Source organism: Streptomyces monashensis (genome assembly GCF_001866665.1).
Taxonomy (GTDB): domain Bacteria; phylum Actinomycetota; class Actinomycetes; order Streptomycetales; family Streptomycetaceae; genus Streptomyces; species Streptomyces monashensis.
On sequence record NZ_MLYO01000012.1, the window covers coordinates 170,333 to 227,037 of the forward strand.

Consider the following 56,705-nt stretch of genomic DNA (forward strand, 5'->3'; position numbering starts at 1 on the left):
CGCTCCAGGATCGTCATGCCGGATGCGGCGAGCCGCCGGGCGGCCAGGTCCTCGCCGTACTTGCCGAGTGCTTCTCGTGCGTTCATGTCGGCACCACCTCCGGCGCCAACGGTCACGCATCCGACCGCACGATGTTGATCTTGGTGAGCTACTCAGCGGTTGTGGAAAACGTCGCCACCCTTTCGAGTGAAACTGACGTCATCAGCCGCCCGGAAGCTCCAGGTCGCTCTTGTTCAGCTCTTCGATGTTCACGTCCTTGAATGTCAACACGCGTACCTGCTTGACGAACCGAGCCGGCCGGTACATGTCCCAGACCCAGGCGTCGGCCATCGTCACCTCGAAGAACACCTCGCCCTGGACCGAGTGCACCTGCATCTCGTAGTCGTTGGTGAGGTAGAAGCGCCGCTCAGTCTCGATCACGTATTTGAACAGACCGACGACATCTCGGTACTCCCGGTAGAGCTTCAGCTCCATCTCGGTCTCGTACTTCTCGAGGTCCTCGGCGCTCATGGCATGTTCCCCTTCAGCCGTGCGATCCCACCATTGTGCGCCAGTCCCGGGTGCCCTCAGACGATTTCCGTGTCGAGGGTCATAGGACCGGCCGGGGGACCTTCGTCGAGGAGCCGCTGGAGCAGCTCGGCGAGTCTGGTCGGATACACCGTCTCATGTGCCCGGGTCAGTTCCCGGCACGTCCACCAGCGCGCTCCGGCGACACTGCGCCGCTCCAGCTCCGTGAGTGCGGTCGGCGCGGTCGCCGTCTGTGCCGTACGGGCCAGGTAGTACCACTCGTCCTGGTCCCAGCGACGGCCCGCGAAGGGGAAGGAGCACCTGCGCCGCCACAGCACCGGGCCGAGTTCGACCTCGGTGATGCCCGTCTCCTCGGCCAGTTCCCGCAGCGCCGCCTGCTCGCGCGTCTCGGCACCCTCCAGACCGCCGCCGGGGGTGAACCACCAGTCGTCCGCCGGGTCTCCGGGCTCATGGCCGTGCAGGAGCAGGATGCGGTCGTCCGGGTCGAGCAGGACCACCCGGGCCACCTTGCGCGGCCCGCTCTCGTGCGTGTCCTCGCCGGTCCGCGCGGCCTCAGCGGGCACCGGCCGCCTCCGGGCGGGCACCGCGCGCGCGGGAGCGGCCCTTGCGCGCGGCGATCGGGCCGTAGGCACCGCCCGCGAGCACCAGCACGGCACCGGCGGCGATCAGCAGCTCGATGATGCGCAGCGGCCCGGGCTGGGAGAGCGGGCCCAGCGCCTCGAAGCCGGTCGGGCGCCCCAGCATGCCCTTCCAGGGCCAGACGACGGCGTCCACGCGCGCGGAGACGGCATCGCTGGAGACCGTGCCCTTGGCCGCGTCGGTGAGGTGGGCGGTGGAGTCGAGGGAGCCCTGGCGCTCGTCACCGAGGAGGAAGAGGCGGCCCTTGGGCACGGTCACGGTCGGGAAGTTCATGTTCTCGGCCAGACTGCCCTTGGGCAGATACGGTTCGTCGATCTGCTTGCCGTTGACGGTCAGCTTGCCGTTCGTGCAGCAGGAGACGGTGTCGCCGCCGACCGCGACGACCCTCTTGACCACCTTGGAGTTGGTGACCCAGGTCTTGTCCTCGAAGACGACGACGTCGCCGCGCCGGACGTCCCCGCCGTGGACGCGCTGGGCCAGCACGCGGTCACCTGCGTCGATGGTGGGGGTCATGGAGCTGGTGGGCACGGTGTACGGCCGGTAGGCCACGGCTGCCCAGGCGAATCCGCCGAGGAACAGCACCAGACCGAGTGCGACGGCCACCCCGGACAACCGCTGTCCGAGCCGGCTGCCGCCGGCCTGTGCCGTGCCTGTCCCGCCGCTGCGCGGGGCCGTACGCGTCGTGCTCTCGCCGCTCATGGACCCGCACCCTACCCGGCGGTACCGGGCGGGGGCAGCCCCTGTCCCGGACCGGCGGCAAAGGCTCGGCCACCGCCGGACCGAACCGCTCCGGATCGCCTCGGCCGGCCCGGACACGCGGAAGGCCCGGTGCGCACCGACGAGTCGGTGCGCACCGGGCCCTTCGTGGTCACTTGCTGCCCGCGGACGCCTTCCGCCGCACCTTGGACTCCAGTCGGTCCCGGCGGCTGCGCCGCCACACCACCACCGGCAGCACCGCCGCTACGGCCACGCCCTGCGGGGCCACCGTCAGGGCGGCGGACGCGGACGACTGCTGGTTCAGGTCGGGCTGGTCGAAGGTGTCCGGGACCGGCAGGGTGCCCCAGCGGTTGATCGGCCAGGCCTTGACGATCGCGCGGCCCACGACGTCACTGACCGGGACCATGCCGTGGTGCTTGTCGGTCTGGTTGTAGCGCGAGTCGCGGGAGTTCTGGCGGTGGTCGCCCATCACCCAGATGTACCCCTTGGGGACCGTCACCTTGAACTGGCCGCCCTGGTCGTCCACGCTGCACGGCGTGTTGCCGGGGTAGACGTACGGCTCGTTCAGCGCGTGGCCGTTGACCAGCAGCGGGCCCGAGTTCTTGCACTCGACCGTGTCACCGCCGACCCCGATCACCCGCTTGATCAGGTCCTTCTCCTCCGCCGACGGCATCAGGCCGATCCAGCTGAGGACCTTCTGCACCGGGTTCGGGGTCGGCGTCGGCTCGCCCGCCAGCCAGTTGTCCGGGTCGTGGAAGACGACCACCTCGCCACGGTCGGGCTCGGAGCCGAACCACGGGGTGAGCTTGTCGACCAGGACGCGGTCACCCTGTTGAAGGGTGTTCTGCATCGAGTCCGACGGAATCGAGAACGCCTGCACCAGGAACGTCTTGATCAGCAGCGCCAGGACCAGCGCGATGCCGATGAGGATCGGCAGCTCCTTCCAGAAGGAGCGCGGTTTCTTCGGCGTGGGGGTGGTCCCGCCCTCGCCCGCGTCGTCCGCCCCGGGGGGCCGCTGCTCGTCGTCCCGTGTGCCGTCGTCGCCCGTCATCTCGTCATTCCCGGAGGTCACGGCGCCGTCCGGGCCGTTGGCGTTCGCTTCCACGGGGTGCCCGCGGTGCTCTTCGCCGTCGTGTCCCGACCGTGCGCCAACCGCCACATCCCCCACGCCAACTCCTTACTCTGTGCCACCGCCTGCCCGTGACACGGCGCAGGCCCACCACTCCCATAACGAGCGGGAGTTCCGCAGGGGTCGGGAGCTGAGTGATTCCGTTCGGATTCTCGGAGGTAACCCTATGCGACAGCAGGGGAGCGGCGGCCGTACCCGACACGGAGTGGGCGACGCTTGCGAAGGTTTTAGGTTCCTGGAGGCGGGTCCAGTGGTCGAAGGGCCAGCCGATGGCGACGGCCCGGCCGACGACGGAGTTGACGGAGACCGTGCCGCCGTAGGGCGTGTTCATGTGGAACCGGGAGTCCGCGGAGTTGCCCCGGTGGTCGCCCATCACCCACAGCCGGCCCTGGGGAACGGTGATGTCGAAGCGCATCGCGGACGGGGCGTCGCCCGGGTAGATGTAGTTGCCCTCGGTGAGCGGGGTGCCGTTGACGGTGATCCGGCCCTGCGCGTCACAGCACTTGACGTGGTCGCCGCCGACCCCGATGACCCGCTTGATCAGGTCTTTCTCGTTGTCCGAGGGGAGCAGGCCGATGAAGGTGAGGCCTTCCTTGACCTGCTTGACGACGACGGGGTCGTTCTTCTTGGTGGTCTGCTCGTCGGCGAGCCAGCCGCCCGGGTCGTGGAAGACGACGACGTCCCCGCGCTGCGGCTCGGAGCCGAACCACGGGGTGAGCTTGTCGACCAGGACGCGGTCGCCGATCCGGATCGTCTGCTCCATGGAGCCGGACGGGATCACGAAGGCCTGGACGAGGAAGGTCTTCAGGACGAGCGCGATGAGGACGGCGACACCGACCAGAAGAGGGATCTCACGAACGGCTGAACGCCTGCGCTTGCGCTTGACCTTGCGCTGGAGTTTGCGCCGTTCCGCGCGCGTGCGGCCGCCGCCGGGCGCCGAGGTGCGGCGCGCCCCCGTGGGCAGCAGGTTGTCGGCGGGGCCGGCCGGCACCCCGCGTGGTTTGCCGCGGTTACCCATGCGCACCGTCCGAGGACGGCACGCGCGCGTAGGCGGAGGGCCGCGTCAGATGCGTCCAGTGGCCGTACGGCCAGACGATCCAGTCGGCCCGGCCGATGACGTCGCCGACCGGGATCATGCCGCCGCCGGGCGAGCCGAGGTGGTCGCGGGAGTCGCGGGAGTCGCTGCGGTGGTCGCCGAGGACGAACAGGCGCCCCTCGGGCACCGCGACGTCGAAAGGCACGCTGGAGGCGCTGTCCCCGGGATAGAGGAAGGACGACTCGTCGACCGCGCGGCCGTTCACCTCGATCCGTCCCTTCTTGTCGCAGCAGACCACATGGTCTCCCCCTACCCCGACCACGCGTTTGACGTAGTCGGCGTCCCCGAAGTACCCGGAGCCGTCGAACACGACCACGTCGCCGCGGCGCGGCTGGGCTCCGAAACGGTACGCCAACTTATTTACGAGAATGCGGTCGCCGATCCTCAAGCCCTGCTCCATGGATCCGCTCGGAATCTGGAACGGCTGGACCACGAAAGCGTTGAGGAGCAGCAAAAACGCCAGGCAGACGAAGAGGCTGAGGGTGATCCGGCCGCCCGGCAGCCAGTCGGTGATCCGCGACACCAACGCGAAACGCGACCGTTCCTCCGGCCCCGGGGATTCCGGGTGGGAGGGGCGGTCGCGTTCCGTCGGCTGTGCTTCGGTGTCCATCGGGGCGAGATGCTATCCCGCCTCGCTGTGGGCCCCGCGCTGCGCTCAGTTGTCGCGCTTCTCCTTGATCTTCGCGGCCTTGCCGCGCAGGTCACGGAGGTAGTACAGCTTGGCGCGGCGCACGTCACCACGGGTGACGAGCTCGATCTTCTCGACAATCGGGGTGTGCACCGGGAAGGTGCGCTCGACGCCGACGGAGAACGAGACCTTGCGGACCGTGAAGGTCTCGCGGACGCCGGAGCCCTGGCGGCGGATCACAACGCCCTTGAACTGCTGCACACGGGAGCGGTTGCCCTCGATGACGCGCACGTGGACGTTGACGGTGTCACCCGGGCGGAAGGCCGGGACGTCGCTGCGCAGCGACGCGGCGTCGACGGAGTCGAGCAGGTGAGACATTTCGTCTGCTTTCTTCGCTGATGCCACAGGTCATCAACGGAAACTAGGTGTAAAAGAGGTCTGCCGTGCGGGTCGGGACGGGCGTCGTGTCCCCCTGCGGCAGGGGCGCACGCCGGACGGACGCACAACAGCGGTCTATTCTTCCACGCCTCCGGCCCGCCGCCAAAATCGGCCGAGCCGCTCTCCGTCGGGGTCCGGTTCCCAGCCCAGGATCGAGAGCATCTCGCGGTCCTTCTTGTCGAAGGCCTTGGGTTCGCACTGCTCGATCAGGTCGGGCCGGTGGGCGGTCGTACGCTTCAGCGCCTCGTCGCGGCGCCAGCGGGCGATCCTGCCGTGGTGGCCGCTGAGCAGCACCTCGGGGATGTCCCGGCCGCGCCAGACGGGCGGCTTGGTGTAGACGGGGCCCTCCAGCAGGCTCGCCATGGCGCCGGGCGCGAAGGAGTCGTCGCGGTGGGACTCGGCGTTGCCTAGGACGCCGGGCAGCAGCCGGGCCACGGCCTCGGTGATGACGAGGACGGCCGCCTCGCCGCCGGCGAGGACGTAGTCGCCGATGGAGACCTCGTAGACGGGCACCCGGGTCGCGTACTCGTCCGTGACGCGCCGGTCGATGCCCTCGTAGCGGGCCGGCGTGAAGATCAGCCAGGGGCGCTCGGAGAGCTCGACGGCCAGCTCCTGGGTGAAGGGGCGGCCGCTGGGCGTGGGCACGATGATCGCGGGCGCGCTCGCGCCGGTCTCGTAGCCGTCGGCGAGGACCGTGTCCAGGGCGTCGCCCCAGGGGTCGGTCTTCATGACCATGCCGGGGCCGCCGCCGTACGGGGTGTCGTCGACCGTGTTGTGCCGGTCGTACGTCCACGCGCGCAGGTCGTGCACATGGACGTTCAGCTGTCCACGCGCGCGTGCCTTGCCGACGAGGGAGACGTTCAGCGGTTCGAGGTACTCGGGGAAGATCGTGACGACGTCGAGCCTCATTCGCTGTCTTCCCTCGAAGAGGCGATCTCCGCGCGGTCGTCGATCAGGCCCGGCGGGGGCGCGATGACGGCCTTCTGCTCCTCCAGGTCGATCTCGGTGACGATCTCCTCCACGAAGGGGATCATCACCTCGCTGCCGTCGGGGCGCTCCACGATGAACAGGTCCTGGGACGGCAGGTGCGTGATCTCGGTGATCCGGCCGATCTCCTGTCCGTCCTCGGTGACCACGTCGAGGTCCATGAGCTGGTGGTCGTAGTACTCGTCCTCGCCCTCGGGGAGTTCCTCGGGGTCGACCTCGGCGATGAGGAGCGTGTTGCGGAGGGCTTCGGCGCCGTTGCGGTCCTTCACGCCCTCGAAGCGCAGGAGCAGGCGGCCACTGTGCACCCGGCCGGTCTCGATGGTGAGCGGTCCCGCGGCGGCGGGATCGGTGGCGAGTACGGCGCCGGGCGCGAGCCTGAGCTCGGGTTCGTCGGTGCGTACCTCCACGGTGACCTCGCCCTTGATGCCGTGGGCGCGGCCGATCCGTGCGACTACGAGCTGCACTGTGCTTGGTCTCCTGTCATACGACTTCGGGCCGGGGACGGCCCAAGGGCCCTCCCCGGCCCGAGCCGGTTGCGATGAAGCGTCAGCGGACGTGGTCCACGTCGACGAGGTCGACGCGGACACCGCGGCCGCCGATGGCGCCCACGACGGTACGCAGAGCGCGCGCGGTACGGCCGTTGCGGCCGATCACCTTGCCGAGGTCGTCGGGGTGGACCCGGACCTCCAGCACGCGCCCGCGGCGCAGGTTGCGCGAGGCGACCTGCACATCGTCAGGGTTGTCGACGATGCCCTTCACGAGGTGCTCAAGCGCCTCTTCGAGCATGCTGCTCAGGCCTCGGTCGACTCGGACTCAGCCGCGGCCTCGTCCTTCTTCTCAGCCTTCTTCTTCTGGGTGATCGCCTCACCCTTGCCCTCGTCGTCGCCGCCGAGCGCCTCGAACGACGGACGCGCCGTCTTCGGGGCGGCGACCAGCAGCGGCGCCGGGGCGGGCTCGCCCTTGAACTTCTGCCAGTCGCCGGTCTTCTTCAGGATGGCGAGGACGGGCTCGGTCGGCTGCGCGCCGACACCCAGCCAGTACGCCACGCGGTCGGCGTCCACCTCGATGACCGACGGGTTGTAGGTCGGGTGGTACTTGCCGATCTCCTCGATCGCACGGCCGTCACGGCGGGTGCGGGAGTCGGCGACGACGATGCGGTAGTGAGGCGAACGGATCTTGCCCAGACGCTTCAGCTTGATCTTGACTGCCACGGGAGTGGGTTCTCCTGGATTTGACGTGGTTGGGCACGGCGAGATTGCCGCGTGGGGTTGCGGTACCCGAGTGCCCGATGGACGCGTCAGCCGGAGGAGAGAGGGGTCCTGTGCGGCTGTCGAGTACAGCTAGCCATTGTGCCACACCCCGCGGAGCGCTTCCGGCCGAGGGGTGTGGCACCGCATCCGGGCATGGCGGACAGGCATCCGGCGTGGAGGTGAGTTCACGTCGGATGCGCTGCCCGCTGTCTGCGGCGAGGAGCCTGCTCCCGGCACCCACGAGATGCCGGTGTACGCGGCTCGCGTCACGCCGCTCCGGCGACCTCCGGGATTCTGAACGGCTTGCCGCAGCCGCCGCAGACGATCGGTGCCTGGGCCAGGACCGAGGGCACCACCCGGACGTTGCGGCCGCAGTCGCAGACCGCCTTGACGCGGACTCCCCCGCCGGAGGAGCCGTGCCGGGCGGCCGGGCCGCGGAAGCTGCGAGTGGTGTCGGACGTCGTGGCCGCCGTGTGGGCCTTCAGCGCGCGCTGGAGCCGCTCGATCGTCGGGCGGTAGCGGCGCCTCGCCTCGGGGTTGAGGGTGACCAGGGAGAAGCCGCTGCTCGGGTGCGGCTCCTCGGGGTGGTCCAGACCCAGCTCCTCGGCGATCGCGAGGAAGCGGCGGTTGTGGTATCGGCCGGCGCGGGAGGTGTCGCGGATCCCACGGGCGGCGGCGATGCCGTGGACTGCCTCATGGAGCAGTCGTTCGAAGGAGAGCTCGTGACCGCACGCGGACGACGACTCTCCGATCAGGGACTCTGGGGCGGCGAGGTCCGGCAGCTCGGGGTGGTACCGCTGAATGTCGGCCCACGCCTGCGCCAGCTCCGCGGCGAGAACAGGTGGTGTCTGTGTCGTGCTCACGTAATGACAACGAGCGGGAGCTCGAATGTGTTCCTATTCCGGGTCATCCCAAATAATTTGCACGTACCAGTCAGTTGCCGCTGATGCGTCCTGACGAGGGCGGGTGCGCTGATCTGCGGAGAAGCCTCACAGCTCATCCCAAGCTGGTGCGTAGTCCGCCGTACGGTCCGGCGCGTAGTGCCCGCCGCGGGGTGAGGCCGGGGATGTGCAAGAGATGTTTCGGCCGCGATCGTCCTCACGTCTCGCCTTGATCTGCGTCCGTGACGGCCGTGACGTTACCGCGCACCGCCCGGACCCCTGGCACCGGCCCCGCCGCGGGAAGGCACACCGTACGGCCGCCCGGATTACCGGGATGTGAAATCTCGCCACAGACACACCCGAACCTCAAGCGGGGCGCCACGACCCCTGGACGCCGTCGCGAGCCGGGAGTTACCTGACATACGTGGGAAGTGCGCGCGCACGGCACGGGGGCCGAACGACCGGGCGCAGCGGCGAACCGTCGGCGGATTGGGGCGCTCACCTATGACACCTGTGCTCGTGCGGCAGCACCTGGCTCACGCGGACTCCGAACCCCGCGCGGACCTGTGCGCACGCGCGCGTGACTGGTCCGAGATCCAGGAGCGGATGCTGGTGCCGCTCTACGAGGCCGTCCACGAACGGCTCGAAGTGGGCCCCGCCACCCGGCTGCTGGGCCTGTACTGCGGCTCGGGGCTCGCCCTGCTGCTGGCCGCCGGCAGAGGGGCCGAGGTCACCGGCTGCGAGGCCGCCTGCCCCGAACGCCTCGCCCTCGCCCGCGAACGGCTGCTGCCGCACGCCCCGCGCGGCGGAGGCAGAAGCCTGCCGGACGTCTCCGGGCACCGAGCCGGGTGCGGCGAGAGCGGCCGTACGCGTGCGCGTGCCGGTGTGCGGCTCATCGCCGGGTCGCCCGCCGACAGGGGGGACGCAGAGGCGGAGCCGTACAACCTGGTGACCGTCTTCGAGCCGGTCGGATGTCTCGCCGGGGACGCCGAGGGGCTCGGGGAATCGCTGGCGCAGGCCCTGCCGTTCGCCGCGCGGGGGGCCGCCGTGGTGCTGACCGGGTGGGGGCCGCCGGAGCGGTGTGCCACCTCCTCGGTGCTGCGGGTGGCGGCGAAGCTGGCCGATCCGCTGTGCGGCGCGGGCAGTTGGCGGCCGGCCGAGCGGGACGACCTGGAGGGGGCCGCACAGCGCGCCGGACTCAGGCCGGACGGCTCCGGACGGGTCGCCTGCCCCTTCGGGTACGCCTGCCTCGGCAGTGCCGTACGCGGCCTGCTGTCGACGGGGCTGTTCGACGCGGCGATCGCGGCGACGGACGCCAAACAGGTCGACAAGGAGCTGACCGAGGCCCTGCATCCGTACCGGCGCCCGGACGGCACCGTGTGGATGCCGAACGTCTTCCGCTATCTCGTCGCGCGCGTGCCCTGAACGTCCGTCACGCGTCGGTGTCCTTGGTCAGGCGGGTGATCCCCGCGACGCGGTACGCGTCCGCCTCCTCCAGCGTCTCGTTGGCCAGCAGCGCCTGCGCGAGGGCGTCCAACTGGCCGCGGTGGTCGCGGAGTTTGCGGCAGGCCTCCTCGTAGCACTCGTCCACGATCCGGCGCATCTCGGCGTCGATGACGTCCAGGGTCTGCGGTGCGGCGGCGAGCCCGTAGGCCTGCTGGGCGTCGTTCGGCAGCGCGGAGAGCCGGCCGACCTCCTCGCTCATGCCCCAGCGGGACACCATTCCGCGCGCGATGTTGGTGACCTGCTCCAGGTCGCTCTCGGAGCCGGTGGTGACGACGTCGTATACGACGTGCTCGGCCGCCATGCCGCCGAGCGCGCCGATGATCCGGCCGCGCAGGTACTCCTCGGTGTACGCGTACTTGTCGGCGTCCGGCGTGGAGAGCGTGACGCCGAGGGCGCGGCCGCGCGGCACGATGGTGATCTTGCGGACCGGGTCGGCGCCCGGCTGGAGCATGCCGAGCAGGGCGTGCCCGCTCTCGTGGTAGGCGGTGCGCCGACGCTCCTCCTCGGGCATCACCAGCGGGCGTTCCGCGCCGAGCTGGACCTTCTCCAGCGCGTCGGACAGGTCGGACTGGGTCACGGCCTGCTGCTGGCGCTTCACCGCGAGCAGGGCGGCCTCGTTGGCGACGTTGGCCAGATCGGCGCCGGTCATGCCCGGGGTCGTCCGGGCCACGTGGGCGAGGTCGACGTTCTCGGCGAGCGGGATGTCGCGGGTGTGGATCTCCAGGATGGCCTCGCGGCCGCCGCGGTCCGGGGGCGAGACCTGGACGACCCGGTCGAAGCGGCCGGGGCGGGTCAGGGCCGGGTCGAGGATGTCGGCGCGGTTGGTGGCCGCGATGACGATGACGCCCTCCGAGCCGGAGAAGCCGTCCATCTCGGTGAGGATCTGGTTCAGCGTCTGCTCGCGCTCGTCGTGCCCGCCCATGGACGCGCCGCCGCCGCGGGCCCGGCCGATGGTGTCGATCTCGTCGATGAAGATGATCGACGGCGCGACCTTGCGGGCCTCGGCGAACAGCTCCCGCACCCGCGAGGCGCCCACGCCCACGATCATCTCGATGAACTCGGACGCGGACGCGGAGAAGAACGGCACGCCCGCCTCGCCCGCGACCGCGCGCGCGAGCAGTGTCTTTCCGGTACCGGGCGGGCCCGCGAGCAGCACACCGCGGGGCATCTTGGCGCCCATGCGCCGGTAGGCGTCGGGGTTCTTCAGGAAGTCGACGACGTCGTTGAGCTCGCCCTCGACCTCGTCGATCCCAGCCACGTCGGCGAAGGTCGTGCGCTTCTCCCCCGGCACCAGCTCGACCGGCTTGGGCGGTGCCTTGCGGCCCAGCATGCCGCCCGCGCCGCCGAGGCCCGCGCTCATCCGCCGGGCGACGAAGATCCACAGAGCGACGATGACGAGCATCGGCGCCAGGGAGATCAGCAGATTGGCGAGAAAGCTGCGGTGCTGGACGACGGGCTGGGCCGTGACGGTGACGTTGTGCTTGGTCAGGTTCGACCAGAGGCTGTCGTTCGCGAAGGACGGCCGCTCGGTGTTGAACTTGGTGTACGTGCCGCCGCCGGGGTTCTTCCGCTCCTTCTTGAGCTGCCCCTGGATCGAGTCGCCCTTGGCGTAGATCTTGGCGACATTGCCGTCGTTGACCTGCTTGCTGAACTCGGTGTAGGAGATCGTCGGCTCGTTGGCCTGGTCGAAGTAGGACAGCACCAGGTTGGCGATCAGGTACACGATCAGCGCGGTGAGGATCAGACGCCACCAGCCGCCGCGCATCCGGGGCCCGCCCGGCTGTTTCGGCGGCTCCTCCGGGGCACCTTCGGTACGCCAGGGCTGGTCGGGCGACTTGCGCGGCGGGGCGGGGTTGGTCATATCCGGACCGTACGACAACGACCAACCCCCGGCATGCCCAGCAAGGGGCACAGGGGCGCACTCAGCCCATGAACTTCTTGAACTCGTCCGGCAGCTCGAACTCCTGGCCGCCCTGCTGCGGCACCCCGAACGCGCCGCCCTGGGCCGCCGCCTCGCGGCGCTGGGCCTCCTCCAGCTCCTGCTGCTTGCGCTTCATCGGGTTGCCGGAGCGCTGCTTGCCCTTGGCCTTCTTCTGCTGCTTCTTCTGCCTGCCGGGGCCGCCGCCCATGCCCGGGATCCCCGGCATACCCGGCATGCCGCCGCCCTGCGCCATGCGCGACATCATCTTGCGGGCCTCGAAGAACCGCTCGACCAGGTTCTTCACCGCGCTGACCTCGACACCGGAACCCTTGGCGATACGGGCGCGGCGCGAGCCGTTGATGATCGTCGGCTCCTGGCGCTCGGCCGGGGTCATCGACTTGATGATCGCGGCGGTGCGGTCGACGTCCCGCTCGTCGATGTTCTGGATCTGGTCCTTGATCTGGCCCATGCCCGGGAGCATGCCGAGCAGCTTGCTGATGCTGCCCATCTTCCGGACCTGCTCCATCTGGGCCAGGAAGTCGTCCAGGGTGAAGTCCTGGCCCTTCTTGGACGCCAGCTTCGAGGCCATCTTGGCGGCCTCTTCCTGGCTGAAGGTCTTCTCCGCCTGCTCGATCAGGGTGAGCAGGTCACCCATGTCGAGGATGCGGGAGGCCATCCGGTCCGGGTGGAACGCGTCGAAGTCGTCCAGCTTCTCGCCGTTCGACGCGAACATGATCGGCTTGCCGGTGATCTGCCGGATCGACAGGGCGGCACCACCGCGGGCGTCACCGTCGAGCTTGGAGAGCACCACGCCGTCGAAGCCGACGCCGTCGCGGAAGGCCTCGGCGGTGTTGACCGCGTCCTGACCGATCATCGCGTCGACGACGAAGAGGATCTCGTCCGGGGAGACGGCGTCGCGGATGTCCGCGGCCTGCTGCATCATCTCCTGGTCGATGCCGAGGCGGCCGGCGGTGTCCACGATCACGATGTCGTGGACCTTGGACTTCGCGAACTCGATGGAGTCCTCGGCGACCTTCACCGGGTCACCGACGCCGTTGCCCGGCTCGGGGGCGTACACGGCGACACCGGCGCGCTCGGCGACGACGCTCAGCTGGTTCACGGCGTTCGGGCGCTGGAGGTCGGCGGCGACCAGCAGCGGCGAGTGGCCCTGCTCCTTCAGCCAGCGGCCGAGCTTGCCCGCGAGGGTGGTCTTACCGGCACCCTGGAGGCCGGCGAGCATGATCACGGTGGGCGGCTGCTTGGCGAAGCGCAGCCGGCGGGTCTCGCCGCCGAGGATCGTGACCAGCTCGTCGTTGACGATCTTCAGGACCTGCTGGGCGGGGTTCAGCGCCCTGGAGACCTCGGCGCCGAGGGCCCGCTCCTTGATGTTCTTGATGAACGTGCGGACGACCGGCAGGGCGACGTCGGCCTCGAGGAGCGCGATGCGGATCTCGCGCGCGGTGGCGTCGATGTCCGCCTCGCTCAAGCGCCCCTTGCCGCGCAGATTCTTGAAAGTCGCTGACAGGCGATCGGAGAGAGTGTCGAACACGGCGGCGTCGGTCCTCGGGGTCGGGGGCAGTCTGAGCGTCTTCCAGAGTATCTGGCCGGACAGGACAACGGTCCCCGCCCGTCGCATCCGGCGAGCGGGGCACTCCCCCGCAGCCGCGGGGATCACATGGCGTCCGTGTCGGCCTCGGAGAGCCGTCCCGGGTCACCTCCGTGTACGCAGAGACCACGCCGTGTCAGCGACCGCGACGACCACACGGTCACGCCCGCAGCGTCTCCTCCAGCACCCGCGCCAGCGATGCCGCGTCCTGCGCCGGGAGCTGTGCCCCCGTGCCCGTCGTGACGTAGAAGGCGTCGACGGCGTTGGAGCCCAGCGTGCTGACGTGCATGCTGCGCACCCGTACGCCCGCCTTCTCCAGCGCCATGCCGATGCGGTGCAGCAGGCCGGGGGCGTCCTGGGCGCGGACCTCGATCACCGTGGCGTGGTGGGAGGCGGCCGGGGCCACCGTGACGCGGGGCGGCGGGGCGATCCAGCCGCGTCTGCGGGGGTAGGCCGCGTCCCGTTCGGCGAGCCGGCCGGCGATGTCCAGCGAGCCGTCGAGGGCGCGCACGAGGTCGGCGCGCAGCCGGGCGGCCTGGGGCAGGGAGCCGTACTCGGCGGCGACCCGCCAGTTGAGCAGCAGGACCGAGCTGTCCTCGACGTCGTCGGGCAGGCTCAGGGCGCGCAGCTCGGCGGTGCGCACGGTCAGCCGGTGCACGGCGAGGACCCCGGCGACGGCGGGGAGCACGGCGGGCTGGTCGGGTACGGCGATGAGCAGCTCGACGCCGAGGGGTTCCTGGGCGGACTCCGCCCCGGTGACCGGTTCCGTCTGGGCGCGCAGGGCGAGCACCGGGCCGCCGGTGCGGAACGCCTCGATCGCCAGCCGCTCCTGTTCGGCGGTGGGCGCGGCGGTCGGCTCGGGCTCGTCCGGGGCGTCCCCGGCGAGGACGGCCGAGACCCGCCGGACGAGGTCGGCGACGAGGGAGCCGCGCCAGGAGGACCAGGCGGCCGGGCCGGTGGCGAGGGCGTCGGCCTCCGTCAGCGCGTGCAGCAGTTCCAGGGTGCTCTGGGTGCCGACCGCCTCGGCGACCGAGCGGACCGTGGCCGGGTCGTCCAGGTCGCGGCGCGTGGCCGTCTCGATCAGCAGGAGGTGGTGGCGGACCAGCGAGGACAGCACCGTCACGTCCGCGCGGTCGAAGCCGATCCGGACGGCCACGTCCTTGGCGATGATCTCGCCGGCCACCGAGTGGTCGCCGGGCCAGCCCTTGCCGATGTCGTGCAGCAGGGCGGCGACCAGGAGCAGGTCGGGGCGGCTGACGCGGCGGGTGAGTTCGGAGGCGCGGACGGCCGTCTCGATGAGGTGCCGGTCGACGGTCCAGAGGTGGACGGCGTTGCGCTGGGGGCGGCAGCGGACCCGCTCCCAGTCCGGCAGCAGCCGGCTGATCAGGCCCTCCGCCTCCAGCGCCTCCCAGACCTCGACGGTCGGGCGGCCGGAGCCGAGCAGGGTGACCAGCTGCTCCCGGGCCTCGGCGGGCCAGGGCGTAGGCAGGGGGCGGGTGGTCGCCGCCATCCGCCGGACGGCGTGCAGGGAGAGCGGGAGACCGGCCTGCGCGGCGGCGGCCGCGGCGCGCAGCGGCAGCACGGGGTCGCGCTCGGGGCGCGCGGCGCGGGCGAGCACCACCTCGCCGTCCTGCTCCACCACGCCCTCGGCGAGCGGGGAACGCTCGGTGACCGGCTTGTTGCCGCCCAACATGGCGCGCAGGCGCGGCCGCACGGCGCGCGAACGCAGCACGCGCCCCACCTCGCGCCAGGTGACGTCACTGGCGTAGGCGATCACGCGCGCGGCCTCGTACACCTGCCGCAGCAGGGTGTCCGCGTCCAGCAGGTCCAGCTCGGCGGCCACCTGGTCCTGCTCCTGGAGGGAGAGGCGGTCGGTGGCGCGGCCCGTCGCCAGGTGCAGGGCGTCGCGGACGTCGAGCAGGCGCCGGCGTGCGTCGGCGAGGCCCTCGCGCGGGGCGTCGGCGAGCCAGGAGGCGGCGACGGCGCGCAGGGCGGTGGCGTCGCGCAGGCCGCCGTGCGCCTCCTTCAGGTCGGGCTCCAGCAGGTACTGCAGCTCGCCCTGCCGCTCGGCGCGTGCGGCACACAGCTCCTGGAGTTCGGGCAGGCGTTTGGGCGCCTGGTTGCGCCAGTCGGTGAGGACGGCCGTGCGCAGTGCGGCGGTGAGGCCGGCGTCACCGGCCAGGTGGCGGGCGTCCAGGAGGCCGAGGTGGACCTTCAGGTCGTCCCCGGCGGTCCTGCGGGCCTCCGCCGGGGTGCGCACGGAGTGGTCGAGGGCGAGGCCGAGGTCCCAGACGGGGTACCAGAGGCGGTCGGCCAGCGCCGCGACCTCCTTGGTGTCACCGCCGTCGTGCAGCAGGAGCAGGTCCAGGTCGCTGCGCGGGGACAGCTCGCCGCGGCCGTAGCCGCCGACGGCGACCAGCGAGACCCCCGTGAGCCCCGCTGTCGCCACGCCGAACAGTCCGCGGAGCCAGTCGTCGGTCAGCTCCGCGAGGGCGGCACGGCGCGGCGGCCCGGACCGCGCCCCCTCGGTGAGGAGGCGCAGCCGGGCCGCCGCGTAGCCGCCGGGTCCCGAGTCCTCTGTTGCCATCCGCTCGTCCGTTCCCGTCACCCGGCGACTCCCGTTCTCACAGATGCTGGTCAGAGCGCGTCGGGGCCGCGCTCGCCGGTGCGGACCCGTACGGCCGTGTCGACCGGCAGGGCCCAGACCTTGCCGTCACCGATCTTTCCGGTGCGGGCCGCCTTCACGATGACCTCGATCAGCTGCTCGGCGTCGTCGTCCTCGGCCAGCACCTCGATGCGGATCTTCGGGACGAGGTCGACGGTGTACTCGGCACCCCGGTAGACCTCGGTGTGGCCCCGCTGCCGACCGTAACCGCTGGCCTCGGTGACCGTCAGGCCGTGGACGCCGAACGCCTGAAGCGCTTCCTTGATCTCGTCCAGCCGGTGCGGCTTGACGACGGCGGTGATGAGCTTCATGCGTCCACCTTCTTGGTCTGGGCGGAGGCCAGGGCCGGGGCGTGGGCGGCGGAGCCGAGGACACCGCCGCCGGTGCCGCTGAAGTCGTAGGCGCTCTCGGCGTGTTCGGCCTGGTCGATGCCCGCGACTTCCTCGTCCTCGGTGACCCGCATACCGATCGTCTTGTCGAGCAGGAAGGCGAGGACCGCAGAGACGACCAGCGAGTAGCCGAGGACAGCGCCGACACCCGCGCACTGCTTCCACAGCTGGGTCCAGGAGTGGTCGCCGTAGAAGACGCCGGTGGCGGTGGACTGGCCCTTGCCGGTGGCGAAGAAGCCGATCAGCAGGGAGCCGAGGATGCCGCCGACCATGTGGACGCCGACGACGTCGAGGGAGTCGTCGTAGCCGAACTTGAACTTCAGGCCCACGGCCGCGGCGCAGGCGACACCGGCGATGGCGCCGACGGCGATCGCGCCGAGCGGGGAGACCGCACCGCCGGACGGGGTGATCGCGACCAGACCGGCGACCGCGCCGGAGGCGGCACCGAGGGTGGTGAACGCGCCGTGCCGGATCTTCTCGTAGGCGAGCCAGGCCAGCATGGCGGCGCCGGTCGCGACCTGCGTGTTGACGAACATCAGCGCGCCGACGCCGTCGTCGTTGCCGAGCCAGGAGCCCGCGTTGAAGCCGAACCAGCCGAACCAGAGCAGACCCGCGCCGAGCATGACCAGCGGGAGGCTGTGCGGGCGCATCGGGTCCTTCTTGAAGCCGACGCGCTTGCCGATGACGAGGATGACACCGAGCGCCGCCGCACCCGCGTTGATGTGGACCGCCGTACCGCCCGCGAAGTCGATCACGCCGAGCTTGAAGGCCCAGCCGTCGGCGCCCCAGACCCAGTGGGCGACCGGAACGTAGACGATCGTGGCCCACAGGGCGATGAACAGGCACCAGGCCGAGAACTTCACGCGGTCGGCGAGGGCGCCGCTGATCAGGGCCGGGGTGATGATGGCGAACATCATCTGGAAGACCATGAACACGAAGATCGGAATGGTGTATCCGGGCCACAGCTCGGTCAGGCCGATGTGGCTGAGTCCGAACCAGTTCGAGTTCCAGCCGATGAGGCCGTTGTGCGTGCCGAAGGCGAGGGAGAAGCCGTAGAGCGTCCAGAGGATGGTGATGATCCCCATGGCGATGAAGCTCATCATCAGCATGTTGAGGGTGCTCTTGACCCGGACCATGCCTCCGTAGAAGAAGGCCAGGCCAGGGGTCATGATCAGCACCAGGGCGGAAGCAATGAGCATGAAGCCTGTGTTCGCGGACGACAGCTTGGGTGCCTCCGCGGCAAGCGTGATGGCTGGGGCCATCGGCGTCTCCTCGTCGGTTTCTACGGCCCCGTGCGGGCGGTACCGGGCCTGGGCGGTCCGGTCGGGTGAGGGGTGGGCCGGTTATGCGCCATGAGATTGACGCAGCGCGGTTTCGGTGGAGGCCCCTCGTTGTTTCGCCGGGGTGACGAAGACGCCGTGCGTGTTACGCGTGGATGAACGGCCGGATCTCCGGGAGGGAGACGGGCCGGCCGCGGCGGGCCTCTCGATGACCTGGCATGGGGGAGCCGAGTCGAGCGGTTCGGGAGGCCCGGCCGCGGCCGGGGCTTGGCATGCCGGGGTCGGTCAGACGGCCTCGGCGGTCTCGGGTAGGTCCACGGCGAGCTGGTCGGTGAGGCCGACGACGACGGCGAGGTCGCCGTAGTCCCGCGCGGCGGTGTCGACCGTCTTTCGGATACGAGTGTTCACGCGCTCGGAGCGGACCTTCTTGGCGATCTCCATGGCCCGGGAGGCGTACTGCGTGCCCCGCTCGGGCTCGCGCTGGAGCAGGTGCACGGTGGCCTTGCCGATCAGGTTCAGCGCATACGACCGCTGGTGCTCCGGATCGTCGGCGAACAGCTCCACCGCCCGCCGCATCAGCGGCTCGGCGAGGGAGGCGTAGGTGGGACTGCGCCCGGCGACGTAGGCGAGGTCGCGGTAGGAGTGGGAGTTCTCGCCGTACAGCTCGGCCTCGGAGAAGAAGCGGATCCAGTCGGGGTCCGGCTCGTCCCACTCGTCGGCCTCGGCGAAGGTGTCCTCGGCCATGCGGACCGCGCGCTTGGTCTTGCCGGGCTGGCCCATGTTCGCGTACGCGCGGGCCTCCATCGCATACAGCATCGACTGGGTGCGCGGGCTCGCGCAGTCGCGGCTGCCGTACTGGGCGAGGTGGATCAGCTCCAGGGCGTCGTCGGGCCGGCCCAGGTGGATCATCTGGCGGCTCATGCTGGAGAGGATGTACGACCCCAGGGGCTTGTCACCGGCCTCCTTCGCGGCGTGCAGGGCCAGCACGAAGTACTTCTGCGCGGTGGGCTGGAGGCCGACGTCGTACGACATCCAGCCCGCCAGCTCGGCCAGTTCGGCGGCGACCTTGAACAGGATGCGGGTGGTCGCCTCGGGCTGGGGTTCCTGGAGCAGGTCGGTGACCTCGTGCAGCTGCCCGACGACCGCCTTGCGGCGCAGGCCGCCGCCGCACTGGGCGTCCCACTGGCGGAACATCCTGGTGGTGGACTCCAGCAGGTCCAGCTCGGGCCGGGACAGGCGGCCGGGGCGGCGCGGGTCGAGGGCGGGCCGGGACTCGGGGCGGCCCGGGGAGGCCGGGCTCGGCACGAGCCAGCGCTGCATCGGCTCGATCAGGGAGGGACCGGCGGACAGGGCGAGGGAGGTGCCGAGGAAGCCGCGCCGGGCGAGCATCAGGTCGCTGCGCGAGAACTCACTGAGCAGGGCGACGGTCTGCGGTCCGGTCCAGGGCAGGTCGACGCCGGTCGCGGAGGGTGACTGGCGGGCCGCGCGCAGGCCGAGGTCCTCGATGGAGACCACGCAGCCGAAGCGCTCCGAGAAGAGCTCCGAGAGGATGCGCGGGATCGGTTCGCGCGGGTTCTCGCCGTCCAGCCAGCGCCGTACACGCGAGGTGTCGGTGGAGATGTGGTTGGCGCCCAGCTGGCGCGCCCGGCGGTTCACCTGGCGGGCCAGCTCGCCCTTGGACCAGCCGCTGCGCACGAACCACGAGCCGAGCAGCTCGTTGGGGTGCTTGTCAGCGTTCGTCCCGCTACCGCCGTTGCCGCTCACTGGAACGCCCCCATTCCTGAGACCACTTGTCGCCGCGTACGCCAAGCCCTATCAGAATGCCGGTAAATACGGCCTCCCGTCCGCCGGTTCTCACCCTTCGAACGGGATGACGACTCGCCTCCGGCATACCCATGGACGCATATGCCCCCAGGACTCGCACACTCACAGTAATCCTACGATCACCCGTCCAGCCATGGCGATCCGGGAAACGCCACCATTCGCCACCCCTTCGAATGAACTCACGTTCCCCGGAACGCGATTCACTTGACATAGGACGATCGGAAGTGGGCGGAGTGAGGCACTCGGGGGCGCAGGCAACCCGGTGTGCCACCCCGAGCGCTTCCAGGCGCCGCCTTGCCCCCGCGCTTGATCGACGGCCGGCCCGGGAAGGCGGAGCCGTAGCGTCACGTTCCGCTTTCGTCCCGTTCCGTGTCGTAACCACCGGCGCGCTGGACCCGTTGGAGGGGGCATGGGCTTCACGATCGGCGGCATCCGCGAGATCCGCTCCGGCACGCGTCGGCGCGGCCGGTCCTCGGAGTGCACGGCCGTCGCCGAGTTCACCGGGCTGTGGGGCTGGGACGTGGTGCCGGGCGCGCGGGCCGCGGCGGGCGCCTGTTCGTGCGGGCGCGCCGACTGCCCGGCGCCGGGGGCCCATCCGCTGGACTTCGCGCCCCAGGTGCCGGCCGGGGCGACGCTGGACGAGGTGAGCAAGACCTGGTCGGAGTTCCCGGGCGCCGCGGTGATGCTGCCGGTGGGCCAGGCGTTCGACGTCGTCGAGGTCTCCGAGGCGGCCGGCCGGCGCGCCCTGGTGCGCCTGGAGCGGATGGGGCTCCCCCTCGGCCCGGTGGCCGCGACCCCGGACGGCCGCGCGCACTTCTTCGTCGCGCCCGGCTCCGCCGCCGAACTGCCCCGGCTGCTCTACCGCCTGGGCTGGGACGACGCCTCGGCCCTGGACCTGAGCGGCCTCGGCCCCGGCGCGTACGTCACGGCGCCGCCCTCCGACCGGGGCGGCCTGGGCCCGGTGCGCTGGCTGCGCCCGCCGGCGCTGGACTCGGCGACGGCACCTCCGGCGGCCCGGCTGGTGCTGGGCACGTTGGCCTATGTGGCACACCGGTCGCGGGCGCGGGCCTGACGGCTCCCGCGCGCAAAGGCGAAGTGCCCGTCCCCAACTGCACCTTGGGGCCGGGCACTTCCTTTTGCGCCTGAACCGGCGCCGCTCTCGCGGACGTGGTCGATCGCCGTCGCGGTTCCTCGATTATCGGCTGCGGTCCGTGGGTGAAGGCTGATCCACAGGGAGTTACTCGCCGATCAGCGCGTCCACGAACGCCTCCGGCTCGAACGGCGCCAGGTCGTCCGCGCCCTCGCCGAGGCCGACGAGCTTGACCGGCACGCCCAGCTCGCGCTGGACCGCGACGACGATGCCGCCCTTGGCGGTGCCGTCGAGCTTGGTCAGCACGATGCCGGTGATGTCCACGACCTCGGCGAAGACGCGGGCCTGGACCAGGCCGTTCTGGCCGGTGGTGGCGTCGAGGACGAGCAGCACCTCGTCCAGCGGCGCGTGCTTCTCCACGACCCGCTTGACCTTGCCGAGCTCGTCCATGAGGCCGGTCTTGGTGTGCAGGCGGCCGGCGGTATCGATGAGGACGACGTCGACCCCCATCTCCTTGCCCTCCTTGACCGCGTCGAAGGCCACGGACGCCGGGTCGCCGGCCTCGGGGCCGCGCACGGTGTGGGCGCCGACGCGCTCGCCCCAGGTCTGGAGCTGGTCGGCGGCGGCTGCGCGGAAGGTGTCGGCGGCGCCGAGCACCACGGTGCGGCCGTCGGCGACGAGCACGCGCGCGAGCTTGCCGGTGGTGGTGGTCTTGCCGGTGCCGTTGACGCCGACGACCATCACGATGCCGGGCCTGCGGTCGTCGGGCTCGGTCCTCACCGTGCGGTCGACGTCGGTGCCGACCAGCTTGAGCAGCTCCTCGCGCAGCAGGCCGCGCAGCTCCTCGGGGGTGCGGGTGCCGAGCACCTTGACGCGCTCGCGCAGGCCCTCGACCAGCTCCTGGGTGGGCTGCACACCGACGTCGGCGGTGAGCAGCGTGTCCTCGATCTCCTCCCAGGTGTCGTCGTCGAGGTGCTCGCGCGACAGGAGCGTGAGCAGGCCCTTGCCGAGGGCGTTCTGGGAGCGGGACAGGCGGGCGCGCAGGCGGACCAGCCGGCCTGCGGTGGGCTCCGGGATCTCGATCTCCGGAGCCTCTTCGAGAGCGGGCTCGGCGGCGGGAGGCTCCTCCACGGCGACCGGTGCGGCGCCGCCGGGGAGATCCACCTCCTCGATCGTCCGGCGCGGTTCGTCGCGCGGTGTCTCGGCCTCGTCGCCGACGTGCGGCTCGGCCGGGGGCGCGGTGATGTCGGGCGTCTTCGGGGGTGGCGGAGGCAGCGGCTTCCGGCGCCGGGTGCCCACGATCAGCCCGCCGAGCGCGCCGATCACGACCACGGCGATGACTACAGCAAGGATGACGGTTTCCATAACCCGTCCAGTATCGGCCATGGGGCGCGACGGGAGCCGGTTTGTGGCTTCCTCTGAGAGACAAAGGCCACTAACGGCGAGGAGTGGGAGCAAAGTACGATGGTGGCGACTCTGTTGACGCGCGTAGAGTCCCGACCGTCCCCCTTCCCCCCACGGCAGGCCCCTTTTCATGAGCAAAACCGTCGAGACCGAAGGCGCTCTCGAGACCCGCGGGATCGAGCAGGTCCCGGATCACGAGCGCACCGCGAAGACCCGTGAGCTGTTCCCGACCTGGGTCGGCGCCAACATCAGCGTGCTGCTGCTGACGATGGGCGCGAGCCTGGTCGTCGCGTACCACCTGAACATCTGGCAGGCGCTCGTGGTCGCGGCGGCCGCGCCGGTCGTGTCGTACGGCCTCGTCGGGCTGATCGGCATCGCGGGCAAGCGGGGCGGCGCGCCCGGCATGGCGCTGTCGCGGGCGGTCTTCGGCCAGCGCGGCAATCTGCTGCCCGGCTCGCTGATCTGGGTCGCGCGCTGGGGCTGGGAGACGATCAACGCGGTCACCGGCGCCTACGCGATGCTCACCATCCTGGACATCGTGTTCGGCCTGAAGGCGAACAGCGTCCTGGACGTGGTGATGCTGCTGGCGTTCGTCGTGGCGACCTTCGCGATCTCCGGGCTCGGCATCAACGCCGTGCAGAAGTGCAACAAGTACGCGACGTATTTCTTCGGCGTCTTCTCGGTGCTCGTCCTGGCCTACCTGGTGGCGAACACCGACTGGTCGAAGGTGATGCACCACGGCGGCGGTTCGACGGCCGCGGTGATCACCGGTGTCGGCATGATCGCGGCCGGCGGTGTCAGCTGGATCCCGACCGCCCCGGACTTCACCCGCTACCTGCCGCGCACGGCGTCCTCCAAGGCGATCGTCGGTACGGCGGTGGGCGGCGCCGGTGTCGTCGTCCTCCCCATGGTCCTGATGGGCGCGGTGATGGCGGTCTCCACGCCGGACCTGGCCTCGGCGATCGACCCGGTGTCCTTCCTCGGCGAGATCCTGCCGACCTGGATCGCGGTGCCCTACCTGTGCATCTCACTGATCGGCATGCTGCTGATCAACTCGATGTCGATGTACTCCGCGGGCTTCACCGCGCAGACCCTCGGCTTCAAGGTGCCGCGCCACTGGGCGGTCTCCGTCAACGCCGTGATCTCGCTGATCTTCGGCGGTGTGCTGATGCTGGTGGCGACGAGCTTCATGGGCTCGTTCATCGCCTTCCTCTCGCTGCTGGCGGTCGCCTTCTCCGCGTGGGTCGGCGTGTTCGGCGCGGACATGCTGCGCCGCACCGAGTACGACGGCGCGGCGATGGCCGACACCACCCGCACCAGCGCCTACTGGTACAAGGGCGGCTTCTCCCCCGCGGCCGTGGCCGCCTGGGCGATCGGCCTGGTCTCGGGCCTGATGTTCACGACGTCGGACTGGTTCACCGGCCCGCTCGCGAAGAACAACGTCATCGGCGAGTACGGCCTCGGCTGGGTCGCCACGATCGTGATCTCCGGCCTGCTGTACCTGGTCCTGCCGAAGCCGGCGGCGACCCGGCCGGCCCCGGCCGCCGAACCGGCCGGGGAGCCCGTGACCGTCGACGCCTGAGGCGTCTCGGCGCGGCCGGCCGCTCTTGTGGAGGGCCGCGCTCGCCGGCGTATCTCCCGCCCCGCCATGGCCATCTGACGCTATGTCAGCTACCGTCCCCCTCCACCGAGCCGTACCGGAGGGGGACTTGCCATGCCCGTCACGGTCGTCCGATTCAACCTCGTCGCCCCGGGCGCCACACCCGCCGCCCTCTCCGCCCGCTACCGGGCCGCCCTGGAGATGGCCGCGTACGCCGACGAGCACGGCATCGCCACCGTGCAGACCGAGGAGCACCACGGCGCCGGGAACAACTGGCTGCCGTCGCCGTTCGCCTTCGCCGGCGCGGTGTTCGGGGCGACCCGGAACATCGCGGTGACGGTGTCGGCGGTGATCGGCCCGCTGCACGACCCGCTGCGGCTGGCCGAGGAGATCGCCGTACTGGACCTGCTGAGCGGCGGGCGGCTCGTGACGGTGGCCGGCATCGGCTACCGCCCCGAGGAGTACGCCCTGTTCGACGTGGACTGGACGCGCCGGGGCCGGCTCCAGGACGAACTGCTGGAGACGCTGCTGGCGGCGTGGTCCGGCGAGGAGTTCACGTACCGGGGCCGTACCGTACGTCTCACCCCGCGCCCGTTCACCGCGCCGCACCCGCTGCTGCTGGTCGGCGGCTCCTCGAAGGCGGCCGCCCGCCGGGCCGCCCGGCTCGGCCTGCCGTTCTTCCCGAGCGCGCATCTGCCCGAGCTGGAGGCGTACTACAAGGAGCGGCTCACCGAGTACGGCACCGAGGGGTGGGTCATGATGCCCGCACCGCAGACGCCGCTGCTGCACGTCGCCGAGGACCCGGACCGGGCCTGGGCCGTGTACGGCGAGCACTTCCTGCACGAGGCGCGCACGTACGCCTCCTGGCAGTCGGGACAGATCCGCTCGGCGGTGAAGTCGGCGGCCACGACGGTGGCGGAACTGCGCGCGGAGGGCGTGTACCGGATCCTCACGCCGGAGCAGTGCGTGGCGCAGGAGCTGGACAACCTGGTCCTGCATCCGCTGGCGGGCGGGATGCCGGTGGAGGAGGGGTGGCGCAGCCTCACCCTGTTCGCGGAGCGGGTGCTGCCCGCACTCGGTGCCTGACCTCGTCGTCACGACGTCACGACACCGCCGCCCCCGCTCCAGGCAGTGGCCGGAGCGGGGGCGGCGGATGGTACGAGGAGAGGGGCAGCGGGGACTTGGCCCCTTCTCCTCGGTCTCGGTGGGCCTCCTCGGGGAGGGTCAGCCCATCTCCTCCAGCGCCTTGCCCTTCGTCTCCTTCACGAACTTCAGGACGAACGGGATGGAGAGCGCGGCGAAGACCGTGTAGATGATGTAGGTGCCGGACAGGTTCCAGTCGGCCAGCGACGGGAAGCTCGCGGTGATGGCCCAGTTGGCGATCCACTGCGCGGAGGCGGCGACGCCCAGGGCGGCGGCGCGGATCTTGTTCGGGAACATCTCGCCGAGGAAGACCCAGACCACCACGCCCCACGAGAGGGCGAAGAAGAGGACGAAGACGTGCGCGGCGATCAGGGCGGTCCAGCCCTGCGCGGCGGGCAGCTTGCCGTCGACCAGGTGGTGGCTGAACGCCCAGGCCTCCAGCGCCAGACCGACGACCATGCCGACCGAGCCGATGAGGGCGAGCGGCTTGCGGCCGACGCGGTCCACGAAGATCATCGCGATCACAGTGCCGATGATGTTGATGATCGACGTCGTGAAGGAGTAGAAGAACGAGTCCGTCGGGTCGATGCCGACCGACTGCCACAGCGTCGAGGAGTAGTAGAACGCGACGTTGATGCCGACGAACTGCTGGAAGACCGACAGGCCGATACCGATCCAGACGATCGGCTTGAAGAAGAAGCCGCCGCCGAGCAGGTCCTTGAAGGTGGACTTGTGCTCGCTCCTCATCGCGTGCTCGATCTCGGCGACGCGGGCGTCCAGGTCGGCGCGCTCGCCCTCGACCTCGGCGAGGATCTCCTTGGCGCGCTCACGCTTGCCGACGGAGAGCAGGAAGCGCGGGGACTCGGGGATCGCGAAGGAGAGCAGGCCGTACAGGACGGCCGGGACGACCATGACGCCGAGCATGACCTGCCAGGCCTCCAGGCCCATCAGGTGACCGCGCTGGTTGCCGCCGGCGGCGTTCAGCAGGCCCCAGTTGACCAGCTGGGAGATGGCGATGCCGACGACGATCGCGGCCTGCTGGAAGGAGCCGAGCCGGCCGCGGTAGGCAGGCGGCGCGACCTCGGCGATGTAGGCGGGGCCGATGACGGAGGCCATGCCGATGGCGAAGCCGCCGATGATGCGCCAGAAGGCGAGGTCCCACAGCGCGAAGGGCAGCGCGGAGCCGACGGCGCTGATGGTGAAGAGGACGGCGGCGATCTGCATGCAGCGGATCCGGCCGATGCGGTCGGCTATGCGGCCGGCCGTGGCGGCGCCGATGGCACAGCCGATCAGGGCGATCGCGATGACCTGGGCGAGGGCCGCGGAGCCGATGTCGTACTTGGTGCGGATGGCCTCGACGGCGCCGTTGATCACGGAGCTGTCGTAGCCGAAGAGGAAACCGCCCATGGCGGCGGCCGCCGCGATGAAGATGACGTGCCCGAGATGTTCGGGATGAGCCGTTCCGGCTCCTGACTGAGGTGCCTGCGCTGTGCTGGTCACGTGTATCTCCTCGGGCCACGGCAACGCTGCCGGGGTGGGGGGCGAGCCCTGTCAAGTCAAGTGGCGCATACGGGGGGTGCGCTCACACCTGAAGGTAAAAGCAACGTTGCAGAGACTATGCCTTCAAGTTTCGAAGTCAATAGTTCAGCGGCTGTGAGCTTTTAGATATTCCGCGACACCCTGCGTTCACTTCTCGAACGCAGGGTGAGCTGATCTTGAATGGGCTAGCGAAGCCGCTGGGAAATGACCTTCGAGACGCCGTCGCCCTGCATGGAGACGCCGTAGAGCGCGTCGGCGACCTCCATCGTGCGCTTCTGATGCGTGATCACGATCAGCTGCGAGGCCTCCTGCAGCTCCTGCATGATCCGGATCAGCCGCTGGAGGTTGGTGTCGTCGAGCGCGGCCTCGACCTCGTCCATGACGTAGAAGGGGCTCGGCCGGGCCTTGAAGATCGACACCAGCAGCGCGACGGCCGTCAGTGACCGCTCGCCGCCCGACAACAGGGAGAGCCGCTTGACCTTCTTGCCCGGCGGTCGGGCCTCGACGTCCACACCGGTGGTGAGCATGTTGTCGGGATCGGTCAGGATCAGCCGCCCCTCGCCGCCCGGGAAGAGCCGGCTGAAGACACCCTCGAACTCGCGGGCCGTGTCCCGGTACGCCTCGGTGAAGACCTGCTCGACGCGCTCGTCGACCTCCTTCACCACCTGAAGCAGGTCGGCCCGGGTCTTCTTCAGGTCCTCCAGCTGCTCGCTGAGGAACTTGTGCCGCTCCTCCAGCGCCGCGAACTCCTCCAGCGCCAGCGGGTTGACCTTGCCCAGCTGCTGGTACGCCCGCTCGGCCGCCTTGAGCCGGCGCTCCTGCTCGGCCCGGTGGAAGGGCCGGGGCTGGTTGCGCGGGTGCTCGGGGTCCTCGGGCAGCACCTCGCCCTCGGCGGGCGGCGAGGGCGGCACCGGCAGGTGCGGCCCGTACTCCGACACCAGTCCCGCCGGTTCGACGCCCAGCTCCTCCAGCGCCTTGGTCTCCAGCTGCTCGATCCGCAGCCGCTTCTCGGCGCCGAGCACCTCGCCGCGGTGCACCGAGTCCGTCAGCTTGTCCAGTTCCGACTTCAGCTCGCGGCCCGCGGTGCGCGCGGCGGTCAGCTCCTGCTCGCGCCGCGCCTTCGCGGCCTCGGCGGCGGTGCGCTCCCGCTCGGCACGGGCGAGGGACACCTCGATGTGCGCGAGCAGCTGCCGGGTGCCGGAGGCGACGGCCTCGGCGACGGCCGCCTCGTGCCGCAGCCGGGCCCGGCGCTGCTCGGCACGCGCGCGTGCCTCGCGCTCGGCGCGGGCGGCCCGGTCGAGCGAGTCGGCCCGCCCGGCGAGCCCCTTGACCCGCTCCTCGTGGGTACGGACCTGCAGCCGGGCCTCCATCTCGGTCTGCCGGGCATTGGCGCCGTCGGCGGCGAGCCGGTCGCGCACCGAGGTGTCCGGTTCGTCCGCCCCGTCTTCCCCGAGGGGGGCTTTCTCCTCGGCGACCGCCAGCCGCTCGGCCAGCTCCTCGGCCTCCTGTACGGCCTTGTCCAGCGCGTCCTGCGCGCGGGCGGCGGCAGCGGCGGAGCGCTCGGCCTCCCCGGCGGCACCGCGCGCCTGCCCGGCGAGCCGGCCGAGCTGCTGGGCGACGGCCGACTTCTCCCGGTCGGCGGCCCTGCGCCGCTCCCCCAGCTCTTCCACGAGGGCGGCGGCCTCGGCACGCCGGCCGGTCGCCGCCCGCTGCGCCTCGGTCAGCTCCTCGCAGCGCAGCGCCAGCTCGTCCAGCTCGGCCGCGGCCTCGTCCACGGAGGCCTGCACCTCCAGCAGACTCGGCGCACCGGCCGAGCCGCCGTGCGCGAAGTGGGCGCCGAGCAGGTCGCCCTCGGCGGTGACGGCGGTGAGCTCCGGGTGCGCGTAGACCAGTTCCTCGGCTTCCTCCAGGGTGCCGACGAGCACGATTCCCTGCAGGAGGCGGTGGACGGCGGGCATGAGCTCGGCGGGGCCGCGCACGAGCTCGGCGGCGGCGCGCCCACCGGGGGGTGTGGTGGTGGAAGCGTCGGCGACTGCGGGTGCGTCGTCTCCCGCCAGGATCAATGCCGCCCGGCCGCCGTCCTGCTTGCGCAGGAGGCGGATCGCGTCCGCCGCCGCTGCCGGGTTCGACACGGCGACGGCGTCCGCCGCCGCGCCGAACGCCGCCGCCAGGGGGACCTCGTGGCCGGGGGTGACCGTCAACAGCTCGGCCGCCGGGCCGAGTACGCCCGTCAGCCGGTCCCGGGCACCCAGCAGTATCCCGGTGCCGTCCTTCCGGCGCAGGCCCAGGGCCAGGGCCTCCCGGCGGGCCTGGGTGGCGGCGCGGCTGCGCTCCGCCGTGGTGAGGGCCTCGCGGGCCGCGCTCAGGGCGGACTCCGCCTCGGCGAGCTGCTGTCTGGCCGCCTCGTGCCGCTCGGCCAGGTCCGCGTCGTCGGCGTCGAGGCCGTCCACCTCGGCCTTGAGGGCCTCGTACTCCTCCTGGGCGGCGACCGCCCGCTCCTGTGCCTCGTCGCGGGCCGCGGCCAGCCGATCGATCTCGGCCTGCGCCGAGGCCGCGCGCGAACGGGCCGCGTTGACCTGGCCGTTGAGGCGGGCCAGACCCTCGCGGCGGTCGGCGATGGCGCGGGCCACGTCCTTCAGCCGGCGCTCCTCGACGGCCAGTTCCCGCTCGAGCTCGGACCGGTGCGCGACGGTGTCGTCCAGGGCGTGCTGGGCCGCGTCCAGGGCAGCCTCCAGCTCGGCCTCCTGCTCGCGGATGCGGGCGGCCTCGCGCTCCAGGTCCTCGGGGTCGCGCCCGCGCCGCTCCTCGGGGGGCGCGGACGTCGCGCTCTTCACGCGCGCGTCGGCCAGCGAGATCGTGCCCCGTACGCGTTCGGCCAGCTGGGACAGCTCGTACCAGGTCTGCTGGGCGCGCTGGAGGCGCGGCGTGAGCTGCCGTACCTCGTCCTCCAGCAGAGCCTCGCGCTGCAGGGCCTTCCTCAGCTCCTGCTCGGCCGCGTCCTTGCGCTCCTTCAGGGCGGCCTCGTCGGCGACCTCGGTCCTCAGCGCCTCACGCAGTCGTACGAGGTCGTCGGCGAGCAGGCGCAGGCGCGCGTCGCGGAGGTCGGCCTGGATGACGGCCGCCCTCCTCGCCACCGCCGCCTGGCGGCCGAGGGGCTTGAGCTGGCGGCGCAGTTCGTCGGTCAGGTCCTGCACGCGCGCGAGGTTGGCCTGCATCGCGTCCAGCTTGCGCAGGGCCTTCTCCTTGCGCTTGCGGTGCTTGAGGACGCCGGCCGCCTCCTCGATGAAGGCGCGGCGGCCCATGGGGTCGGCGTGCAGGACGGAGTCGAGCTGGCCCTGGCCGACGATGACGTGCATCTCGCGGCCGATGCCGGAGTCGGAGAGGAGGTCCTGGATGTCGAGGAGGCGGCAGGTGTCACCGTTGATCTGGTACTCGCTGCCGCCGTTGCGGAACATGATCCGCGTGATGGTGACCTCGGCGTACTCGATGGGCAGCGCACCGTCGGAGTTGTCGATGGTCAGGGACACCTCGGCGCGGCCCAGCGGCGGGCGGCCGGTGGTGCCGGCGAAGATGACGTCCTCCATCTTGCCGCCGCGCAGCGACTTGGCGCCCTGCTCGCCCATGACCCAGCTGAGCGCGTCCACGACATTGGACTTGCCCGAGCCGTTCGGTCCGACGACACACGTGATGCCCGGTTCGAACCGGAGTGTGGTCGCCGAGGCGAACGACTTGAACCCGCGGAGGGTCAGGGCCTTGAGGTGCACGCCGCCGGACTCTACCGGGCGCCGCTATCTCACTCCACGAACCCTCCGGGCCGCGCGGTTTCACCAGTGAACATGCAGGGCACACCGTACGTTAAAGAGGGTGAAACGATGCGGGGGAAAGCAGAAAGAAGGAAGGGACGCCGAAGCGTCCCTTGCAACTCTGACGACTGGGTTGCAGCCGTCCGATCAACTGAGCGGTTGATTCGGCAGCCCGATGACTGCGACTGCTGTCGTGGAGCGATGCAGTAATCAGGTGAGCGCAGGCTCCGCCTGGTGTGCGTCGATGCTCTCCATGATCCTGTCCTGAGAGGCGGCAGCCGTCAGCGCGTCGTTCTCCGCCTGGATCCGTACGAGCTCGGACTCCAGGTCCTGGACACGCTGCTGCAACCGTCGCATCTCGGCGAGGAGTCGAGGGTCGGAGCCGCCGACGTAACCGAGAAGCGCCTTTGCCATGATGGATGGTCCTCCACACTGAGTGACCGACCGATGCGGTGTGGGTCGTGAGGGATTCGCACCCGCGGTGCTTGGCACATCCGGGTGTTGCTCTGCTGTTCCTTCATGCCAAACAGCTAAGGTGCGCGGGGCTTTCAGCGTCTCACCAAAAAGTTTGACGGTCAACACGATCACACCCCGTATTGGCGGGCGAACCGGGGGCGCGCGGCCGGGAAATCGGCGGCGCTGCGACTCTTCCGGTGCCTCGGGGCGTGTCGATCAGTCGTAGCAGGGGAGCCTGCCATGCCGGGGTCTTCTTGGCAACCACCAGGCCGTTTCCACCGTCCGTACCCGCGCGCGGCACCTCTTCGCGCGCCCGCCGGTGCGGTGTCGCGGGCCCCGGTCAACGGATGGCGAAGCCGTCGTAGCCGCCGCGGGGTGTGTCCCAGATCTCCGTGACACCTTCCACGCGCCCGGGCGTGTCGGTGCCCTGGAGCCAGTCGAGCAGTCCCTCGCAGTCCTCGCGCGGCCCTTCCGCGACCACCTGGACCCGGCCGTCGGCCAAATTGAGAGCAAAACCACTCAGGCCGCCGATCTCCAGCGCCTTCGCGCGCGTGAACCATCGAAAACCCACACCTTGGACGCGCCCACGCACCCAGGCGACCAGCCGTACATCGTCGTTCATGGGTGCAACCTAACCGGCCGATGTCGCTCGGGACACGGCGCCTCCCGATGCCATGGGGTACCGTCCCCACCCAATGAATCTCATATGAAACTCACTCGATCGAGTGAATCGGGTGGGCCGGGGGGTCAGGCGCCACCGGGCACCGGACAGCCCGCGAGGACGAGGAAGAGGGCAAGGGGATGGGACGGCACCGACGCTCCGCCGCCGGCCGCGCCGCCGAGGGCCGCGCCACGGGGCTCACGCACACGGACACCTCCGCCACCGGGAGCGACGGCCCACCGGACTCGTACGCGCGTGACCCGTACACGACGGACTCGTACCCGACGGACCCGTACCCGACAGACCCGTACCCGACAGACCCGTACCTGCGGGATCCGCACACGCCCGACTCGTACACCCGGGATCCGTACGCGCTGGAGCTGTACAGGCGGGACGGGGTGCCCAGGGGCATCGCGCCGTATCTGAACCCGGAGGCCTACGCGGAGGCGAACCCGCGGGCCCACGCCTATCCGTTCGCCGACGGCGGTGGCGCGGGCTCCGGTGCGGGTGGCGGGTTCACGCCGGGCGGCGACTCCTCCCGGCGCCGGCGCCGCAAGAGGACCGGCGGGCCGGTGCGCGTGGGCCTGCTCGGCACGGCGGCCGCCGTCGCGCTCGGCACGGCCGCGGTGGCCACGGGCGTGGTGCCCGGGCTGGAGCACTACAAGCTCGGCGGCGGTACGGACACCGGCAGCGACTCGGTGCAGGCGGCGGACTCGCCGGGCAACACGGCGACCGAGCAGGGCGGCACGTCGGGCAGCGCCGGCCACCGCGAGGGCGACGCCGGCGCCGGCCGGACCGCGACGCGCCCGGCGTCCCCGAGCCCGTCCACCGCCGCGTCGGCCTCCGCGTCCGCCTCGACGTCGGCCTCCCCGTCCAGGACGTCGGGCGGGATTCCGGCGCCCCGGGCCACCGCGTCCCGGTCGACGAGCACCCCGTCGCACACGGCGAGCAAGGCGCCCGCGGCGAGCGCCGCACCGGCGACGGTGTCGGCGCGGAGCGCGGCCGAGACGGAGGTGCTGAGGCTCGTCAACCAGGAGCGGTCGAAGGTCGGGTGCAGCCCGCTCGCGGCGAACTCCTCGCTGACCAGGCTGGCCGAGGCGTTCAGCGACGACATGGCCGCACGGGGCTTCTTCGACCACACGGACCCGGACGGCAAGTCGCCGTGGGACCGGGCCTCGGCGGCCGGGATCAGCAACCTGGGCGGCGAGAACATAGCCCGCGGCCAGACGGACGCGCAGGCCGTGATGACGGCCTGGATGAACAGCCCCGGCCACAAGGCCAACATCCTGAACTGCGACTTCAAGACCCTCGGCGTCGGCGTCCACTTCGGCACCGGCGGCCCTTGGTGGACGCAGGACTTCGGCTACTGAGGCTCACAGAGCACGGCGGTGGGTCAGCCCGGGGCGGCCGCCCGGCAGCGTCTCGCCGACGACCGCGAAACCCGTGCGGGCCGGCACCGCCCGTGAGGCGGCGTTGTCGAGGGTGGCCCGGGCCCGCGGGACCGTGAGACCGTACCGCTCGGCGGCCCGGGCGCACACCGCCCGTACGCCCCAGCCGGCCGGCCCCGGCCCGCCGCCCGCTCCGCGATCCGGTAGCCGAGTTCGGCGCCGCCGTCGGCCACGTCCACGAGGTTGACCCGGCCGAGCACCTCGCCGTCGGCGCCCACCACCACATGGAAGGAGCACTCCCCCGCCTCCTGCTCCGCCGGCGAGGCGCGCAGCCGCTCGCCGAACCGGGCGAAGTACTCCTCGCCCCGGTCCGGGACGGACGCTGCGAAGTACGCCCGGTTCTCCCGCTCGAAGGCCGCGAAGGCGAGGAGCGCGGGGGCGTGGTCCGGGCGGAGCAGACACAGCTCGGGCATGCCGGAACCGTACGCGTCACGGTCCGCTCCCGTCCCGCTGTCTTCCCCGCGTTTCCGGCAGCCTCGGGAGACCGCCGGACGGCACGGCCTCAGGCGGCGCTGCGACCGCGCGCGAACACCAGCGCGGTCTGCGTCACCCGGCGGCCCAGGTGCTCGGCGGTGGCGATGTCCGCCTTGTGGACGCCCTCGGGGCCCTGGTCGTTGTTGCTCTGTGCGGCGGCGCCGGCGAAGAAGCCGAGGCGGTTGAGGTCGTTCTCGGAGCCGGTGCTGCTGTTCCAGCCGGGGAGCAGGCCCAGGTTCACCCAGGTCATGCCGTGCTGGGCGGCGAGGGTCTGGAAGAACTGAAGGGTGTGCAGCTTGTCGCCGCTCTTGGAGGCCGAGTTGGTGAAGCCGGCGGCCAGCTTGTCCTGCCAGGCGCGGGTGAACCAGCGGCCCGAGGTGCCCTCGGCGAAGACGTGGAAGGCGCCGGAGGCGGTGCCCATGTAGGTGGGCGAGCCGAAGACGATCGCGTCGGAGCGGTCCAGCGTCTCCCACTGCTCGTCGGTGATCTCGTCGACCTTGATGAGGTGCACCTCGGCACCCGCGTCGGCGGCACCGGCGCGCACGGCCTCGGCGAGGACGGCGGTGTGGCCGAAGCCGGAGTGGTAGGCGATGGAAACGACAGGGGTGGTCACGGCAGACTCCTCGATCGGACAGCCCGGAGGGCGAGTGGGCAGCTCAAAAGCAGTGACCTCAGGAAAGCACTAACTTTCGGTTAGTGCAACCTGGTGGTTAGCGCTGTGCGTGCGTATCCTTGTGTCATGAGCGCCACGCCCCAGGAACAGGACCACCTCGCGGACACCCTCGCGTACGACGTCTTCGCCAAGGCCTGCCCGTCGCGCGCGACGCTGGAGCACGTCACGGGCCGCTGGGGCGGGCTGACGCTCGGCGCGCTCTACGAGGGGTCGCTGCGCTTCAACGAGCTGCGCCGCCGGGTCGACGGGGTGAGCGAGAAGATGCTGTCCCAGACGCTGCACGCGCTGGAGCGCGACGGCCTGGTGCACCGCGAGGCACAGCCGACGAACCCGCCGCGCGTGGACTACGAACTGACCGCGCTCGGCCACGAGGTCGCCGGGCGGCTGCTCGCCCTCATCCACTGCGTGGAGGGCGCGATGGACGACGTGCTCACGGCACGCGCGCGTTACGACGAGACGCGCGGCGCCCTCTGACACTTCGGGCAGAAGTAGCTCGACCGGTTCATCCACGGGCGGCGGCGGATCGGCGTACCGCACCGCCCGCAGGGCTCGCCCTCGCGGCCGTAGGCGTCCAGGGACCGGTCGAAGTAGCCCGACTCGCCGTTGACGTTGACGTACAGGCTGTCGAAGCTGGTGCCGCCGACGGCGAGTGCCGCGTTCATCACGTCCCGGACGTGGCCGAGGAGTTCCTGGGTGACCGGGCGGGTGAAGTTCGCCGTCGGGCGCTCGTAGTGGACGCGGGCGCGCCACAGCGCCTCGTCCGCGTAGATGTTGCCGACGCCGCTGATCAGCGACTGGTCGAGCAGGGCCCGCTTGATGGTGGTGCGCTTGCGGCGCAGCGCCCGGTGGAAGGCCTCGTCGTCGAACAGCGGGTCGAGGGGGTCGCGGGCGATGTGCGCGATGACGTCGGGCAGTCCGTCGGGGGTGTTGTCGTGCAACGACAGTCCGCCGAAGGTGCGCTGGTCGACGAAGCGCAGTTCCGTGCCGAGGGAGTCGGCGAACCGGACGCGGATGCGCAGGTGCTTCTCGTCCGGCGCCTCGTGCGGCTGCACCAGCAGCTGGCCGCTCATGCCGAGGTGCGCCAGGATCGACTGGTTCGTCTCCTCCAGCGGCAGCCACAGGTACTTGCCGCGGCGGCGGGGAGTGCCGATGTGCCGGCCCTTGAGGCGGTGCGCGAAGTCGTCGGCGCCCGCGACGTGCCGGCGTACGGCGCGCGGGTGCAGCACCTCGACCTCGGCTACGGTGCGCTCGGCCACCCAGCGCGCGAGACCGCGCCGTACGACCTCGACCTCGGGCAACTCGGGCATCGGGACCCCCCGTACAGAGCGCTCGCACGGAGCGGTGGATGAGCCGAGCGCCCGCCCCGTCGGGAACGGCGGGGCGGGCGCTCGTACTGCTGTGGGTCAGGCCGGAGCGGACGAGGACTCGCCGTCCTCGGCGCCGGCCCCGGAGGCTTCGTCGGCCGCCTCGGCGGCCTTGGCGCGCTCGTCCGCGGCGGCCTTGATGGCCCGCCAGGCGGACTCGGCGGCCTGCTGCTCCGCCTCCTTCTTGCTGCGGCCGGTGCCGGTGCCGTACGAGACGCCTCCGACGCGGGCGGCAGCAGTGAAGGTCTTCTCGTGGTCGGGGCCGGTCTCCGTGACCAGGTACTCGGGAACGCCGAGCCCCTCGATCGCGGTCAGCTCCTGGAGACTGGTCTTCCAGTCCAGGCCGGCACCGAGGTTGGAGGACTTCTCGATCAGCGGGTCGAAGAGCCGGTGCACCAGCTCGGACGCCGCGTCGAGGCCCTGGTCGAGATAGACCGCACCGATCACCGCTTCCAGGGTGTCGGCGAGGATGGACGCCTTGTCCCGGCCTCCTGTGCCCTCTTCACCACGGCCGAGCCGGATGAAGGCACCCAGGTCGAGGCCACGGCCGACCTCCGCCAGCGCACGCGAGTTGACCACCGCGGCCCGCAACTTGGCCAGCTGGCCTTCGGGCAGGTCGGGGTGGGTGCGGTACAGCGTGTCCGTGACGACGAGGCCGAGCACGGAGTCCCCGAGGAACTCCAGCCGCTCGTTCGTCGGCAGACCGCCGTTCTCGTACGCGTACGAGCGGTGGGTCAGCGCGCGCACCAGAAGGACGGACTCGAGCTGATACCCGAGCCGCCCTTCCAGAAGCGTGTGGGACGAGGCCTGGTTGTCCGCCGGGCTCCCGCTCGCACGGGAAGAGTTCTTCTTGGGCGTGGACACAGTGCCTCTCACCTGGCCGCTCAGACTTCGAGGACCTGGCGCTTGTTGTAGGTGCCGCAAGACGGGCACGCGATGTGCTGCTGCTTGGGCTCGTGGCAGCGCTCGCACGCAACCAGGGTGGGGACCGCAGCCTTCCACTGCGACCGGCGGTGGCGCGTGTTGCTGCGCGACATCTTCCGCTTCGGAACAGCCACGGCTACTTCTCCTGCTTCTCGTCGACGCCCGCTTCCGCGTCAGCGCCGCTCATCTCGTCCTTCTCGCCGTCTTCGAGTGAACCGGCGAGTCCCTGCAAAGCCGCCCAACGGATGTCGACGGCGTCGTGGTGGTGGTCCGGGTCGTCCGCGAACCGCGCTCCGCACTCGGAGCACAGGCCCTGGCAGTCTTCCTGGCACACCGGCTGCATCGGCAGTGCGAGCACCACCGCGTCACGCAGCAGAGGTTCGAGGTCGAAGAGTCCGTCCTCGAGGAAGAACCTGTCCTCGTCGTCCTCGGCGTCGTCGCCCGGTTCCGCGGTCACGCGGCCCCGGTCGTCGGCGTCAGGGTACGAGAACAGTTCCTGGAAATCCGCTTCGAGCTCCTGCCCGACCGGCTCCAGACACCTTACGCACTCCCCCTCGGCCCGTGCACGGGCGGTGCCTGTGACGAGCACCCCTTCCATGACCGACTCGAGGCGGAGTTCGAGCTCCACCGGGGCGCCCTCGGGCACTCCGATGACTCCCTGGATCCCGAGATCCGCGGGGGCGTCGATCGTGCGGGTCAGGCGCTGGAGCGCGCCAGGACGCCGTCCCAGCTCGTGTGTGTCGAACACGAGAGGGTTGCGGTGGTCGAGGCGGGCGTTGGGAGCCATTCCTGCTTTCGATCTTCAAACTCGAAGGGACGCCACCCATCGGTGTTCCGGGCAGCGCTGATCGCGGACATACGCGCGACCGAAGAGCCAGGATACTGGACCTTTCGCTCTCGGCCCAATCCGGCCGTGTCTACAGGCCCCGGCCCTGCTCGTACGCCCGCAGCTGCTCCGCGCTGATCATGCCGGTGTCGAAGAGGCTGGTCTCGTCGAGGGCGTAGCCCTGCTGCCCCTGGTGCTGGTGGGGCTGCTGGACCTGCTGGGGGTCGTAGACGGCCTGCTGGGGGTCGTAGGAGCTCTGGTAGGCATAGGGGTCGGCCTGCTGGTAGCCGTAGCCGGTCTGGGTCTGCTGCGGGAAGCCGGGGGCGCCTCCCGCCGGAGCGTAGTCGGAGGTGGTGGAGTACGGGTCCGGCTGCTGCTGGTAGCCGTAGGCCGGCTGCGGCTCGTACGACGGCTGCTGGGGCTGCTGCTGCGCCGGCCGGTCCTGGCGCTCGGCCGGGGCGTCCTGCTCGGCGAGAGCCGCGAGGTCGGCGAGGTAGTCGGCGTCGCTGGAGTGCTGGAAGGTCGTGGTGTCGTCGGCGAGGGCGCCGAGGTCGTCCGTGGCGATCCGGCCGTGCAGCTTCTGCCGGCCGCGGCCGACGGCCTCCAGGGTCTTGGCGAGGACCGCCTCGAAGGCACCCAGCTTGGCGTCGACGTACTGGTCGGCGGTGTGACGCAGGGTCTCCGGGTCGTGGCTGCGCTCGGGGGCGTCCTCGTCTTCGTAGCCGTTCTCGTCCAGGCCGGGGCCGGTGCCGAGCAGCTTCTCGCGGCCGCGGCCGACCGAGCCGAGGGTCTTGGTGAGGACGACCTCGAAGTTGGCGAGCTTGGAGTCGACGTAGTCGTCGGCCTCGGCGCGGACCTCCTCGGCCTCCTGGCGGGCCTCGGTGAGGATCCGGTCGGCCTCCGTCTGGGAGCGGCGGGCGATCTCGGTGTCGGAGATCAGCGAGCCGCGCTCGGCGTGCGCGCCCTCGATGATCCGCTCGGCTTCCTGGCGGGCCTGCTCGACCATCTGGTCACGGCCGCCGATCAGCTCCTGCGCCTGCGCGAGGGAGCCCGGCAGGGCCTGGCGCACCTCTTCCAGCATCGCGAGCAGCTCGGCGCGGTTGATCACGCACGAGGCCGACATGGGCATGGCCCGGGCGCCGGCCACCGCGGAGACGATCTCGTCGAGCTTCTTCTGCACGTCCACCTGTGCTCGCCACTCTCTACAGCCGGGTTGGAGACGGACGGGACGACTGTAGTCCCCTCACGATCCATCAGTCCTTGTGCAGGCGCTTGTTGAGGGCCTCCAGCACCGGGGCGGGCACCAGGTGCGAGACGTCGCCGCCCCAGGCCGCGACCTCCTTCACCAGGGAGGAGGACAGGAAGCTGTAGGTGGGGTTGGTGGGCACGAACAGCGTCTCGACCCCCGTGAGCCCGATGTTCATCTGGGCCATCTGCAGTTCGTAGTCGAAGTCGCTGACGGCGCGCAGACCCTTGACGATGGCCGGGATCTCGCGCTGCTTGCAGAAGTCGACCAGGAGGCCGTGGAAGGCCTCGACGCGCACGTTGTCGTACTCGGCGGTGACCTCGCGGATCAGCTCGATCCGCTCCTCGATCTCGAACAGGCCCTTCTTGGACTTGTTGATCATCACGGCGACGTAGACCTCGTCGTAGAGGCGCGAGGCACGGGCGATGATGTCGAGGTGTCCGTTGGTGATGGGGTCGAACGACCCGGGACAGACGGCGCGGCGCACTTGTGATCCCTCGCTCTCCGGTCCGGTCATCGTGCGTCTTCGCACGTAGAGGCGGCGCGACCGTACCAAAACGTTCCCTCGCCGTAGCGACGGGACCTCAGTGGTGCGAATCCGTCGGGCCAGCGGAATTCTCCGCCTCTGGTGCTGCGCTCCACGGTGACGAGGGCTTCTCCGGTGAGCCAGCCCTGCGAGCGGAGTGTGAGCAGGATCTCGCGAAGATCGTCGTCCGTGACGGCGTAGGGAGGGTCGAGGAAGACGAGGTCGTACGGCTCGGCGGGGGGTGCGGTTCTGATGACTTGTTCCGCTTTGCCCGCTCGCACCTCGGCGCCGGGCAGCCCGAGGTTCCTGACGTTGTCGCGGACGGTCCTCGCCGCGCGGGTGTCGGCTTCCACGAGGAGCGTGTGGCTCGCCCCGCGGGAGAGTGCCTCCAGGCCCACGGCGCCCGAGCCGGCGTAGAGGTCGAGGACCCGCTCGCCGTCGAGGGGGCCGCCGAGCAGGGACTGCCAGGTGGAGAAGAGACCTTCGCGGGCGCGGTCGGAGGTGGGCCGGGTTCCGGTGCCGGGCGGTACGGCCAGGCGACGTCCGCCGGCTGCGCCGGCGATCACGCGGGTCATCTTCGGTCCTTGGTCGGGGGTGGTGACGGATTCAGTGTGGCAGGCCGCTTCATCCCTTTTCCAAGTACTGCTCCCGCTCCTCGTCGAGCAGGGCGGCCAGAGCCGTGCGCAGGCCCGGCAGGTGCTCCAGCTCCGGGTCCGCCGTCACCACCGCCGTCGCCTCCTCCCGCGCCTCCGCGATGACCTCCTCGTCCTCGATGACCGCGAGGACGCGCAGGCTGGTGCGGGCGCCGGACTGGGCCTGGCCGAGGACGTCGCCCTCGCGGCGCTGCTCGAGGTCGATGCGGGAGAGCTCGAAGCCGTCGAGCGTGGCGGCGACCGCGTTCAGCCGCTGGCGGGCCGCGCTGGCCTCGGGCATCTCGCTGACCAGCAGGCACAGGCCGGGGGCCGAGCCGCGGCCGACGCGGCCGCGGAGCTGGTGGAGCTGGGAGACGCCGAAGCGGTCGGCGTCCATGATGACCATGGCCGTGGCGTTGGGGACGTTGACACCGACCTCGATGACCGTGGTGGCCACCAGGACGTCGGTCTCGCCGGCGGCGAAGCGGCGCATGACCGCGTCCTTGTCGTCGGGGTGCATACGGCCGTGCAGCACCTCGACCGTGAGCCCCTGGAGGGGGCCCTTCGCCAGTTGGCCGGCCACGTCCAGCACGGCCAGCGGCGGGCGCTTCTCCGCCTCGTCCTCGGGGGACGGCTGCTTCGCCTTCTTGGCGTCCGCGTCGTCGATGTCGTCGCCGATGCGGGGGCAGACGACGTACGCCTGGTGGCCGTTCGCCACCTCCTCGCGGACCCGCTCCCAGGCGCGGGCGAGGAAGTGGGGCTTGTCGGCGGCCGGGACGACATGGCTGGCGATGGGTGAGCGGCCGGCCGGGAGCTGGTCGAGGACCGAGGTCTCCAGGTCGCCGAAGACCGTCATGGCGACCGTGCGCGGGATGGGGGTGGCCGTCATGACGAGGAGGTGGGGCGGTTGCTTTCCCTTGCCGCGCAGGGCGTCGCGCTGCTCGACGCCGAAGCGGTGCTGTTCGTCGACCACGACCAGGCCCAGGTCGTGGAACTGGACCTTGTCCTCGATGAGCGCGTGCGTGCCGATGACGATGCCGGCCTCGGCGGTGACCAGGTCCAGCAGGGCCTGGCGGCGGGCGGCGGCGCCCATGGAACCGGTGAGCAGGACGACCTTGGTGGCCTGCTCGGCGCCGCCCAGCATGCCGCCCTCGGCCAGCTCGCCCATCATCTCCGTGATCGACCGGTGGTGCTGCTGGGCGAGCACCTCGGTGGGCGCGAGCATGGCGGCCTGCCCACCCGCGTCGACCACGGCGAGCATGGCGCGCAGGGCCACCAGGGTCTTTCCGCTGCCCACCTCGCCCTGGAGCAGGCGGTGCATCGGGTGTTCGGTGGCGAGGTCGTCGAAGATCTCGCGGGAGACCTTCTGCTGGCCCTCGGTGAGGGTGAAGGGGAGGCGGTCGTCGAAGGCCGTGAGCAGACCGTCGGGCCGGGGCCTGCGGGGGACGGCCGGGAGCTGGGCGTCCGCGTGCCGGCGGCGGGCCAGGGCCACCTGGAGGACGAAGGCCTCGTCCCACTTCAGCCGGGCGCGGGCGTCGGCGATGTCCGCCTTGGTGTGCGGGCGGTGGATCTTGAGCAGTGCCTCGGGGAGCGGGAGCAGGCCGCGTCCTTCGAGGAGGGAGCCCGGCAGCGGGTCCACGGCCTCCTGGGCGGTGGGCAGCACCGTCTGGACCGCCTTGCCGATCTTCCAGGACTCCAGCTTGGCGGTGGCCGGGTAGATCGGGATCAGGGCGCCGGCCCAGCTCTCGACCGTCTCCTCGCTGTCGCCGCGCAGCAGTTCGTAGGCGGGGTGGGCCAGCTGGAGGCGGCGGTTGAAGACGGAGACCTTGCCGGCGAACAACGCGCGCGTGCCCGGCAGCAGTTCCTTGTGCGGCTTGTGCACGCCGTTGCCGAAGAAGACCAGCTGGAGCCGGCCGCTGCCGTCGGTGATCGTGACCTCCAGGCGCTGGCCCTTGCCGCGCGGGGCCTTGGCGGAGGCGAACGTGTGCAGCCGTGCGTCGGCGACCTGGGCGACGACCGTGACGTGCTCGTCCATGGGGAGGTCGGCGAGGTGGGTGAGCTGGCCGCGCTCCTCGTATCTGCGCGGGTAGTGGTGCAGGAGGTCGCCGACGGTGTCCAGGCCGAGGTGCTCGGCCATCACCTTCGCGGTGGCGGGGCCGAGCACTGACTTCAGGGGCTGCTTCAGGGGTTCTTCCAGTGCGGGCACGAGATCCATTGCACACCACGGCTCTGACAATGCCGTAGCACCGCCCGGCCCGGCCGCCGTGCGCGCTGCCCTGCGCATTCGCCCCGCCACGCCGTCAAAATCGGGGAAAGACCTGGTCAGGTGCGCTGATCCGGCCCTAGGATGACGCGCTCCGGCCCCCTTTCCGCGGTCACCGGCCCATCCGGGACCGCCCGACCCCGCGCCGCACGCGTCCCCCCTCCGGCGCAGTGACGATGGACTCCCAGACCTCACAGTCATCCCAGGCATCCCGGTCACCCCACCAACCCCACCCACCTCACACGTTCCAGGTCGACCTGCGCGGTCTGGTGGACCTGCTCTCCCATCACCTCTACTCCAGCCCCAAGGTCTATCTGCGCGAGCTGCTGCAGAACGCGGTCGACGCGGTCACCGCGCGGCGGGCCGAGCAGCCGGACGCCCCGGCGCTGGTCCGGCTGCACCCGGCGGACGGCGGCCTGCGCGTCGAGGACAGCGGCATCGGGCTCACCGAGGCGGACGTGCACGAGCTGCTGGCCACCATCGGGCGCAGTTCCAAGCGGGCCGAGGGCCTGCGGGAGGCGCGCTCCGGCTTCCTCGGGCAGTTCGGCATCGGACTGCTCGCCTGCTTCGTGGTCGCCGAGCGGATCCGCGTGGTCAGCCGCAGCGCCCGTACGCCCGACGCGCCGCCGGTCGAGTGGACGGCGTGCGACGACGGCTCGTACACGGTGCGCACGCTGGACGGCTCGGCGCGGAACGAGCCGGGCACCACCGTGTACCTGACCGCGCGCCCGGGCGCCGCCGAGTGGCTCGCACCCGAGCGGGTCCTGACCCTGGCCCGGGACTTCGGCTCGCTGCTGCCGTACGACGTCCGGGTCGGCGAGGAGCCGGTCACCGAGCTGCCCGCGCCCTGGGACCGGTCGTATCCCGGCCCGGCGGGCCGCAGGGTGGCGCTGGCCCGGCACTGCCAGGAGCTGTTCGGGTTCGCGCCGCTCGACTCCATCGACCTGGACCTGCCGCTGGCCGGGATCCGCGGGGTGGCGTACGTGCTGCCGGCCTCGGTCGGTCCGGCCCAGCGGGCGCGTCACCGGGTGCATCTCAAGGGCATGCTGCTGACCGAGCGGGCCGAACAGGTGCTGCCGGACTGGGCGTTCTTCGTGCGCTGCGTGCTGGACACCGACAGCCTGCGGCCCACGGCCTCGCGCGAGTCGCTGTACGAGGACGAGACGCTGGCCGCCGTCCGCGACGCGCTCGGCGAACGGATCCGCTCCTGGCTCACGGGGCTCGCCGCCGGTGCCCCGGAGCGGCTGCGGGCCTTCCTCGCCGTGCACCACCTGGGGGTCAAGTCCCTGGCCCGGCACGATGCCGGGATGCTGCGCACGATGCTGCCGTGGCTTCCGTTCGAGACGACCGACGGGCAGCTGTCCCTGGCGGAGTTCGCGCGGCGCCACCCGGTGGTGCACTTCACCCGGACCGTGGAGGAGTACCGGCAGGTCGCGCCGATCGCGTCCGCGCAGGGCGTGGGTGTCGTCAACGGCGGCTACACGTACGACAGCGAGCTGGTCGAGGCGCTGCCGTCGGTGCGGCCGGGGACAGTGGTCGCCGAGCTGGACGCGGACACCGTGACCGCGCACCTGGACTGCGTGGACCCGGCCGAGGAGCTGGCCCTGTCGGGCTTCCTGGCCGCCGCGCGCGCGAAGCTCGACCCGCTGGGCTGTGACGTCGTCCTGCGGTCCTTCCACCCCCTGTCCGTGCCCGCGCTGCACCTGGACGACCGGTCGGCCCGGCACGAGCAGGCCCGCGCGGACGCCGAGGAGCGGGCCGACGACCTGTGGGCGGGCATCCTGGGCTCGCTGCGCGGCAGCGCCCCGCGCGCGCGTCTGGTGCTCAACCATCTCAACCCGCTGGTGCGGCGCATCGGTTCGCTGGCGGACCCGGAACTGATCGGCACCGCCACCGAGTCGCTGTACGGGCAGGCCCTGCTGATGGCGCAGCGACCGCTGCGCCCGGCCGACTCGGCGCTGCTCAACCGGGCGTTCCTCGGCCTCCTGGAATGGGCCACGCACGGAGAGTCCGACCAGCGGGCTCGGGAAGAGGGCGATCACCGATGAGCGGAATCGACGGGGCCGCGGGAACCGAGGGGGCCGGCGGGATCGCGGACTTCGACGCGCTGCGCCGGGCGCTGGCGGAGAACTCCGAGCAGCCGGAGGGTCCCGCCCGCAACGCGCGCGCGGAGCGGCTGCTGGCCGACGCCGAGCGGCTGGACGTCCCGCTCGCCGTGATCGAGGCGCTCGGACACCAGCTGAAGGTCTACAACTACAGCTCCGAGAAGGACAAGATGTTCGTCCCGTTCGCGCGGCTGCTGCGCATGTGGGACGAACGGCCCGAGGACTTCGACGCGTACGAGGCGCACTCGCTGCACTGGGTCTTCAAGTGGATGTCGGCGGGCATGCTGGACCAGCCGCACGTGCCGCTCGCGTCCGTGGAGAAGTGGCTCGGCGAGATGGCGCACCGCTACCGGATCGCCGGGCACTCCGAACGGGCCGTGCGCAGCGCGGAGTTCAGCGTGGCCGCGCACGTCGGCGACCACGCGCGCGCGGAGCGGGCGTACGCCGCGTGGCTGGCCGCCGACCGGGACGAGATGGCCGACTGCCACGCCTGCGAGCTGCACGGGCAGGGCGAATGGCAGGTGACGCGCGGCCGGGACGAGGCGGCCCTGGAGCTGTGGCGGCCGGTGCTGGAGGGCGAGTTCGCGTGCGCGCACGAACCCCACACCGTGCTGGCGTCCTCCCTGGCCCCGCTGCTGCGCCTGGGCCGCGTGGACGAGGCCCGGGCGCATCACCTGCGGGGCTTTCGCCTCGTACGCCCGATGGAGTCGATGCGCGGTGCGTACGCCGACCATGTGGAGTTCTGCGTGCTGAGCGGCAACGAGGCGCGCGGTCTCGAGCTGCTCGCCGAGCGGCCGGCGTACTTCACGGACACCGGGCACCCGCGCAGCCTGCTGGACTTCATGTCCGTGGTGACGCTGCTCATGGACCGGCTGACCGAGCTGGGCCTCGGCGGCCGGCGGGTGCCGGGGCCGGCCGGGCGGACCTGGACGGCGGGCGAACTCGCGGTCCACGCGCGCGCGCAGGCGCTGGCGCTGGCCGAGCGGTTCGACCGGCGCAACGGCACGGCGTACGTCGGCGACCGGGCACGCGCGCGTATGGCCCAGCGGCCGCTCGCCGACCGGCTCCCGCTGGGCGTCCGTACGCCCCGCACCGCACCGGCGCCGGTGGCGCCGCCCGCGCCCTCCGGTACGGCGGCGGCACCCGGCCTGCCCGCCCTGCTCGCCGAGGCCCGGAGCCTGTCGGAGACGCTGCGTCCGCACGCCCTGGAGGCCTGGGCGGCGGTCGCCCGGGCGGCACAGGGCGCGGAGCTGGACGCACGGGCCCGCGCGGAGATCACCGACCACGAGGCGATGGCCCGCGGCCCCGAGGGTGTCGCGCTGTTCGCACGGGCGGCAGAGCTGTACGCCGAGGCGGGCGACCCCGGCGAGGCCCTGGGCGCACGCGCGCGTGGCGCCTATGTCCGCGCCCTGACGGGCGAGGTCCGGGCGGCCCTGACCTCCGTCACGGCCGTGTACGACGAGATCCTCGCCCTGTACGCCGAGGAGGGCACCGGAGTCCGCCAGACGGCATCGGTGGCGATGAGCCGGGCCCGGATTCTGATGCGGGGCGTGCACGAGGGAGCGGTGTTCGAGGATCCCGCGGTCGAGGAGGCCGAAGCCGGGCCGGCCGGACCGGGGCCGGACGGAACGACGTCCGGGGAAGCCGGCTCGGACGGGACTGCGGCCGAGCGGCGGGCGCCCGGCGGGCCGGCGCCCGAGGAATCGGCATCCGGAGCGCTGGAGCCGGACGGACCGGCGCCCGAAGGGGTCGGTTCACGCGGGCCGGCGGCCGAAGAGGACCGTTCGGGCGGGTTCGCGGTGACGGTGCGGGGCGATGCCGTGGGGCGGGCGGAGCGGGCTGTGCGGGAGGTCCTCGCGCTCGTGGACGGGCGGGGCGCGGACGATGTGCGGCTGGCCGCGCGGGCCGCGGAGGCGCGGGCGATGCTGGCCGAGCTGGCGGGTGTGCGCGGGGACGCCGGGCGGGCCGCGGCGTGGTTCCGCGAGGCGGCCGCCGCCTATGTCGACGCCGGGCTGCCGTGGTTCGCCGTGGAGTACGAGGTACAGGTCGCCGCCCTCGCCCATCAGGCCGGTGACGCGGACGGGGCCGAGCGCGCGCTGCGGTCCGCGCTAGAGCACGGCGGGGCGTACGTGGAGCCGGTCGGGCGGGCCCAGCTGCATCTCCAGCTCGCCGAGGTCGTCGGCGGGCGCGGCGATGTCGTCGAGGCCGCCGAGCAGGCCCTGCAGGCCGCGCACTGGGCCGACGAGGCGGGCGAGAGCGGCACGCTGGGCGCCTGGGCTCGCCAGCAGCTGGGCGGCTGCCTGCTGCGTCAGGGCCGCTGCGCGGAGGCCGCCGAGGTGCTGGAGTCGGCCCTGGCGGACCTGTCCGCCGAGACGCACGGCGACGGGCCCGTCGTCCAGGCGTTGTGGTGGCTCGGCGACTGCCTGAGCGCGCTGGGCGATCACCAGGGGGCCGCCGAACGCCGGCTGCGCGCCGCCGAGTTCGCGCGGCACTGGCCCGAGCAGCAGGACCACGCCACACTCGCCCATCTCGCCGCGGAGTCCCTGGGCAACGCCGGGCTGCTGGACGAGGCGGAGCAGGCGTACACGCGCGCGGGCGAACTGTGGCGGGCGCTGGGCAACCCGCACTTCCTTGTGCGCTCGCTGCGCGCCCGCGCGTGGCTGGCGCTGCGCGCGGAGTCCGGAGCGCGGGGTGCGCGGGAGCTGATGGCGCAGGCGGTGCGCACCTGCGAGGGCGCACGGGAGGCCGCGGCGGATCCGGTGGCCCGGGAGCAGCTCACCGACGAACTGGGCGCCACCCACCGCCAGTTCGGCGATCTGCTGGCCCGCTCCGCGACCGAGGAGGCCGAGGAGGACGAAGACAGTGTGATCCAGGGCGTGTTCGAGGCCGCGCTGGCACAGATGGACCGGGCGGCGGCGCTGTTCGGCACGCTCGGCGCGGACGGGCTGCACAACCGTACCGGTGCCGAACTCGCCGCGGGCTGGCTGGAGGCCGACCTCGGCCGGCCCGCCGAGGCGGTCGCACGCGCGCGTGCGGTGCTCGAGGCCTACGAGAGCGCCGACGAGGACGCCGGGGACGAGACGGTGCGGGAGCGGCGGGCGGAGGCCGCGCAACTGCTCGAGCTGGAGCGGTGAACCCTCACTCCACACCGATGAGCAGCAGCGCGCCCTGCCGGCCGCCCCGGTACACCACCGTGTCCACGGCGAGGTAGGACTCCCGGACCCGGGCCTGGAGGCTCTCGGCGACGGTCTCGGGAGCCTCGTCGCCCACGACGAGGGTGACCAGCTCGCCGCCGGCCTGGAGCATGCGGTCGAGGACGGTGACGGCGGTGGCGGTGACGTCGGCGCCGATCACCGCCACGTCGCCGTCGATGAGTCCGAGGACGTCCCCGGCCTGGCAGATGCCGGCCGTCGTCCAGGACTCGTGCTCGGCGACGGCCACCTCGGCGTAGCGGGTGGCGCCCGCCGCCGAGGTCATCTGGACGACGTCCTCGTCGAAGCGGCGCCCCTGCTCGTGCACGGCGAGCGCGGCGATGCCCTGGACCGCCGAGCGGGTCGGGATCAGGGCCACCCGGATGCCCTCGGTGCGGGCCTGCTCGGCGGCCGCGGCGGCCGTGTGGCGCAGCTCGGCGTCGTTGGGCAGCAGGACGACCTCGCGCGCGTGGGCCCGCCGAAGGGCCTGCACCAGCTCCCCGCTGGCGGGCGGCTCCCCGGGGCGCGCGAGGACCGTGGTCGCGCCGGCCTCGGCGTACAGCCCGGCCAGGCCCTCCCCGGGCACGACGGCGACGACGGCCCGCTGCACGCGCTCGCGTGGCGGCCGGCCGCGCCCGGTGTGCGCGTCCCCGAGCCCGAAGTGCGTGATCCGGATCCGGTACGGCCGCCCGGCCTCCACGCCCGCCTCCACGGCGGCACCGGCGTCGTCGACGTGCACGTGGACGTTCCACAGCCCGTCGCCGCCGACCACCACCAGGGAGTCGCCGAGCGCGTCGAGCCGTTCCCGGAGCCGGGCCACGGCGCCGTTCTCGGCCTCCAGGAGATAGATCACCTCGTAGGCGGGTCCGTCCGTGCCGGGCCCGTCGTCGCACGGCCCCGCCTCGGCAACGCCCGCTACGCGCGCGTGCCCCTCGGAAGCGGCAGGGGCCCCCGGCGCCTCCCGTACCGCCTCCCCCGTGAACGCCTCCACGAGCGCGCCCAGGACGGCCACGAGGCCGCGTCCGCCCGCGTCGACCACCCCGGCCCGGCCCAGCACCGCCAGCTGCCCCGGAGTGGCCGCCAGGGCCGCCCGTGCGCCCTCGTAGGCCGACCGCGCGACCGCCCCGCAGTCGCCCTCGGCCACCTCGGCGGCGTCAGCGGCGGCCGAGGCGACCGTCAGCACGGTGCCCTCGACGGGGTGGGCCACGGCCTGCCGGGCGGAGTCGGCGGCCTGCCGCAGCGCCTGCCTCAGCCCGGCGCCGTCGACGCGAGCGGCCTCGTCGTCCTGCGCGAGGACCTGGGCCATCCCCCGCAGCAGCTGCGCGAGGATCGTCCCGGAGTTGCCCTGGGCCCCGATGAGCGCGCCGTGGGCCATCGCGTGCACGGCGTCCGCGAGGGACGGCTCCCCGGCGCCCGGACCGGGGCCGGACCCGGATCCCGTCTCGTACCCGGCGAACACGGCCTCCACGGCCGTCGCCGCCGATTCCACGGTGAGGTAGAGGTTCGTGCCGGTGTCCCCGTCGGCCACGGGGTAGACGTTGATGGCGTCGATCTCCTCGCGTGCCCGGCCCAGTGCGCCGAGCGCCAGACCGCACCAGGTGCGCACCGCGAGAGCATCGAAGAATGTCTGCGGCACCTGCGCCACCTGCGCCTCCCTGAGCCGGCCGTACGTGGGACGCAGCGTAGACCCCGGGCCGGTGTCCGGCGGAAGAGGGCCGGGGCGGGGGCCTGCGCTGCCATGGTAGTTTCGTTGTACGGACGCAGTCGTTGTATGCTGCTCCGGTTGCCCGATCCACATCGGGCCGTTCCCCTGGCAACGCCACTCAGATTCAGGTCGTACGATCTCGATCCCGGCATGCCGGGATTAACCGTAAGTGCATCTGAAGTCTTTGGAGTGACCCGTGGCTGCCAACTGCGACGTCTGCGGCAAGGGGCCGGGCTTCGGCAACAACATCTCGCACTCGCACCGCCGTACGTCCCGCCGCTGGAACCCGAACATCCAGCGTGTGCGTACCGTGGTCGGCGGGACGCCGAAGCGCGTGAACGCTTGCACCTCGTGCATCAAGGCCGGCAAGGTCTCGCGCTGACGCACAGCTAAGCGCGCGGCCACTGCTGGTTCGCTGCACTGAGCCGGTCCACCTCACGGTGGGCCGGCTTTTTGCCGTACGCACGCGCCGCACCCGCCTCGACGTCGTACCCGCGCCTCAGTCCCGAAGGCGCCAGCCGTGGTCCACCGGCCCGATCCCCGCGCCCAGCGCGAACCCGGCCGCGATCGCGCCCGTGACGTACTCCTTGGCCGCCGTGACGGCCTCCGGCACGCTCTGCCCCTTCGCCAGCCCCGACGCGATCGCGGAGGCCAGCGTGCAGCCCGTGCCGTGCGTGTGCCGGTTGTCGTGGCGGGGGGCGCGGTAGCGGTACTCGTCCGTGCCGTCGGTCAGCAGATCCACTGCGTCCCCGGGCAGATGCCCGCCCTTGACCAGCACCCAGCGCGGCCCGTACTCCAGCACGGCCGCCGCGGCCCGGCGCAGATCGCCCTCCGACTCGACGCGCACCCCTGTGAGTTGGGCCACCTCGTCGAGGTTCGGGGTCGCCACGGTGGCCGCCGGGAGCAGCTTCGCGCGGACGGAGGCCAGCGCGGAGGCGGCCAGCAGCGGGTCGCCGTGCTTGGAGACGCCGACCGGGTCGACCACGGCCGGGGCGTCCGTACCCAAGATCAACTCGGCGACCGTCTCGACCAGTTCCGCCGAGGCCAGCATGCCGGTCTTCACGGCCTGGACGCCGATGTCGTCCACGACGCTGCGGTACTGGGCCCGCACCGCCGCCACCGGCAGCTCCCAGGCGCCCTGCACGCCCAGCGAGTTCTGCGCGGTGACGGCCGTGAGCACGCTCATGCCGTGCACGCCGAGCGCCAGCATCGTCTTCAGGTCGGCCTGGATGCCGGCGCCGCCGCCGGAGTCCGACCCGGCCACCGTGAGGACGCGCGGGATCATGACTCGATGTCCCCGAAGTGGTCCCAGCCGCCCTTGCTGGTCCAGGGCGCCCCGTCGACGGTCACCTGGGGCAGCGCGGAGGGGTTGAGGACCTCGCCGATGACCTTCCAGCGGGCCGGCAGCTTGGTGTCCGGCGGGAAGGTCGCCACGATCGCGTGGTCCTCTCCCCCGCTCAGCACCCACTGGAGCGGGTCGACGCCCACGGCCTGGCCGATGTCGTTCATCTGGGTCGGGATGTCGATCGCACCGGAACGGATGTCGATGCGGACCTTGCTGGCCTCGGCGATGTGCCCGAGGTCGGCGATCAGCCCGTCGCTCACGTCGCACATCGCGGTCGCGCCGAGCCCGGCGGCGGCCGGGCCCGCGTGGTACGGCGGCTCGGGGCGGCGGTGGGCCTCGACGAAGGCGCGCGGGGAGCGGAAGCCGCGCGAGAGGACCGCGTAACCGGCCGCGGACCAGCCCAGCCAGCCCGTGACGGCCACCAGGTCGCCGGGCTGGGCTCCCGCGCGCGTGACGGGTTCCTGGTTGCGCAGATCGCCGAGCGCGGTGATCGACACCATGATCGTGTCGCCGCGTACGACGTCCCCGCCGACCACCGAGGCGCCCGCGACCTGGCACTCGTCGCGCAGGCCGTCCATCAGCTCGCTCGGCCAGGTCACCGGGAGTTCGGCCGGCACGACCAGGCCGAGCAGCAGCGCGGTCGGCACGGCGCCCATGGCGGCGATGTCGGCGAGGTTCTGGGCGGCCGCCTTGCGTCCCACGTCGTAGGCCGTGGACCAGTCGCGGCGGAAGTGCCGCCCCTCCAGCAGGATGTCGGTGCTCGCCACCACGCGCCGGTCGGGCGCGGCGACCACCGCGGCGTCGTCGCCGGGGCCGATCCGGACCGCCGGGGTGGTGGTGAGACGGGAGGTGAGCTCCCTGATGAGCCCGAACTCCCCGAGCTCACCAACAGTGCCCTTCATTTCCCTTGCTCCCCTTCTGTCCCTGGTCGTGCCCCGTCGCGCGTCAGCCGTGCCCGGTCGCGCGACATCAGTGTCCCCGATACGGTCGAGATGACCGCCGTCCGGTCCAAGTCGACCGTCAACCTCCGTCGCGCCTGCACCCTGGCGCGCAAGCCCGGTTCCCGCAGGTCTCCCCTCGGGGAGCGGCGACGCGATACCGTGGCGTTCCTTTTCCCCACATGATCCTCGTGGCCGCCCTGGAGGTTCCGTGGTACAGGCGTACATCCTGATCCAGACGGAGGTCGGCAAGGCGTCGACCGTCGCCGAGACGATCAGCAAGATCCCTGGAGTGATCCAGGCCGAGGACGTGACGGGTCCGTACGATGTCATCGTGCGCGCCCAGTCCGACACGGTCGACGACCTCGGCCGGATGGTGGTCGCGAAAGTCCAGCAAGTGGACGGCATCACGCGCACCCTGACCTGTCCGGTCGTGCATCTGTAGCCCCCGTCTACGCTTGGCCGGTGAACATCTTCCGTCCCCGGCCCCTCGCGCTGCTCGCGCCCGCGCTGCTGATCGCGGTCGCGGGCTGTTCCTCGGCAGACGACAGCGGCTCGGTGGCGGTTCCCACCCCCGACGCGAAGACGGCCCCGGTGTGCCGGGACCTGCACAAGGCGCTGCCGCGGAAGCTCGACGGACGAAGCCGTAACGACCCCGCACCCCGGTCCGCCTACACGGCGGGCTGGGGAAGCCCGGCGATCATACTGCGCTGCGGTGTCGTACGGCCGCCGAAGATGGTCGATCCGAAGGTGGCGGAAGGGGGCGACCCGGACGCGATCGCGGGCGGGGTGAACGGCGTCGACTGGCTGATGGAGAAGCAGGGCGACGGAACCTGGCGGTTCACGACGGCGGGCCGCGTGGCCTATGTGCAGATCAGCCTGCCCAAGGGGATGTCCGCGCAGGACGAGGGCACGGCGGTGCTCACGGATATCGCACCGGCCGTGAAGAAGGCGATCCCGACCGGGATCGCCTCCATGCGTGGTTGATTCCGCGAGGGCGGGCGGCTCAGCGCAGCCCGGTCGGGCGGCGCAGCGCGGCCTGCACCAGGCGGTCGATCAGCTCGGGGTAGCCGACCCCGGTGGCCTGCCACATCTGCGGGTACATCGAGATCGGCGTGAAGCCGGGCAGGGTGTTGATCTCGTTGATCACGAACTCGCCGTCCTCGGTGAGGAAGAAGTCCGCGCGGACCAGCCCCTCGCAGGAGGCCGCCTCGAACGCCTCGACCGCGAGCCGCCGCACCTCGGCGGTCTCCTCGTCGGTGAGCGGCGCCGGGACGACACCGGGCGTGGAGTCGATGTACTTGGCCTCGAAGTCGTAGTACGCGTGCGTGTCCGGCGGCGGGATCTCGGCCGGTACGGAGGCGCGCGGGCCGTCCTCGAACTCCAGGACGCCGCACTCGATCTCGCGGCCCCGCAGGGCGGCCTCGACGAGGATCTTCGGGTCGTGCTGCTGGGCGGTGGTGATCGCCTCGTCCAGGCCGGACAGGTCGTCGACCTTGGTGATGCCGATCGAGGAACCCGCGCGCGCGGGCTTCACGAACAGCGGCCAGCCGTACTCGCCGGCGAAGTCCACGATCTTCTTGCGGGCGGCGGACTCGTCCTGCGCCCACTCGCGGGGGCGGATCACCACGTAGGGGCCGACCTTGAGCCCGAAGGAGGTGAAGATCCGCTTCATGTACTCCTTGTCCTGGCCGACGGCCGAGGCGAGCACGCCGGCGCCCACGTAGGGCACGCCGGACAGCTCCAGGAGGCCCTGGAGGGTGCCGTCCTCGCCGTAGGGGCCGTGCAGCACCGGGAAGACGACGTCGACCTCGCCGAGCGCCTTGGGCACGGAGCCGGGCTCGCTGTAGACGACCTCGCGGTTCGCGGGGTCGACGGGGAGTACCACGCCGCCCTCGTGCGACTCCGCCAGTTCCTCGACGTCGGGGGTGCGGCGGTCGGTGATGGCCATCCGCTCCGGCTCGTCGGCGGTGAGGGCCCACCGGCCGTCCCGGGTGATGCCGATCGGCAGGACGTCGTACTTGGTCCGGTCGATGGCCTTGAGGACGGCGCCGGCGGTGACCACGGAGATCCCGTGTTCGGAGCTGCGCCCGCCGAACACGACGGCCACACGCGGCTTCCGCGACGGCTGCTCAGGGCTCTGGGGAAGGTTCTCGGTGCTCATATCGCGTTGAGAGTACCCGTTGGTAGAGCCCGGATACAGCGTCGACTCCGCCCGGGAACGAACAACGGCGGGCGCGTTCGCTCAGCGTCGTTCGGGCTTCGCGCTGCGCGACATCAGCTCCTTGACGGCGACCACCGGCGACTTGCCCTCGTGCACGATGGCGACGACCGTCTCGGTGATCGGCATGTCGACACCGTGTCGGCGGGCCAGATCCAGCACGGACTCGCAGGACTTGACGCCCTCGGCGGTCTGTTTGGTGACCGCGATCGTCTCCTGGAGGGTCATGCCCTTGCCGAGGTTGGTGCCGAAGGTGTGGTTGCGGGACAGCGGCGAGGAGCAGGTGGCCACCAGGTCGCCGAGGCCCGCGAGTCCGGAGAAGGTCAGCGGGTCGGCGCCGAGCGCGACCCCGAGCCGGGCGGTCTCGGCGAGGCCGCGCGTGATGAGCGAGCCCTTGGCGTTGTCGCCGAGCCCCATGCCGTCCGCGATGCCGACGGCGAGCCCGATGACGTTCTTCACGGCGCCGCCGAGCTCGCAGCCGACCACGTCCGTCTCCGTGTACGGCCGGAAGTACGGCGTGTGGCACGCGGCCTGGAGGCGCCGGGCGACGGCCTCGTCGGCACAGGCGACCACGGCGGCGGCGGGCATGCGGGCGGCGATCTCCCGGGCCAGGTTGGGCCCGGTGACGACGGCGACGCGCTCTGCGCCGACCTTGGCGACGTCCTCGACGACCTCGCTCATCCGCATGGCGGAGCCGAGTTCGACGCCCTTCATGAGGGACACCAGCACGGTGCCCGGGGCGAGCAGCGGGGTCCACTCGGCGAGGTTCTCGCGCATCGTCTGGGAGGGGATCGCCAGGACCGTGAAGTCCGCGTCCCGCAGCGCCTCGGCGGCGTCGGCGGTCGCGCGCAGGTTCTCCGGGAGTTCGACTCCGGGCAGGTAGTCGGGGTTGGTCCGGGTCGAGTTGACCGCCTCGGCCAGTGCGGGGCGGCGGGCCCACAGGGTCACCTCGCAGCCCGCGTCGGCGAGGACCATGCCGAAGGCGGTACCCCATGAGCCCGTGCCCATGACCGCCGCCTTTACCGCCTTGCTCACTTGCCCTGCCCTTCCGGTTCCCTGCCCTGCGCCGGTGCTTCGGTCTGTGCCCGCGCCTCGGTCTGCGCCTGCGTGCGGCGCCGCTGTTCGATCCGCTCGCGGCGCGGGTCGTAGGGCGTCTCGGGGGCCTTCTCGCCGCGGATCTCCTCCAGCTGGCGGGTGACGGCCGCCATGATGACCTCGGTGGCCTCCTTCAGCAGGTCCGGGGTCATCTCCTTGCCGTAGAAGCGCGAGAGGTCCACGGGCGGGCCGGCGAGCACGTGATGGGTCTTGCGCGGGAGGAGGTTCGGCTTCTTGGCGTACGGCGGCAGCAGTTCGTTGACGCCCCACTGGGCGACCGGGATGACCGGGCACTTGGTCTGCAGGGCCACGCGCGCGGCGCCCGTCTTGCCGGTCATGGGCCAGCCGTCGGGGTCGCGGGTGAGGGTGCCCTCGGGGTAGAAGGCGACGCACTCGCCGCGCTCCACGGCGTCGATCGCGGCCCGGAAGGCGCTGAGCGCGTCGGTGGACTCGCGATAGACGGGAATCTGCCCGGTACCGCGCATGGCGGCGCCGATGAATCCCGTCTTGAAAAGTCCGCTCTTCGCCAGGAATCGCGGAACCCGTCCGGTGTTGTACTGATAGTGCGCGTACGCGAAGGGGTCCACGTGGGAATTGTGGTTCACCGCGGTGATAAATCCGCCCTCGGCCGGAATGTGCTCCATTCCGCGCCAGTCCCGCTTGATCAGAACCACCAGCGGCGGTTTGCAGATCACCGCGGCGAAGCGGTACCAGAAGCCGATTCTGCGGCGGGGCACAAGGACACCTTCCTCTAGGCATGCCACCTCGGCGGGGGGCCGCACAAGTGTCGCCCCGGGCCGCCGGTCTGTCGAGAACACCGTACGCCCGCCCGTCACCCGCCCCCACCCTTGCAAGGAGCTTCGCGCCCCTCCCCCCTTCTGCGTGTCCTCGGACACAGCGGGTGACAATGAGCGTGACAAGAGAGGGACGGTACGCCGGTGCAGTGGACCTTGGTCATCCCGCTGAAGCCCCTGGTGCGGGCCAAGAGCAGGCTCTCGGACACGGCCGCCGACGGGGTTCGCCCGGGGCTGGCCCTCGCGTTCGCCCAGGACACGGTGGCCGCGGCGCTGGCGTGCGCGGCCGTCACGGGTGTGGCGGTCGTCACGGACGACGAGCTGGCCGGACGGGAACTGGCGGCGCTGGGCGCGCGGATCGTTCCGGACACGCCCGCGGACGGCCTGAACGCCGCTCTGGCGCACGGCGCGGCGGCGGTACGCGCAATTCACCCCGGGGCGGCCGTAGCGGCCCTGAACGCCGATCTGCCGGCACTGCGCCCGCGGGAACTGGCGCGAGTCCTGGACGCCGCCGCGGAATTCCCCCGTGCTTTTCTCGCGGATGCGGCGGCGATCGGCACGACACTGCTGGCGGCGGGGCCGCAGCAGGAATTGCAGCCGGCGTTCGGCGTCGATTCCCGCAACCGCCACCGGGCCTCGGGCGCCCGGGAACTCACGCCGGCCGGGGTGGATTCGGTACGGCAGGACGTGGACACCGGGGACGATCTGCGCGCGGCGCTGACCCTGGGGGTGGGCCCGTACACGGCCGCCGCGGCGGCGGGTCTGCTGAGCGCCCCGTAGGCTGACGTCCATGCAGGCCACCGCATACACCTACGACCCCGAGACCCGCAGCGGACAGGTGCTGCTCGACGACGGCACCCCGGTGCCGTACGACACCGCCGCGTTCGACGCCGGCGGACTGCGGCTGCTGCGGCCCGGGCAGCGGGTGCGGATCGAGACCGAGGGCCGCGGGGACGCCCTGCGGATCACGCTCGTGACGCTGCAGACGCTGTAACTGCCCCCGCACACGCCGCGGGCCGGGCTCCCCTGGGGAGTCCGGCCCGGCGCGTGAGTGCCCTGGAGACCTACGACGCCTTGCGCGCGGTGGTCTTCTTCGCCGTGGTCTTGCGAGCCGTCGACTTCTTGGCCGGCGCCTTCTTCGCGGTGACCTTCTTGGCCGGGGCCTTCTTCGCGGTGGTCTTCTTCGCGGCGGCCGTCGTCTTCTTCGCCGCCGCCGTGGTCTTCTTGGCGGTCGTCTTCTTGGCCGTGGTCTTCTTCGCAGCGGCCGTGGTCTTCTTCGCCGCCGCCGTGGTCTTCTTGGCGGTCGTCTTCTTCGCCGTGACCTTCTTCGCGGCCGCCTTGGTGGCCTTCTTCGCCGCGGCCTTCTTGATCGCCGTGCCGCCGGTCAGGCTGCCCTTGGGCGCCTTCTTGACGGCGACCTCGCCGCCGCGCGGGAGCTTCTTCGAGCCGCTCACCAGGTCCTTGAAGCCCTGGCCCGCACGGAAGCGCGGCACGGAGGTCTTCTTGACCCGAACCCGCTCCCCCGTCTGGGGGTTGCGGGCGTAACGGGCGGGGCGGTCCACCTTCTCGAAGGACCCGAAGCCGGTGACCGAGACCCGCTCGCCCGCGACGACCGCGCGGACGATGGCGTCCAGGACATGATCGACAGCTTCGGCCGCCTGCTGGCGGCCACCCATCTTGTCGGCAATCGCTTCTACGAGCTGCGCCTTGTTCACGTCTTCCCCTTCGGAGACATCGCCAGAACGAAAGTGTTCA

Annotated in this window: 53 protein-coding genes and 1 pseudogene (1 of these 54 cut by a window edge); 13 read left to right on the forward strand and 41 right to left on the reverse strand. The window is 71.7% G+C overall.

Annotated features, from left to right (window positions below; translation table 11 throughout):
• From BIV23_RS05575 to BIV23_RS05635, 13 genes are all read right to left on the reverse strand, one after another.
• Positions 1–86, reverse strand: the 5' end (the start) of a protein-coding gene (locus BIV23_RS05575) for a YraN family protein (RefSeq protein ID WP_071379614.1). It extends 277 nt beyond the left edge of the window; 86 of the gene's 363 nt are visible here — the first part of the coding sequence; the start codon lies at positions 84–86; the stop codon falls past the left edge of the window.
• Positions 87–201: 115 nt separating this feature from the next.
• On the reverse strand, positions 202–510 hold the full coding sequence (locus tag BIV23_RS05580) for a DUF2469 domain-containing protein (protein ID WP_014675276.1): 309 nt from the start codon (positions 508–510) through the stop codon (positions 202–204).
• A 56-nt stretch (positions 511–566) separates the two neighbouring features.
• Complete coding sequence (locus BIV23_RS05585) at positions 567–1,091, reverse strand: NUDIX hydrolase (RefSeq protein WP_071379615.1); 525 nt, start codon at positions 1,089–1,091, stop codon at positions 567–569.
• On the reverse strand, positions 1,081–1,866 hold the full coding sequence (gene lepB / locus BIV23_RS05590; protein WP_071379616.1) for a signal peptidase I: 786 nt from the start codon (positions 1,864–1,866) through the stop codon (positions 1,081–1,083). Before lepB (BIV23_RS05590) ends, BIV23_RS05585 begins: the two co-directional genes overlap by 11 nt.
• A 169-nt stretch (positions 1,867–2,035) precedes the next feature.
• Positions 2,036–3,052, reverse strand: coding sequence for a signal peptidase I (lepB, locus tag BIV23_RS05595; RefSeq protein ID WP_107471084.1), 1,017 nt, complete (start codon positions 3,050–3,052; stop codon positions 2,036–2,038).
• A complete protein-coding gene (lepB, locus tag BIV23_RS05600; protein ID WP_071379618.1) occupies positions 2,940–4,031 on the reverse strand; it encodes a signal peptidase I in 1,092 nt (363 codons plus the stop codon). The genes lepB (BIV23_RS05595) and lepB (BIV23_RS05600) overlap by 113 nt, the downstream gene beginning before the upstream one ends.
• Positions 4,024–4,719, reverse strand: coding sequence for a signal peptidase I (gene lepB, locus BIV23_RS05605; RefSeq protein ID WP_071379619.1), 696 nt, complete (start codon positions 4,717–4,719; stop codon positions 4,024–4,026). The genes lepB (BIV23_RS05600) and lepB (BIV23_RS05605) overlap by 8 nt, the downstream gene beginning before the upstream one ends.
• Before the next feature lie 45 nt (positions 4,720–4,764).
• Complete coding sequence (gene rplS, locus BIV23_RS05610; RefSeq protein WP_071370661.1) at positions 4,765–5,115, reverse strand: 50S ribosomal protein L19; 351 nt, start codon at positions 5,113–5,115, stop codon at positions 4,765–4,767.
• A 135-nt stretch (positions 5,116–5,250) separates the two neighbouring features.
• Entirely contained in the window at positions 5,251–6,084 is an 834-nt protein-coding gene (gene trmD / locus BIV23_RS05615) for a tRNA (guanosine(37)-N1)-methyltransferase TrmD (protein WP_071379620.1), read from the reverse strand.
• Positions 6,081–6,626, reverse strand: coding sequence for a ribosome maturation factor RimM (rimM, locus tag BIV23_RS05620; RefSeq protein WP_071379621.1), 546 nt, complete (start codon positions 6,624–6,626; stop codon positions 6,081–6,083). Before rimM ends, trmD begins: the two co-directional genes overlap by 4 nt.
• 82 nt (positions 6,627–6,708) lie before the next feature.
• Positions 6,709–6,948 (reverse strand): RNA-binding protein, encoded by a 240-nt coding sequence (locus BIV23_RS05625; protein ID WP_003973401.1) that lies wholly within the window; start codon positions 6,946–6,948, stop codon positions 6,709–6,711.
• 5 nt (positions 6,949–6,953) lie between these two features.
• Positions 6,954–7,373, reverse strand: a complete 420-nt coding sequence (gene rpsP, locus BIV23_RS05630) for a 30S ribosomal protein S16 (protein WP_071379622.1) — start codon at positions 7,371–7,373, stop codon at positions 6,954–6,956.
• 305 nt (positions 7,374–7,678) lie between these two features.
• On the reverse strand, positions 7,679–8,275 hold the full coding sequence (locus tag BIV23_RS05635; protein WP_067041283.1) for a hypothetical protein: 597 nt from the start codon (positions 8,273–8,275) through the stop codon (positions 7,679–7,681).
• 522 nt (positions 8,276–8,797) lie between these two features.
• Here BIV23_RS05635 and BIV23_RS05640 point away from each other — a divergent pair.
• Entirely contained in the window at positions 8,798–9,718 is a 921-nt protein-coding gene (locus BIV23_RS05640; protein ID WP_071379623.1) for a class I SAM-dependent methyltransferase, read from the forward strand.
• Positions 9,719–9,725: 7 nt separating this feature from the next.
• On the opposite strand, the gene ftsH is transcribed toward BIV23_RS05640, so the two are convergent.
• The 6 genes from ftsH to nsdA form a co-directional block, all read right to left on the reverse strand.
• Positions 9,726–11,660, reverse strand: a complete 1,935-nt coding sequence (ftsH, locus tag BIV23_RS05645; RefSeq protein ID WP_079172972.1) for an ATP-dependent zinc metalloprotease FtsH — start codon at positions 11,658–11,660, stop codon at positions 9,726–9,728.
• Positions 11,661–11,721: 61 nt separating this feature from the next.
• The gene (gene ffh, locus BIV23_RS05650) at positions 11,722–13,269 is read right to left on the reverse strand and encodes a signal recognition particle protein (protein WP_071379771.1); all 1,548 of its coding nucleotides are present in this window, start codon (positions 13,267–13,269) and stop codon (positions 11,722–11,724) included.
• A 217-nt stretch (positions 13,270–13,486) separates the two neighbouring features.
• Positions 13,487–15,934, reverse strand: coding sequence for a [protein-PII] uridylyltransferase (locus tag BIV23_RS05655; protein WP_071379625.1), 2,448 nt, complete (start codon positions 15,932–15,934; stop codon positions 13,487–13,489).
• Positions 15,935–15,963: 29 nt separating this feature from the next.
• Positions 15,964–16,302, reverse strand: coding sequence for a P-II family nitrogen regulator (locus BIV23_RS05660; protein WP_071370669.1), 339 nt, complete (start codon positions 16,300–16,302; stop codon positions 15,964–15,966).
• Positions 16,299–17,642, reverse strand: coding sequence for an ammonium transporter (locus BIV23_RS05665; RefSeq protein WP_071379626.1), 1,344 nt, complete (start codon positions 17,640–17,642; stop codon positions 16,299–16,301). The genes BIV23_RS05660 and BIV23_RS05665 overlap by 4 nt, the downstream gene beginning before the upstream one ends.
• A gap of 303 nt (positions 17,643–17,945) precedes the next feature.
• Positions 17,946–19,424 (reverse strand): transcriptional repressor NsdA, encoded by a 1,479-nt coding sequence (nsdA, locus tag BIV23_RS05670; protein WP_071379627.1) that lies wholly within the window; start codon positions 19,422–19,424, stop codon positions 17,946–17,948.
• Positions 19,425–19,893: 469 nt separating this feature from the next.
• Here nsdA and BIV23_RS05675 point away from each other — a divergent pair, with 469 nt between their 5' ends.
• Positions 19,894–20,556 (forward strand): bifunctional DNA primase/polymerase, encoded by a 663-nt coding sequence (locus BIV23_RS05675; protein ID WP_071379628.1) that lies wholly within the window; start codon positions 19,894–19,896, stop codon positions 20,554–20,556.
• A 165-nt stretch (positions 20,557–20,721) separates the two neighbouring features.
• Here the strand turns inward: BIV23_RS05675 and ftsY are convergent, their stop codons facing one another.
• Positions 20,722–21,939 (reverse strand): signal recognition particle-docking protein FtsY, encoded by a 1,218-nt coding sequence (gene ftsY / locus BIV23_RS05680; RefSeq protein WP_071379629.1) that lies wholly within the window; start codon positions 21,937–21,939, stop codon positions 20,722–20,724.
• A 169-nt stretch (positions 21,940–22,108) separates the two neighbouring features.
• Here ftsY and BIV23_RS05685 point away from each other — a divergent pair, with 169 nt between their 5' ends.
• Both BIV23_RS05685 and BIV23_RS05690 read left to right on the forward strand, forming a co-directional pair.
• Entirely contained in the window at positions 22,109–23,560 is a 1,452-nt protein-coding gene (locus BIV23_RS05685; RefSeq protein WP_071379630.1) for a cytosine permease, read from the forward strand.
• Between the two features lie 132 nt (positions 23,561–23,692).
• On the forward strand, positions 23,693–24,664 hold the full coding sequence (locus tag BIV23_RS05690) for an LLM class flavin-dependent oxidoreductase (RefSeq protein WP_071379631.1): 972 nt from the start codon (positions 23,693–23,695) through the stop codon (positions 24,662–24,664).
• Between the two features lie 138 nt (positions 24,665–24,802).
• On the opposite strand, the gene BIV23_RS05695 is transcribed toward BIV23_RS05690, so the two are convergent.
• From BIV23_RS05695 to BIV23_RS05710, 4 genes are all read right to left on the reverse strand, one after another.
• Positions 24,803–26,221 (reverse strand): sugar porter family MFS transporter, encoded by a 1,419-nt coding sequence (locus BIV23_RS05695; protein WP_071379632.1) that lies wholly within the window; start codon positions 26,219–26,221, stop codon positions 24,803–24,805.
• Between the two features lie 224 nt (positions 26,222–26,445).
• Positions 26,446–30,024, reverse strand: a complete 3,579-nt coding sequence (smc, locus tag BIV23_RS05700) for a chromosome segregation protein SMC (protein WP_071379633.1) — start codon at positions 30,022–30,024, stop codon at positions 26,446–26,448.
• Between the two features lie 249 nt (positions 30,025–30,273).
• Positions 30,274–30,477, reverse strand: a complete 204-nt coding sequence (locus BIV23_RS05705; RefSeq protein ID WP_023546484.1) for a hypothetical protein — start codon at positions 30,475–30,477, stop codon at positions 30,274–30,276.
• A 382-nt stretch (positions 30,478–30,859) separates the two neighbouring features.
• Positions 30,860–31,141, reverse strand: a complete 282-nt coding sequence (locus tag BIV23_RS05710; RefSeq protein WP_071379634.1) for an acylphosphatase — start codon at positions 31,139–31,141, stop codon at positions 30,860–30,862.
• Positions 31,142–31,320: 179 nt separating this feature from the next.
• Here BIV23_RS05710 and BIV23_RS05715 point away from each other — a divergent pair, with 179 nt between their 5' ends.
• Entirely contained in the window at positions 31,321–32,550 is a 1,230-nt protein-coding gene (locus tag BIV23_RS05715; protein ID WP_071379635.1) for a CAP domain-containing protein, read from the forward strand.
• Between the two features lie 3 nt (positions 32,551–32,553).
• Here BIV23_RS05715 and BIV23_RS05720 read toward each other — a convergent pair.
• A pseudogene (locus BIV23_RS05720) lies at positions 32,554–33,041 on the reverse strand (GNAT family N-acetyltransferase).
• An 89-nt stretch (positions 33,042–33,130) separates the two neighbouring features.
• Positions 33,131–33,715 (reverse strand): flavodoxin family protein, encoded by a 585-nt coding sequence (locus BIV23_RS05725; protein WP_071379636.1) that lies wholly within the window; start codon positions 33,713–33,715, stop codon positions 33,131–33,133.
• Positions 33,716–33,841: 126 nt separating this feature from the next.
• Between BIV23_RS05725 and BIV23_RS05730 the strand changes: the two genes are divergently transcribed.
• The gene (locus tag BIV23_RS05730) at positions 33,842–34,249 is read left to right on the forward strand and encodes a winged helix-turn-helix transcriptional regulator (RefSeq protein ID WP_071379637.1); all 408 of its coding nucleotides are present in this window, start codon (positions 33,842–33,844) and stop codon (positions 34,247–34,249) included.
• Here the strand turns inward: BIV23_RS05730 and mutM are convergent.
• From mutM to recG, 8 genes are all read right to left on the reverse strand, one after another.
• Positions 34,222–35,082 (reverse strand): bifunctional DNA-formamidopyrimidine glycosylase/DNA-(apurinic or apyrimidinic site) lyase, encoded by an 861-nt coding sequence (gene mutM / locus BIV23_RS05735; RefSeq protein ID WP_071379638.1) that lies wholly within the window; start codon positions 35,080–35,082, stop codon positions 34,222–34,224. The two genes, BIV23_RS05730 and mutM, sit on opposite strands and share 28 nt — an antisense overlap.
• 96 nt (positions 35,083–35,178) lie before the next feature.
• Positions 35,179–36,015 (reverse strand): ribonuclease III, encoded by an 837-nt coding sequence (gene rnc, locus BIV23_RS05740; protein WP_425443464.1) that lies wholly within the window; start codon positions 36,013–36,015, stop codon positions 35,179–35,181.
• 8 nt (positions 36,016–36,023) lie between these two features.
• Positions 36,024–36,197 carry a 50S ribosomal protein L32 gene (gene rpmF, locus BIV23_RS05745; RefSeq protein ID WP_003951102.1) on the reverse strand — a complete coding sequence of 58 codons (174 nt, stop codon included), beginning with the start codon at positions 36,195–36,197 and terminating at the stop codon, positions 36,024–36,026.
• Between the two features lie 2 nt (positions 36,198–36,199).
• Entirely contained in the window at positions 36,200–36,850 is a 651-nt protein-coding gene (locus BIV23_RS05750) for a YceD family protein (RefSeq protein ID WP_071379640.1), read from the reverse strand.
• A 130-nt stretch (positions 36,851–36,980) separates the two neighbouring features.
• Entirely contained in the window at positions 36,981–38,075 is a 1,095-nt protein-coding gene (locus BIV23_RS05755; RefSeq protein ID WP_071379641.1) for a F0F1 ATP synthase subunit B, read from the reverse strand.
• 67 nt (positions 38,076–38,142) lie between these two features.
• Positions 38,143–38,622: a pantetheine-phosphate adenylyltransferase gene (coaD, locus tag BIV23_RS05760; protein WP_071370688.1), complete on the reverse strand. Its 480-nt coding sequence runs from the start codon at positions 38,620–38,622 to the stop codon at positions 38,143–38,145.
• A 26-nt stretch (positions 38,623–38,648) separates the two neighbouring features.
• Positions 38,649–39,236, reverse strand: coding sequence for a 16S rRNA (guanine(966)-N(2))-methyltransferase RsmD (gene rsmD, locus BIV23_RS05765; protein WP_071379642.1), 588 nt, complete (start codon positions 39,234–39,236; stop codon positions 38,649–38,651).
• Between the two features lie 49 nt (positions 39,237–39,285).
• A complete protein-coding gene (recG, locus tag BIV23_RS05770; RefSeq protein ID WP_071379643.1) occupies positions 39,286–41,508 on the reverse strand; it encodes an ATP-dependent DNA helicase RecG in 2,223 nt (740 codons plus the stop codon).
• A 224-nt stretch (positions 41,509–41,732) separates the two neighbouring features.
• Here recG and BIV23_RS05775 point away from each other — a divergent pair, with 224 nt between their 5' ends.
• Together BIV23_RS05775 and BIV23_RS05780 are read left to right on the forward strand one after the other, a co-directional pair.
• On the forward strand, positions 41,733–43,604 hold the full coding sequence (locus tag BIV23_RS05775; protein WP_079172974.1) for an HSP90 family protein: 1,872 nt from the start codon (positions 41,733–41,735) through the stop codon (positions 43,602–43,604).
• The gene (locus tag BIV23_RS05780) at positions 43,601–46,795 is read left to right on the forward strand and encodes a collagen-like domain-containing protein (RefSeq protein ID WP_071379645.1); all 3,195 of its coding nucleotides are present in this window, start codon (positions 43,601–43,603) and stop codon (positions 46,793–46,795) included. Before BIV23_RS05775 ends, BIV23_RS05780 begins: the two co-directional genes overlap by 4 nt.
• A 4-nt stretch (positions 46,796–46,799) precedes the next feature.
• Here BIV23_RS05780 and BIV23_RS05785 read toward each other — a convergent pair whose 3' ends face one another.
• Complete coding sequence (locus BIV23_RS05785; RefSeq protein WP_071379646.1) at positions 46,800–48,497, reverse strand: DAK2 domain-containing protein; 1,698 nt, start codon at positions 48,495–48,497, stop codon at positions 46,800–46,802.
• Between the two features lie 256 nt (positions 48,498–48,753).
• On the opposite strand from BIV23_RS05785, the gene rpmB reads away from it, so the two are divergent.
• Positions 48,754–48,939, forward strand: coding sequence for a 50S ribosomal protein L28 (gene rpmB / locus BIV23_RS05790; protein ID WP_003993230.1), 186 nt, complete (start codon positions 48,754–48,756; stop codon positions 48,937–48,939).
• Between the two features lie 117 nt (positions 48,940–49,056).
• Here the strand turns inward: rpmB and thiD are convergent, their stop codons facing one another.
• Together thiD and BIV23_RS05800 are read right to left on the reverse strand one after the other, a co-directional pair.
• Positions 49,057–49,842 (reverse strand): bifunctional hydroxymethylpyrimidine kinase/phosphomethylpyrimidine kinase, encoded by a 786-nt coding sequence (gene thiD, locus BIV23_RS05795; protein WP_071379647.1) that lies wholly within the window; start codon positions 49,840–49,842, stop codon positions 49,057–49,059.
• The gene (locus BIV23_RS05800) at positions 49,839–50,804 is read right to left on the reverse strand and encodes a thiamine-phosphate kinase (protein WP_071370695.1); all 966 of its coding nucleotides are present in this window, start codon (positions 50,802–50,804) and stop codon (positions 49,839–49,841) included. The genes thiD and BIV23_RS05800 overlap by 4 nt, the downstream gene beginning before the upstream one ends.
• Positions 50,805–51,051: 247 nt before the next feature.
• Between BIV23_RS05800 and BIV23_RS05805 the strand changes: the two genes are divergently transcribed.
• Both BIV23_RS05805 and BIV23_RS05810 read left to right on the forward strand, forming a co-directional pair.
• A complete protein-coding gene (locus BIV23_RS05805) occupies positions 51,052–51,285 on the forward strand; it encodes an Lrp/AsnC family transcriptional regulator (protein WP_053137604.1) in 234 nt (77 codons plus the stop codon).
• Between the two features lie 20 nt (positions 51,286–51,305).
• Positions 51,306–51,827, forward strand: a complete 522-nt coding sequence (locus tag BIV23_RS05810; RefSeq protein WP_071379648.1) for a DUF3515 domain-containing protein — start codon at positions 51,306–51,308, stop codon at positions 51,825–51,827.
• Positions 51,828–51,846: 19 nt separating this feature from the next.
• Here BIV23_RS05810 and BIV23_RS05815 read toward each other — a convergent pair whose 3' ends face one another.
• From BIV23_RS05815 to BIV23_RS05825, 3 genes are all read right to left on the reverse strand, one after another.
• A complete protein-coding gene (locus BIV23_RS05815; protein ID WP_071379649.1) occupies positions 51,847–53,004 on the reverse strand; it encodes a D-alanine--D-alanine ligase family protein in 1,158 nt (385 codons plus the stop codon).
• An 81-nt stretch (positions 53,005–53,085) separates the two neighbouring features.
• The gene (locus BIV23_RS05820; RefSeq protein ID WP_071379650.1) at positions 53,086–54,096 is read right to left on the reverse strand and encodes an NAD(P)H-dependent glycerol-3-phosphate dehydrogenase; all 1,011 of its coding nucleotides are present in this window, start codon (positions 54,094–54,096) and stop codon (positions 53,086–53,088) included.
• Positions 54,093–54,893: a lysophospholipid acyltransferase family protein gene (locus tag BIV23_RS05825; RefSeq protein WP_071379651.1), complete on the reverse strand. Its 801-nt coding sequence runs from the start codon at positions 54,891–54,893 to the stop codon at positions 54,093–54,095. The genes BIV23_RS05820 and BIV23_RS05825 overlap by 4 nt, the downstream gene beginning before the upstream one ends.
• A 201-nt stretch (positions 54,894–55,094) precedes the next feature.
• Between BIV23_RS05825 and cofC the strand changes: the two genes are divergently transcribed.
• Together cofC and BIV23_RS51575 are read left to right on the forward strand one after the other, a co-directional pair.
• A complete protein-coding gene (gene cofC, locus BIV23_RS05830; RefSeq protein ID WP_071379652.1) occupies positions 55,095–55,730 on the forward strand; it encodes a 2-phospho-L-lactate guanylyltransferase in 636 nt (211 codons plus the stop codon).
• A 10-nt stretch (positions 55,731–55,740) separates the two neighbouring features.
• Positions 55,741–55,944 (forward strand): hypothetical protein, encoded by a 204-nt coding sequence (locus BIV23_RS51575; protein ID WP_071379653.1) that lies wholly within the window; start codon positions 55,741–55,743, stop codon positions 55,942–55,944.
• A 70-nt stretch (positions 55,945–56,014) separates the two neighbouring features.
• Here the strand turns inward: BIV23_RS51575 and BIV23_RS05840 are convergent, their stop codons facing one another.
• Positions 56,015–56,665, reverse strand: a complete 651-nt coding sequence (locus BIV23_RS05840) for an HU family DNA-binding protein (protein WP_071379654.1) — start codon at positions 56,663–56,665, stop codon at positions 56,015–56,017.
• Positions 56,666–56,705: the final 40 nt, after the last annotated feature.

Coding starts and splice junctions, on each gene's coding strand:
- BIV23_RS05710 (WP_071379634.1), bottom strand. CDS start 31,141: ATGAACGACGATGTACGGCTGGTCGCCTGGGTGCGTGGGCGCGTCCAA.
- BIV23_RS05625 (WP_003973401.1), bottom strand. CDS start 6,948: ATGCTCGAAGAGGCGCTTGAGCACCTCGTGAAGGGCATCGTCGACAAC.
- BIV23_RS05705 (WP_023546484.1), bottom strand. CDS start 30,477: ATGGCAAAGGCGCTTCTCGGTTACGTCGGCGGCTCCGACCCTCGACTC.
- thiD (WP_071379647.1), bottom strand. CDS start 49,842: ATGATCCCGCGCGTCCTCACGGTGGCCGGGTCGGACTCCGGCGGCGGC.
- lepB (WP_071379616.1), bottom strand. CDS start 1,866: ATGAGCGGCGAGAGCACGACGCGTACGGCCCCGCGCAGCGGCGGGACA.
- trmD (WP_071379620.1), bottom strand. CDS start 6,084: ATGAGGCTCGACGTCGTCACGATCTTCCCCGAGTACCTCGAACCGCTG.
- BIV23_RS05800 (WP_071370695.1), bottom strand. CDS start 50,804: ATGAAGGGCACTGTTGGTGAGCTCGGGGAGTTCGGGCTCATCAGGGAG.
- lepB (WP_071379619.1), bottom strand. CDS start 4,719: ATGGACACCGAAGCACAGCCGACGGAACGCGACCGCCCCTCCCACCCG.
- rsmD (WP_071379642.1), bottom strand. CDS start 39,236: ATGACCCGCGTGATCGCCGGCGCAGCCGGCGGACGTCGCCTGGCCGTA.
- ftsY (WP_071379629.1), bottom strand. CDS start 21,939: ATGGAAACCGTCATCCTTGCTGTAGTCATCGCCGTGGTCGTGATCGGC.
- BIV23_RS05775 (WP_079172974.1), top strand. CDS start 41,733: ATGGACTCCCAGACCTCACAGTCATCCCAGGCATCCCGGTCACCCCAC.
- BIV23_RS05580 (WP_014675276.1), bottom strand. CDS start 510: ATGAGCGCCGAGGACCTCGAGAAGTACGAGACCGAGATGGAGCTGAAG.
- BIV23_RS05665 (WP_071379626.1), bottom strand. CDS start 17,642: ATGGCCCCAGCCATCACGCTTGCCGCGGAGGCACCCAAGCTGTCGTCC.
- mutM (WP_071379638.1), bottom strand. CDS start 35,082: ATGCCCGAGTTGCCCGAGGTCGAGGTCGTACGGCGCGGTCTCGCGCGC.
- BIV23_RS05685 (WP_071379630.1), top strand. CDS start 22,109: ATGAGCAAAACCGTCGAGACCGAAGGCGCTCTCGAGACCCGCGGGATC.
- BIV23_RS05640 (WP_071379623.1), top strand. CDS start 8,798: ATGACACCTGTGCTCGTGCGGCAGCACCTGGCTCACGCGGACTCCGAA.
- rplS (WP_071370661.1), bottom strand. CDS start 5,115: ATGTCTCACCTGCTCGACTCCGTCGACGCCGCGTCGCTGCGCAGCGAC.
- BIV23_RS05815 (WP_071379649.1), bottom strand. CDS start 53,004: ATGAGCACCGAGAACCTTCCCCAGAGCCCTGAGCAGCCGTCGCGGAAG.
- BIV23_RS05730 (WP_071379637.1), top strand. CDS start 33,842: ATGAGCGCCACGCCCCAGGAACAGGACCACCTCGCGGACACCCTCGCG.
- BIV23_RS51575 (WP_071379653.1), top strand. CDS start 55,741: ATGCAGGCCACCGCATACACCTACGACCCCGAGACCCGCAGCGGACAG.
- lepB (WP_071379618.1), bottom strand. CDS start 4,031: ATGGGTAACCGCGGCAAACCACGCGGGGTGCCGGCCGGCCCCGCCGAC.
- BIV23_RS05715 (WP_071379635.1), top strand. CDS start 31,321: ATGGGACGGCACCGACGCTCCGCCGCCGGCCGCGCCGCCGAGGGCCGC.
- BIV23_RS05675 (WP_071379628.1), top strand. CDS start 19,894: ATGGGCTTCACGATCGGCGGCATCCGCGAGATCCGCTCCGGCACGCGT.
- recG (WP_071379643.1), bottom strand. CDS start 41,508: ATGGATCTCGTGCCCGCACTGGAAGAACCCCTGAAGCAGCCCCTGAAG.
- BIV23_RS05660 (WP_071370669.1), bottom strand. CDS start 16,302: ATGAAGCTCATCACCGCCGTCGTCAAGCCGCACCGGCTGGACGAGATC.
- BIV23_RS05750 (WP_071379640.1), bottom strand. CDS start 36,850: ATGGCTCCCAACGCCCGCCTCGACCACCGCAACCCTCTCGTGTTCGAC.
- BIV23_RS05780 (WP_071379645.1), top strand. CDS start 43,601: ATGAGCGGAATCGACGGGGCCGCGGGAACCGAGGGGGCCGGCGGGATC.
- BIV23_RS05690 (WP_071379631.1), top strand. CDS start 23,693: ATGCCCGTCACGGTCGTCCGATTCAACCTCGTCGCCCCGGGCGCCACA.
- ftsH (WP_079172972.1), bottom strand. CDS start 11,660: ATGACCAACCCCGCCCCGCCGCGCAAGTCGCCCGACCAGCCCTGGCGT.